The sequence below is a fragment of the Psychromonas sp. SP041 genome (assembly GCF_000470315.2).
Taxonomy (GTDB): domain Bacteria; phylum Pseudomonadota; class Gammaproteobacteria; order Enterobacterales; family Psychromonadaceae; genus Psychromonas.
The window spans coordinates 1-43,653 of record NZ_CBRF02000040.1 but is presented as its reverse complement, the minus strand read 5'-3'; the positions used below and the strand labels follow the sequence as shown (position 1 = coordinate 43,653).

The 43,653-nt window shown below is 36.4% G+C and carries 42 protein-coding genes; 23 read left to right on the top strand and 19 right to left on the bottom strand.

Annotation, left to right across the window (positions count from 1 at the left end):
* Positions 1-370: 370 nt before the first annotated feature.
* The 4 genes from SP041_RS17675 to rpoE are packed head-to-tail and all read right to left on the bottom strand — an operon-like array spanning position 371 to position 2,951.
* Positions 371-808: a SoxR reducing system RseC family protein gene (locus SP041_RS17675; RefSeq protein ID WP_137297979.1), complete on the bottom strand. Its 438-nt coding sequence runs from the start codon at positions 806-808 to the stop codon at positions 371-373.
* Positions 808-1,818: a MucB/RseB C-terminal domain-containing protein gene (locus tag SP041_RS17670; RefSeq protein WP_240791499.1), complete on the bottom strand. Its 1,011-nt coding sequence runs from the start codon at positions 1,816-1,818 to the stop codon at positions 808-810. The genes SP041_RS17675 and SP041_RS17670 overlap by 1 nt, the downstream gene beginning before the upstream one ends.
* 8 nt (positions 1,819-1,826) lie before the next feature.
* Positions 1,827-2,360, bottom strand: a complete 534-nt coding sequence (locus SP041_RS17665) for an RseA family anti-sigma factor (protein ID WP_137297978.1) — start codon at positions 2,358-2,360, stop codon at positions 1,827-1,829.
* Positions 2,361-2,372: 12 nt separating this feature from the next.
* Entirely contained in the window at positions 2,373-2,951 is a 579-nt protein-coding gene (gene rpoE / locus SP041_RS17660) for an RNA polymerase sigma factor RpoE (protein ID WP_137297977.1), read from the bottom strand.
* Positions 2,952-3,118: 167 nt separating this feature from the next.
* On the opposite strand from rpoE, the gene nadB reads away from it, so the two are divergent.
* The gene (gene nadB / locus SP041_RS17655; protein WP_137297976.1) at positions 3,119-4,747 is read left to right on the top strand and encodes an L-aspartate oxidase; all 1,629 of its coding nucleotides are present in this window, start codon (positions 3,119-3,121) and stop codon (positions 4,745-4,747) included.
* Here nadB and SP041_RS17650 read toward each other — a convergent pair.
* Both SP041_RS17650 and SP041_RS17645 read right to left on the bottom strand, forming a co-directional pair.
* Positions 4,744-5,193, bottom strand: a complete 450-nt coding sequence (locus SP041_RS17650) for a protein YgfX (protein ID WP_137297975.1) — start codon at positions 5,191-5,193, stop codon at positions 4,744-4,746. The genes nadB and SP041_RS17650 overlap by 4 nt on opposite strands.
* Complete coding sequence (locus SP041_RS17645; RefSeq protein ID WP_137297974.1) at positions 5,165-5,416, bottom strand: succinate dehydrogenase assembly factor 2; 252 nt, start codon at positions 5,414-5,416, stop codon at positions 5,165-5,167. Before SP041_RS17645 ends, SP041_RS17650 begins: the two co-directional genes overlap by 29 nt.
* A 305-nt stretch (positions 5,417-5,721) precedes the next feature.
* On the opposite strand from SP041_RS17645, the gene ygfZ reads away from it, so the two are divergent.
* The 3 genes from ygfZ (at position 5,722) to metJ (ending at position 9,971) form a co-directional block, all read left to right on the top strand.
* Complete coding sequence (gene ygfZ, locus SP041_RS17640; RefSeq protein WP_137297973.1) at positions 5,722-6,699, top strand: tRNA-modifying protein YgfZ; 978 nt, start codon at positions 5,722-5,724, stop codon at positions 6,697-6,699.
* Positions 6,700-6,849: 150 nt separating this feature from the next.
* Complete coding sequence (locus SP041_RS17635) at positions 6,850-9,381, top strand: class I adenylate cyclase (RefSeq protein WP_170968567.1); 2,532 nt, start codon at positions 6,850-6,852, stop codon at positions 9,379-9,381.
* 302 nt (positions 9,382-9,683) lie between these two features.
* A complete protein-coding gene (metJ, locus tag SP041_RS17630) occupies positions 9,684-9,971 on the top strand; it encodes a met regulon transcriptional regulator MetJ (protein WP_137297971.1) in 288 nt (95 codons plus the stop codon).
* 400 nt (positions 9,972-10,371) lie between these two features.
* Here metJ and SP041_RS17625 read toward each other — a convergent pair whose 3' ends face one another.
* Positions 10,372-10,995, bottom strand: a complete 624-nt coding sequence (locus SP041_RS17625) for a bifunctional 4-hydroxy-2-oxoglutarate aldolase/2-dehydro-3-deoxy-phosphogluconate aldolase (protein ID WP_137297970.1) — start codon at positions 10,993-10,995, stop codon at positions 10,372-10,374.
* A gap of 23 nt (positions 10,996-11,018) precedes the next feature.
* The gene (locus tag SP041_RS17620; protein ID WP_025562993.1) at positions 11,019-11,954 is read right to left on the bottom strand and encodes a sugar kinase; all 936 of its coding nucleotides are present in this window, start codon (positions 11,952-11,954) and stop codon (positions 11,019-11,021) included.
* A 740-nt stretch (positions 11,955-12,694) separates the two neighbouring features.
* On the opposite strand from SP041_RS17620, the gene SP041_RS17615 reads away from it, so the two are divergent.
* Positions 12,695-14,833, top strand: a complete 2,139-nt coding sequence (locus SP041_RS17615; protein WP_025562992.1) for a heparinase II/III family protein — start codon at positions 12,695-12,697, stop codon at positions 14,831-14,833.
* A 2-nt stretch (positions 14,834-14,835) separates the two neighbouring features.
* Positions 14,836-17,013 (top strand): heparinase II/III family protein, encoded by a 2,178-nt coding sequence (locus SP041_RS17610; protein ID WP_025562991.1) that lies wholly within the window; start codon positions 14,836-14,838, stop codon positions 17,011-17,013.
* Positions 17,014-17,208: 195 nt separating this feature from the next.
* On the opposite strand, the gene SP041_RS17605 is transcribed toward SP041_RS17610, so the two are convergent.
* From SP041_RS17605 to coaBC, 4 genes are all read right to left on the bottom strand, one after another.
* Positions 17,209-17,922 (bottom strand): FadR/GntR family transcriptional regulator, encoded by a 714-nt coding sequence (locus SP041_RS17605; RefSeq protein WP_025562990.1) that lies wholly within the window; start codon positions 17,920-17,922, stop codon positions 17,209-17,211.
* Positions 17,923-18,199: 277 nt separating this feature from the next.
* Positions 18,200-19,075: a small-conductance mechanosensitive channel MscS gene (gene mscS, locus SP041_RS17600; protein WP_025562988.1), complete on the bottom strand. Its 876-nt coding sequence runs from the start codon at positions 19,073-19,075 to the stop codon at positions 18,200-18,202.
* 20 nt (positions 19,076-19,095) lie between these two features.
* Positions 19,096-19,698, bottom strand: a complete 603-nt coding sequence (gene slmA / locus SP041_RS17595) for a nucleoid occlusion factor SlmA (protein ID WP_025562987.1) — start codon at positions 19,696-19,698, stop codon at positions 19,096-19,098.
* 297 nt (positions 19,699-19,995) lie between these two features.
* Positions 19,996-21,219, bottom strand: coding sequence for a bifunctional phosphopantothenoylcysteine decarboxylase/phosphopantothenate--cysteine ligase CoaBC (coaBC, locus tag SP041_RS17590; RefSeq protein WP_025562985.1), 1,224 nt, complete (start codon positions 21,217-21,219; stop codon positions 19,996-19,998).
* A gap of 116 nt (positions 21,220-21,335) precedes the next feature.
* Here coaBC and radC point away from each other — a divergent pair, with 116 nt between their 5' ends.
* The 5 genes from radC (at position 21,336) to mutM (ending at position 23,997) form a co-directional block, all read left to right on the top strand.
* The gene (gene radC / locus SP041_RS17585; protein WP_037048019.1) at positions 21,336-22,013 is read left to right on the top strand and encodes a DNA repair protein RadC; all 678 of its coding nucleotides are present in this window, start codon (positions 21,336-21,338) and stop codon (positions 22,011-22,013) included.
* A 136-nt stretch (positions 22,014-22,149) separates the two neighbouring features.
* Positions 22,150-22,386 carry a 50S ribosomal protein L28 gene (gene rpmB, locus SP041_RS17580; protein WP_025562983.1) on the top strand — a complete coding sequence of 79 codons (237 nt, stop codon included), beginning with the start codon at positions 22,150-22,152 and terminating at the stop codon, positions 22,384-22,386.
* Between the two features lie 11 nt (positions 22,387-22,397).
* Positions 22,398-22,553, top strand: coding sequence for a 50S ribosomal protein L33 (gene rpmG / locus SP041_RS17575; RefSeq protein ID WP_025562982.1), 156 nt, complete (start codon positions 22,398-22,400; stop codon positions 22,551-22,553).
* Positions 22,554-22,623: 70 nt separating this feature from the next.
* On the top strand, positions 22,624-23,076 hold the full coding sequence (locus SP041_RS17570; protein ID WP_025562981.1) for a hypothetical protein: 453 nt from the start codon (positions 22,624-22,626) through the stop codon (positions 23,074-23,076).
* Positions 23,077-23,184: 108 nt separating this feature from the next.
* Positions 23,185-23,997: a bifunctional DNA-formamidopyrimidine glycosylase/DNA-(apurinic or apyrimidinic site) lyase gene (mutM, locus tag SP041_RS17565; RefSeq protein ID WP_025562980.1), complete on the top strand. Its 813-nt coding sequence runs from the start codon at positions 23,185-23,187 to the stop codon at positions 23,995-23,997.
* A gap of 27 nt (positions 23,998-24,024) precedes the next feature.
* Here the strand turns inward: mutM and coaD are convergent, their stop codons facing one another.
* The 3 genes from coaD to cyaY form a co-directional block, all read right to left on the bottom strand.
* Positions 24,025-24,498 carry a pantetheine-phosphate adenylyltransferase gene (gene coaD / locus SP041_RS17560; protein WP_025562979.1) on the bottom strand — a complete coding sequence of 158 codons (474 nt, stop codon included), beginning with the start codon at positions 24,496-24,498 and terminating at the stop codon, positions 24,025-24,027.
* A 15-nt stretch (positions 24,499-24,513) separates the two neighbouring features.
* Entirely contained in the window at positions 24,514-24,723 is a 210-nt protein-coding gene (locus SP041_RS17555; RefSeq protein ID WP_025562978.1) for a hypothetical protein, read from the bottom strand.
* A gap of 67 nt (positions 24,724-24,790) precedes the next feature.
* Positions 24,791-25,105 carry an iron donor protein CyaY gene (gene cyaY / locus SP041_RS17550; RefSeq protein WP_025562977.1) on the bottom strand — a complete coding sequence of 105 codons (315 nt, stop codon included), beginning with the start codon at positions 25,103-25,105 and terminating at the stop codon, positions 24,791-24,793.
* Positions 25,106-25,176: 71 nt separating this feature from the next.
* On the opposite strand from cyaY, the gene SP041_RS17545 reads away from it, so the two are divergent.
* The 11 genes from SP041_RS17545 (at position 25,177) to hslU (ending at position 36,783) form a co-directional block, all read left to right on the top strand.
* Positions 25,177-25,356: a hypothetical protein gene (locus tag SP041_RS17545; protein WP_025562976.1), complete on the top strand. Its 180-nt coding sequence runs from the start codon at positions 25,177-25,179 to the stop codon at positions 25,354-25,356.
* A 59-nt stretch (positions 25,357-25,415) separates the two neighbouring features.
* Positions 25,416-26,678: a diaminopimelate decarboxylase gene (gene lysA / locus SP041_RS17540; RefSeq protein WP_025562974.1), complete on the top strand. Its 1,263-nt coding sequence runs from the start codon at positions 25,416-25,418 to the stop codon at positions 26,676-26,678.
* A 75-nt stretch (positions 26,679-26,753) separates the two neighbouring features.
* Positions 26,754-27,581, top strand: a complete 828-nt coding sequence (dapF, locus tag SP041_RS17535; protein WP_025562973.1) for a diaminopimelate epimerase — start codon at positions 26,754-26,756, stop codon at positions 27,579-27,581.
* A 133-nt stretch (positions 27,582-27,714) separates the two neighbouring features.
* A complete protein-coding gene (gene xerC / locus SP041_RS17530; protein WP_025562972.1) occupies positions 27,715-28,614 on the top strand; it encodes a tyrosine recombinase XerC in 900 nt (299 codons plus the stop codon).
* Positions 28,615-28,630: 16 nt separating this feature from the next.
* A complete protein-coding gene (locus SP041_RS17525) occupies positions 28,631-29,338 on the top strand; it encodes an HAD-IA family hydrolase (RefSeq protein WP_025562971.1) in 708 nt (235 codons plus the stop codon).
* Positions 29,339-29,446: 108 nt separating this feature from the next.
* Positions 29,447-31,612: a DNA helicase II gene (gene uvrD, locus SP041_RS17520; RefSeq protein WP_025562970.1), complete on the top strand. Its 2,166-nt coding sequence runs from the start codon at positions 29,447-29,449 to the stop codon at positions 31,610-31,612.
* Between the two features lie 266 nt (positions 31,613-31,878).
* Positions 31,879-32,334, top strand: a complete 456-nt coding sequence (locus SP041_RS17515; protein WP_025562969.1) for a hypothetical protein — start codon at positions 31,879-31,881, stop codon at positions 32,332-32,334.
* 137 nt (positions 32,335-32,471) lie between these two features.
* Positions 32,472-34,220 carry an arginine--tRNA ligase gene (gene argS / locus SP041_RS17510; protein WP_025562968.1) on the top strand — a complete coding sequence of 583 codons (1,749 nt, stop codon included), beginning with the start codon at positions 32,472-32,474 and terminating at the stop codon, positions 34,218-34,220.
* A 2-nt stretch (positions 34,221-34,222) separates the two neighbouring features.
* Positions 34,223-34,741: an SPOR domain-containing protein gene (locus tag SP041_RS17505; protein ID WP_025562967.1), complete on the top strand. Its 519-nt coding sequence runs from the start codon at positions 34,223-34,225 to the stop codon at positions 34,739-34,741.
* A gap of 138 nt (positions 34,742-34,879) precedes the next feature.
* On the top strand, positions 34,880-35,428 hold the full coding sequence (gene hslV / locus SP041_RS17500) for an ATP-dependent protease subunit HslV (protein WP_037048017.1): 549 nt from the start codon (positions 34,880-34,882) through the stop codon (positions 35,426-35,428).
* Positions 35,429-35,436: 8 nt separating this feature from the next.
* Positions 35,437-36,783: an ATP-dependent protease ATPase subunit HslU gene (gene hslU / locus SP041_RS17495; protein WP_037048015.1), complete on the top strand. Its 1,347-nt coding sequence runs from the start codon at positions 35,437-35,439 to the stop codon at positions 36,781-36,783.
* 129 nt (positions 36,784-36,912) lie between these two features.
* Here the strand turns inward: hslU and SP041_RS17490 are convergent, their stop codons facing one another.
* The 4 genes from SP041_RS17490 to SP041_RS17475 form a co-directional block, all read right to left on the bottom strand.
* Positions 36,913-37,446: an MltR family transcriptional regulator gene (locus tag SP041_RS17490; RefSeq protein ID WP_025562964.1), complete on the bottom strand. Its 534-nt coding sequence runs from the start codon at positions 37,444-37,446 to the stop codon at positions 36,913-36,915.
* 48 nt (positions 37,447-37,494) lie between these two features.
* Complete coding sequence (locus tag SP041_RS17485) at positions 37,495-38,637, bottom strand: mannitol-1-phosphate 5-dehydrogenase (protein WP_025562963.1); 1,143 nt, start codon at positions 38,635-38,637, stop codon at positions 37,495-37,497.
* 76 nt (positions 38,638-38,713) lie between these two features.
* Positions 38,714-40,612: a PTS mannitol transporter subunit IICBA gene (locus SP041_RS17480; protein ID WP_037048014.1), complete on the bottom strand. Its 1,899-nt coding sequence runs from the start codon at positions 40,610-40,612 to the stop codon at positions 38,714-38,716.
* Between the two features lie 697 nt (positions 40,613-41,309).
* Positions 41,310-42,734 carry an MDR family MFS transporter gene (locus SP041_RS17475; RefSeq protein WP_025562962.1) on the bottom strand — a complete coding sequence of 475 codons (1,425 nt, stop codon included), beginning with the start codon at positions 42,732-42,734 and terminating at the stop codon, positions 41,310-41,312.
* Positions 42,735-43,391: 657 nt separating this feature from the next.
* Between SP041_RS17475 and SP041_RS17470 the strand changes: the two genes are divergently transcribed.
* Positions 43,392-43,653: helix-turn-helix domain-containing protein (locus SP041_RS17470; protein WP_137297969.1), on the top strand; the 262-nt coding region annotated here is incomplete at its 3' end.

The following is a 43,653-nucleotide window of genomic DNA, read 5'->3' as shown; positions in this document are numbered from 1 at the left end:
GCTGTAACTTTCTGCAAGCAGAAGAATTACATTTTTGATTTTTTTGAAATCACATCAACAACAAGTGCTCACACAGATTGTTTGATTAAATTGTTAAAGAGCGTGCCTTTCGGCTAGGCGGCGTATACTACGCGCCTTTCGAACAATGTCAACGTCTTATTTTAACTTAATTTCAAACCGAAGTTTGAATCGCTAAAGCGTTTCTTTTATTCTCAGTCTTGGTTAGTGGCTTGCGCCTCCGTCCTTGTCTGTGCGGCGTATTATAGGGATCGCGAAACTATTCGCAAGCGTTTTATTGCGTTTATTTCAATTAAATGTCTGTGTGATTAATTAACAAACAAACTGCTTAATTTAACGGTTTATTTAGATGTTATTTTGTACTGATGAGCTTATTGAGGCTATTGGCAGGATATAACTTTGATGAAATAGCTTTAGCGATAAAGGTTCCGGCGATTAAAGAAACTCCTGATGCAAAGATCACAGCCAATTCATTGAAGAAAAATAAGTTAGTTAATGTGCATGTAACGATAAAGAGGAATAGAGGAATGACATAAACAATTAATGAGCTTTTAACGATATCTTTATTTTCAATTAATAACTCTACAGAATGATCAATCTCCATCCCTTCTTTAAAAGGCATGGAAAGTTTATGGGACTTATCAGTAAGGCCTTTAGCAACAATTCCAACGCCACAGTTATCGTTGCTACTACATGATTTACAAGCTGACTTAGAAATACATTCAACAATCGCTGTTTTTTCACCATTAACAACAGTGATATCAATGACCATACCTGTTTCATGAAGCATTATTTTGAAGGCTTAATTGAAGCAGCAATTTTTTCTGCTGTAATAAGAGGGATTTCTCCAATAACATTAATTTCAACGTTTTCATCTTGTTTAGTGTAAATCAATGTTCCACCTCTTCGAATAGTATTTTTTTGTTCTGTTAGTTTTGTTTGCTTAGTCGAGATATAAACAGACACTCTAACTATCCCGTCATTAAGCATAATGTATGAAACTGGATCCGTATCATGCATCATTAATTTATGTTGATCGTCTTTTACGATTTTAAAACTAGGTGGTAACCACTCAAGGTGCCATTTAGGCACTGCTGCGATTGCCGTCAGTGGTAAATGTAAGACATCAGGCGTTGCTTGGACACTTAACTGTTGGATCCAGGGATTGACAGTTTCAGTTATATTCAAGGAAACAACCATCGTCTGCTCAAGAATTTGATTCAATTGATTAATGATATCGAGACGCAATGGTAAGTAACTTTCTAAATCCAGCCATACAATATAGCTATACCTGTACTGATCTTTACTGATCATTCGAATAGCGATCGCTTTTTTTCCGGCAATCCTATCTCTACCAAGAATAATATACTCATAACTTTTATTGCCATTTTCAAAATCAAAATTAGCAATATTAGCAAAGACACTTTGATCTCGGTTAGTTGCCAAACTATATGCTTGACTACCTTGTTGATAGAAACTGATCTTTCCATCAAATTGTAAAGACTCTCGCATTGCTCCATTTAAAAAATAAAAATAGGCAATACTTTTACCATCAACAACACCATGTATAAGTTGCTTTGGCTCAATTTGATTTTGTGCTGTATTAAGATAAAGCAGCTTATAATTTAGCTCTCGATAGGCCTGCTTCATGTTATTTAAATAAGTTAAAGCAGACGGTAAAGCTTGTTTAGTTTCGATTTTAACTTCTGGTTGGGCTACTTCTGGACTTGCGATTAGTTGCGATGACGCTAATAATGACAATAACGACATACACGCAACTAAAAATAATCGATGTTTCATCGGTAACCTTAAGGCTGTGTTTGCAACTGTAGCTGATGGTCTTTTAATAACGCTTCTACTCGTTCATTACGCTCTTTAATCTCATTTTCAGATTGTAATGGCGTTGCCTGTAAACTAACTGGTGCAGCAGCTCCACCAAATGGCACGGTATTAAGAACCGGTGCAACACTAGGATCCGTTGATGAACCTTGATTGACCATTAAACTACTAACAACAACAACTCCTGCAACAGATGCTGCAATCGCATATTGTCCAAAGCGTTTCATAAATGGTACAACATTACTTTTTTCAGGTTCAGGTGCAGCAGCTAAAGGAGCAACATAATCATCTTGTTTCTCATTAGCGATTGCAGCCATTACGCTATCTGTAATATCCATTCGCAAATCTAAGCCATTACTCTCATCACGAAGTACATCGCCGATTAGTTGATATCTTGAAAACTGTTTTTGTAAAACAGCATCATCAAGGATGGTATTAATGACCTCTTTATCGCCTAACTCATTATCCATAAGTGAGGATAGGTCTTGTGAGTATTCTTTCATTATAAATTCCAATTAATTTTCTAATAAAGGTTTTAATTGTTTATCAATCGCTTCACGTGCTCTAAAAATACGAGATCTAACGGTGCCAATTGGACAATTTTCTATTTGTGCAATCTCGTCATAACTCATGCCTTCCAGCTCACGTAATGTAATTGCTGACTTTAACTCATCAGGTAAATCGCCAATTACTTTTAAGATAACTTGTTTTACTTCCTGAGAGTGTAAAATTGCTTCAGGGTTCGCGTGATCTTTCAAAGCACCACTACCGTCATAGCTATCAGCTTCTTCTGCATCTATATCTGATGCAGGCGGGCGTCGACTTTGACTCGTTAAATAGTTTTTAGCTGTATTTACCGTAATTCGAAATAGCCAAGTATAGAAAGCACTATCACCTCTAAAGTTAGGTAATGATTTATATACTTTTATAAACACTTCTTGCGACACGTCAGGTATATCACCAGAACTTCGCACATAACGCGTTAGTATGTTAGCCACACGCGTCTGGTACTTACGTACTAATAATGCAAATGCTTGCTGCTCACCATTTTGTATACGCTGTATTAACTGTAAATCTAATTCACGCTCATTCATTGAGCTTTTCTACCTATATTTATAGTGAGCTATTGATTCTCACAGATATGACTTTTATTAAAAAAGAAAGTTCCAAATAAATTCAAAACAAAGGTGTTTTTGGATAAACTCTCTCATTACTCGGAATGTTCGTTGATCATTTCATCCAAAACAGAGCATATAATGCCATGGCAGAGACTAAAACAAAAACTGAACATCAATACACTTGCGATGTTTTAATTATTGGTGCTGGCGCAGCTGGTTTATCGCTGGCTCTAAAAATAGCCGCCCACAGTACCGTCAGAGTGCTAAGTAAAGGTATTCTATCTGAAGGTTCTACTTATTATGCTCAAGGCGGAGTTGCCGCTGTTTTCTCTGATGATGATAGCACTGACTCGCATTTTGAGGATACTCTTGTTGCAGGGGCAGGCTTATGTGATGAAGAAGCTGTTCGCTTCACCGTTAACAATGCAAAAGAAAGCATGCAATGGTTAATTGATACGGGTGTTAATTTTGACACTGAAGTTAATGATCAAAAAGAAACTCAATATCATCTTACTCGTGAAGGAGGACACTCCCATCGACGTATATTACATGCAGCAGATGCAACCGGACGAGAAATAGAAGAATCGCTTTTAGCCGCTGTTAAAAAGCATCCCAACATTACATTAATGGAAGGTTACAACGCCATTGATTTAATCACCACGCAAAAACTTAATTTACCTGCCAATCGTGTATTAGGTGCTTATGTTTGGAATAGAACGGCAGAGCATGTCGAAACAATTAATGCACACTTTGTGACGTTAGCAACGGGCGGCGCGAGCAAAGTATATCAATATACCAGTAACCCTGATGTTTCGAGTGGTGATGGTGTTGCTCTCGCTTGGCGAAGTGGTTGTCGTGTAGCCAATATGGAGTTTAATCAATTCCATCCAACCTGTTTATATCATGCCGATGCAAAAAATTTCCTGTTAACTGAAGCATTACGTGGTGAAGGCGCATTATTGTTACGCCCTGACGGAACACGTTTTATGCCTGATTTCGATGAACGTGGTGAATTAGCCCCACGTGATATCGTCGCTCGTGCGATCGATTACGAAATGAAGCGTTTAGGTGTCGACTGTATGTATCTGGATATTAGTCATAAACCTAAAGAATTTATTGTTAAGCATTTCCCTACTATTTATCGCCGTTGTTTATTACTTGGTCTCGATATTGCTCATCAACCCATGCCTATTGTACCTGCCGCTCATTATACTTGTGGTGGCGTGATGATAGATCATCATGGTCAAACCGATATTGATGGCTTATATGCCATTGGCGAAGTGACATATACAGGATTACACGGCGCAAATCGCTTAGCTTCAAATTCGTTACTAGAATGTATTGTCTATGCACATGCTTGTGCCAAAGATATCATTAACCGTATTCCTTTCTATAAAGAGCGAAAATTTGCAACGATTCCTGATTGGGATGATAGCCAAGTTGAAAATTCAGATGAACAAGTTGTTATTCAACATAACTGGCATGAACTACGTTTATTTATGTGGGATTACGTTGGTATTGTACGCACAGATAAACGCCTACAAAGAGCGCTAAGCCGAGTTGAATTATTACAACACGAGATCACTGAGTATTATAGTAACTTTAAAGTGGGTAACAATTTACTAGAGCTAAGAAATTTAGTACAAGTCGCTGAGTTAATTATAAAAAGTGCGATACAAAGAAAAGAAAGTAGAGGTTTACATTATAACTTAGATTATCCAGAGCAAAGTGATGATCCTAAGCCAACCATATTAAATCCTAAAAAAGATTAACTCCAACGTGCGCTATTAATAAGACGTGCGAGTAAATGATATTCTTCTTCTGTGACGCTATCATAAAACACAATAAACCATTTCCTTGGTTTGTTGTGTTGCAGCTCCTTTACTAATAACTTATCTGCCACTTCTACACATAACAATATAATCCAACCATTATAGAAGGATCGAGAATGAATATTACCGGCAATATGTGTTGGTTTTTTAATTTCTATATTGCCAGTCTCAGCTAACGAGCAAGAAAAGGGTAAAAGCGATAAAGAGTGGACAAAATAAAAAGAAGTTAATATATAAATAGTTAAAAAGATAACGCTAAACCAACCTACTCCCCATAACAAAAACAGTATAAGAGCACTAAGCAACAGCGTTATTATCGCCAATAGTTTGGCGATAAATGATGCGGTAGATTGAATATTATAATTTAACGCGTTTGAGGATGACATCAACAATTTCAGCCAGCTCAGGATCAGGACAACTCTTATGTCCCATAAACCAAGCAAATAATTCAGGGTCTTCACAAGTTAAAAGGCGCTGAAAAGACAATTTATGTTGTTGGCTTAAATCACTGTAAGCTTCTTTTGCAAAAGGCATAAACAGTACATCAAGTTCTAACATACCACGACGACAAGCCCACAATAAACGAGAAAGAGAAACCTCTTCTGCCATGACAAATACTTCCTTTTAAAATAAAAATAGAGGATTATTTATAATATCAATCCCAAAATAATATGAAACATGATACTACACTGCATTAAAAACTAAGTTCAGGCAAAATCAGTAGTAAATAATGATTAGCCATGAATAAATATTTATCGATTTAATAACGTGTAATATTAATCGGTTATTTATATCAATTGATATAAAGTGCACAACATCATAACAACAACGTTTTATTAACAGCAACTACTGACAAAATAGGTTGTGAGCTATAACATTGTAATAAACAAATTCGACCAAAAATGAGGGCAAACATGCGAACACTTAGCCAACTTGAAAATATTAGCAAGCTACCAGATTTAGTTTTATGCCCACTTGATAGCTGGGATTTAATCAGTGTAACAGGTGAAGACCGTATTACATTTTTACAAGGGCAATTAACATGTGATCTTGAAAAATTAAAAACGGGGCAACAAACCTTAGCTGCGCATTGTAACCCTCAAGGAAAAGCATGGACTGTCGCACGAGTGATTGTGTTAGAAGATCGTATTTTATTAACTCAACCAAGCTCAGTCTCTGAAGTGCAATTACCAGAATTAAAAAAATATGCTGCTTTTTCTAAAGTCGTTATACAAAAAGAAACAGAATATAAAATATTTGGTTTAGCGGGTCCTAAATCAGCAGAATATATCGCTAAAAAAGTTGATACTGCGGCAACACATGAAATGAGTAGCTTACTTGAAAGCGGCACAGTATTAATTAAACAACCATATCCTTCATTGCGCTACCTTGCGATCATGAAAAATACAGTCGCTGAAGATTTGTTAGTTGATTTAAAAAGCAAAGCGGAGATCTTCGATGACAGTTTATGGAATGCAATGAATATTGCTGCTGGCGTCGGTTTTTTAGCAGCAGACACGTCAGCGCAGTTTATTCCTCAAATGTTAAATCTACAGGCACTTGATGGCATTAGCTTTACCAAAGGTTGTTACATTGGCCAAGAAACGGTTGCTCGCGCTAAATACCGTGGAGCAAATAAACGTGCGATGTTCATTCTAACGGGACGTTCAAATGATTGTCCAAAAGCAGGCCAAACGATCGAAGTGTTATTAAACAATAATTGGAAAAGAGTCGGCGTAATCGTATCTGCATGCCAATATGGTGACGGACATATTGAAGTCTTAGCGGTATTACCAAAAGATACAAACCCTGAAGATATTTTCCAAGTCAAAGAGCTTGAAGGCTCTACTCTTTATTACGCTCCCCTACCTTATCAAATAGCAGCAGACTAACCTTTCGCCTCTAGGTAACTCTAAAGGCATCACTTACTCTACTTGTAGAGTAAGTACACAATATTTACCAATAACCATAATTAATGCTATGATGCTCACACTTTTTTTAGGGTTGAATAGTAATTTACGCCTGCACTAATGGAACACAGCTTGAATCAAGAAATCATCCAATTACGCGACAAATCAGACGAGTTTTCTCGGTTACGCGTTAGATCTGCTTTAGCATTAATGAAACAAGATGAAGCTGATGTTTTCCAAATTTTCCCATTATTATTACACTTCAACGATCCTGCTTTACCAGGTTACATAAAAAATAATGTACCCGTTGGCATTTGCCAATTTAGCCCAACTAAAAAACACCAAAACCTAGTACAACAGCGATTTGCTATTGAACTGCCTGAAGATGAAATAAAAACACCTGAAATTATTGGCCTATACGCCATGGGCAGCACTTCTTCTATTGGTCAATGTTCTGAAAGTGACTTTGATATTTGGATTTGTTATTCACATGAATTAGATCCAAACCGTGTAGAATTACTTGATAAAAAGTCATGGGAAATTACTTACTGGGCTGAAAGTTTAGGTGTGGAATTAAACTTTTTTCTTATTCCTGATAATAAATTCAAAGTTAAAAATAAAGCCTCATTAAGCAATGAATCATGTGGGACATCTCAGCACATGTTATTACTCGATGAATTTTATCGCACCTCATTACGTGTTGCAGGTCGCCGTATTTTATGGCGTCAAATTCCACATGAACACGAACATCATTACGATAGTTACGTCAAAAACCTGTGTGAAACAGGGCAAATTAATGCTGATGATTGGTTGGACTTAGGTGGGTTATATTGCGTCCCTGCTGAAGAATTATTTGGGGCGACATTATGGCAACTTTACAAAGGTATTGATAACCCTTACAAAGCGACATTAAAAACTATTTTGATGGAAGCTTATTCGTGGGAATACCCAAATATAGAACTTATCTCAACATCGTATAAAAAAAGCTTTCAAGAACAAGACTTTTATGATGAACACTTAGACCCTTACTGTCTTATGCTTAGCAAAGTAAGCGACTACTTAATCAGCATTAATGATATACAACGTTTAGAATTGGTCCGTGTTTGTTTTTACTTTAAAACAGAAGAGATGCTGTCGAAATCCTCATATAATGAAAATTCAGCTTGGCGACGTACAATATTAAATAAGTTAATTAGCCAATGGGGCTGGACTGAAAGCCAAATTGCAGACTTAGATAACCGTAACAATTGGAAAATACGCGAAGTAAAACAAGCCAATACCCTGTTACTTGATGCCCTTATGTTGAGTTACAGTAATTTAATTAAATTTGCGCGCGATAATAACATCAGTGAATCGATCAGTGCTGAAGATATAGGCATTCTGTCTCGTAAGCTTTATGCTGCACACGAAACACTGCCTGGTAAAGTTGATATTATTAACCCTAATATTTCCCCTAACCTCATTGAACACGATCTTAGTTTTATTCAAATCCCTGAACACCGCAAAAATAAAGCCGGTTGGTATGTCTTTAATAGTACTTTAGATTCTTTTGAATTGGCTTCTACTCCCTGTTTAGGTGATTCACCTTACCTCTCTAAGTTAGTAGCTTGGAGTTATGTAAATGGCTTATACGATGAAGATACAAAGCTTCACTTATATAACCAAGGTTCTGATTTAGTTGATAAGAATCTAAACCAATTTGCAAAAGACTTATACGCTGTTTTCCCTGTATACGTGCCAAAAGCAAGTGATAAAGCGCTTAGTGCACCTTGTGCAATTAAGCACCTATCTATTTTCTTAAATGTAGAAAAAGACCCTACAAGACATTGGCAAGATACAGAAGAAAGTGAATTAAATCAGATTGATAACGTAATGGCTTACGGTGAACATAAAGAAAGCTTAATAGGTAGTATCGACTTTATATACCGTAACTCGTGGAATGAAGTTCGTACATTGCATTTTAATAGCCAATTTTCAGTGGTTGAAGCACTGAATACTATCCTTTCAAAAATGCATCAAGACGCATCACCTCCTCACCAAATCGACCTATTTTGTTATAGCAGGCATTTTAGTGAACAAATTTGCCAATCATTTGGTAGTAAATTGAATGAGTTTATTCAGCTACGTTTACACACGGTACATACGAGATCGGTTCAAACATTATGGACGGGCGGCAGAAAGTTTGGCTTTTACTTCGAACGTAAAGGTGTTTCATTACAGCATCTAGAAAGCGCAGTAGATATTTATAGTCATATATCTAAGAAGAAGCTATCGGCTAGTTCGTTGAATTTAAAAACAACTCACTATGACCAAACAGCGAACGTCATTGAATCTCATATCAGTGAAGGTTTAATTCAATTCTTTTTTGAGAATTACCATAACGGTTTTAATGTTTATATCGCGAATGCTGACAATGATGTAGAAACATTCTTGAATTTTGCAGGTTCAAAAAATGAATTTGTACAAAACGTAAATCGATTCTACGCATCTAATAGTCACCTTCCTGATTCGCTCGATGAGCAGATTAACTTTAATCTGCCACAATTTTATGACATTACGTTAAATGAAGATAAAACATTATCTTTAAACCCATTTAAAAGCAGCAAGTTAACACCACAGACAGAGGATTTATTATCAGCTCTGAAACCTGTGAATAAAAAATAGCCTAATTTAAATTGCTACGGTTTAAGATATAATAATGAAAATCATTGACTCCTTCTTCTTAAGAAAGCCATTAAATACAGGTAAGTAATAACACTTCTTTCTTCAATACCTCCCCTTAAAACAACAATATGAGAACGCTCATTATTCCAGTAACTTCAGTAATTAAGTTAGCTCCCTGTACATTAATACTAATGTAGGAAAGAGAGAATGTAATTAATAGACTTCTAGCCCTCTTTACGTTCAGATTGCCATGCTTAAAAGATCAAGGTAAAATAAAGCATATTTTTTAAAAGGTTATTATTATGTCAACAAAGTGGAACGGTGAATATATTAGTCCTTACGCTGAGCACGGTAAAAAGAGCGAACAGGTAAAAAAAGTGACGGTCTCAATACCAACTAAAGTATTAAAAATATTGACTGATGAACGTACTCGACGCCAAGTAAATAACCTACGTCATGCAACGAATAGTGAATTATTGTGTGAAGCATTTTTACATGCTTATACAGGACAACCATTGCCTGAAGATGATGAATTAGATAAAAGCCAAAATGTGAATATTTCAGAAACAATGGAAAAGACAGTAAAATAAAAAACATTATTAACTAACCAATAAAATTCAAAACAAATAATACCGCCGTTCTTTATAGGTGGTTACTTGTTCTTTAGCTAGATCAACTTTAATAACTTAACTTTTCTGACTCCTTTGCTCTATAAAATCTTCTCTAAATAATAGTAAACTCAATTTCATTCATTATTTTATCTCAGTTTTTACTGAGCTTACCTTCTTTAAGGCGAGAGTTATTCAATTTATGGGATAAATGAATATAAGCGATTCTTTATACCAATCACACATTATTTAATGTAATCGGTATTATTTTCGCATTTATAACCAGTGAAATAACTTAACTACTTTTTTGTCTTCATTTTTAAAGGGCATAAAAAAACCTCGATTAAGTACATAACCGAGGTTTCTAAAAGACAGTTGATAATTATTTTAAAGCAGCAACCGCTTCTTTAACTAATTGTCCAATCTTATCCCATTCACGATTATCAATTAAATCAGCAGGAACCATCCAAGTACCGCCACAAGCAAGTACTGCATTGATATCTAAATATTCATTGATATTCGCAGGTGAAACACCACCAGTAGGCATAAAGCTAACAGGGTAAACGGCAGTGAGTGATTTCAACATTGGAACGCCACCAGATGGGCCAGCAGGGAAGAATTTTAACGTTGTTAATCCCATTTCCATTGCTTGCTCGACTAAAGATGGGCTATTTACACCCGGAATGATTGGCATATTACGTTGCTGACAGTATTTAACCGTTGTCGGGTTAAAACCAGGGCTCACGATGAAATCAACACCTGCATCAATTGCTTCATCAACCGTTTTGCTTGTAAGCACAGTACCGGCTCCGATTAGCATTTCAGGAAACGCTTCACGTAGATTTTTAATTGCTTGTGCAGCAGCAGGCGTACGGAATGTAATTTCCGCACAAGGCATACCATTTTCAACTAATACTTTACCTAATGGAACGGCATCATTCGCATCTTTAATTGCAATTACAGGAATTACTTTAAGTGCTTGTAACTTTTCGTTTAATGTTGTCATTTTACTATCCTAAATATTTATAATTAATCTACAAATGGAGCAATATACTGCATATCAATAATTGCACCCTTATGCTGTATAACGGTACTTGCTACTTGATGTGCTTTTTCAGCAGCAGCAACACTTGATTCACCTAATGTACGTTTTGATAGATAACCCGCAGCAAACGAATCGCCTGCAGCTGTTGTATCAATAACATTTTCAGGAGCTACTTTTTGAGCAGCAACACTAATAGAATCCTCAGCGGTAATAATTAAACATTCACCGCCACCTTGTTTGATAACAATTTCTTGAACACCTAAAGCACGTGTACGTTCGATACATTGTTCAACCGTTGTGTCACCAAATAGAGCTTGCTCATCATCAAAAGTTAATAAGCCAGTATGCGTTACAGATAAGATACGTTTGAAACCTTCAGCCGCTTCTTCTGCAGAATTCCATAATTTAGGACGGTAGTTGTTATCAAAGTAAACTTTACCACCAGCAGCTTTATAACGAGCCAATAAGTCGTAAAGTTTTTCGCGGCTTGATGGCGGTAAAATAGCTAAACTAATACCCGACAAATAAATAACATCTTGCTTCAATAGTGATTCAATAAGTTCATCACTTGCCGTTTCAAGCCAGAATTTTGCAGCAGCAGCATCACGCCAGTATAAGAAACTACGCTCGCCTGTTGGATCTGTTTCAACCATGTACAAACCAGGCTGTCTTGTTTCAGAACGTTGAACAAATTGAGCATCAATACCTTCGGCATTCCAAGCATCAATCATTTCTTGGCTAATTTTATCTTGGCCTAGCGCTGTTACATAACTAACATTAACGTCTTTACCTGATGTTAAACGCGATAAATATATCGCTGTATTTAGTGTGTCTCCACCAAAACTTCTGCGTAGAACACCATTAACTTCCTGCAATTCAATCATACATTCGCCAATCAAAGCGATATTTAAATTAGCCATTAGCCACCTCTGTTATAAAAAATGGATTCATTTGCATCCTCTATTCATTTTCTTGCTATTCATAACTTGGCCATATTGGCTTTGATTATAAAATCAGCATTTTATACTAATAATGTAAAAGTACTTTGTGCAGAGTTTATTTGCTTGCGCGAATTTATGTTAGTAAACACATTAGCCATCTTGATTTATATAAAATAAAACGACTAATCAATGCGATTTAACAAAAAATAAGCTTAATCAAAAAACCAGAAAGTATCTCATGGGCGTTAAAAAAGCCTGTTTATTCAAAAAAGTACGAAAGCGTATTGTTTCGGTGACTATTCAAATCAAAACATGACCTTGATTAACATTTAATTTGTTATTGTTATAAGTCAAAAATTGTACATTACACGGGACGATTTGTAATACAAAATGACACTATGTGTGATCCAGATCATTCACCTACATCACAATCAAAATAATTAATTAGATATCAATAAACATAGAAAGTACTCGATGAGACAGCAACTGCATATCAACTAATCTTACATTATAAGGTGATAAAAAAGTACTTAAGGCTTAAGCCACTGAAAAGCAGTAACAATTATCTAAAAGTGATGAGTAAAGCTAATTCAAGTTAATTTAAAAGATTAAAAATAGAGAGCTCAACCCTAAAAACTAAAAAATAAAAGTGATTTTACAGTCTATTTGTATTACTTTATTACACTGTTTCTATCCACTTTATATGCAATGAGGTCACAATGCCTGCCAATGTCAACGCTGTTCTTATGGACCAACAAGAAATTACTACCATCCAAGAAGAACTCGGTAAACAAAGCCTAATGGGACTCAGCCTCGAAGCCCTAATTAACGATACAGATAACTACCTTACGCAACCAATAGACGTACCAGGGCACAGCCCAGCTGGCGGTTACGCACATAATAAGCATCAACAAAATTATAAATATATTGACCAAGCTGGACGCCTATTTTTAATCACAGGCGATGAGAAATATGCCCAATTTGCAGCTGACTTATTAACACAATATGCCGATAAATATTTAGCATTAGGATTCCAAGAACAACGTAATACGAATCCACCAGGACGCCTATTTCACCAAATGCTAAACGAACATGTTTGGTTATTGTATGCCAGTTTGGGCTACAGCTGTATTAGCCATTGGTTGACTGAAGCACAACGCGCTCACATTATAAGTCGCTTATTTGAACCAATGTTAGAAGTAGCGACAGTAAAGTACCATTTTGACTTTGACCGTATTCATAATCATGGCGTATGGGCAGTGGCGGCAACAGCAGCATGTGGCGCAGCCATTGGACAAGAAAAATATATTGATTTGGCATTACATGGTTTAGCCGGTGATGACATACAAGGAGGCTTCCTTGCACAATTAAGCAATTTATTTGCACCTTCAGGTTATTACATTGAAGGACCTTATTATCACCGTTATGCAATTCGTCCTTTATGTTTATTAGCGGAGTTAACTCAGCGTTTCCGTCCAGAGTTAGATATTTTTAACTTTAAAGGCCAAGTTATCGGTAAAACAATCCAATCTTTATTATCGACCGCTTATCCTAATGGTGTTTTCCCATCATTAAACGATGCTTCAAAAAGCATGGATATTAAAGATGAAGGTGTAGTGATAGCAGTGAGTTTATATGCAAAACATTACCCAGAAGATACCAACTTATTTGGTATTGCTAAAATTCAGCAACAAATTTGGATCAGCGGTTGTGGCATTGCTTTATCGCAAGCTTACCAAGCGCAAGACTCAGTTGAAGTGCCTTGCTTACCAAGTGTTGAATTAAGCGAAGGTCCTGATGGTGATAAAGGTGCTCAAGGCTTTATCCGCATGCAAAATGCAAAGGGTGATATTAGCCAATTAGTGATGAACTATGGTCAGCATGGTATGGGTCACGGTCACTTCGATACATTAGGTATGACTTACTTTAATAATAACCAAGAAGTATTACGTGATTATGGATTTGGACGTTGGGTGAACATCGAACCTAAATTTGGCGGCCGTTACCTTGACGAAAATAAATCTTATGCACGCCAAACTATTGCACATAACTTAGTGTCTGTTGATGCAGGTTGCCAAAACAACTTTGATGTTGATACAGCTGATAGTAAACACGGCACACCACACTTCTTTATTGGTAGCGGTAAAACACAAGCAATGAGTGCTTATGCTGTTGACTTTTACCCAGGTGTTGACCAACAACGCTCACTTATTTTAATTGAGCATGAACAACTAGAAAAACCACTACTTATTGATTTATTCCGCTTAATCAGTGAAGAAGTACACCAATACGACTACTCGCTACAGTACCAAGGTCAAATCATTCGTACCAATGTTGAGCACAAACAACACGCAATATTAAATCCAATGGGTGATGATGCAGGTTACCAACATTTATGGAACGAAAGTGAAGGTGCAGCAGCAAAAGACACAAGTTTAGTCAGTTGGTTACAAGGTAGCAGCTATTACACATGGTTGAGTGCATCTTCTTCTGACGATACCTTATTCTTTACTCGTACAGGTGCTAACGACCCATCATTTAACTTACGTAGCGAAACAAGCTTAATTCTACGCCGCGAAGCTAAAAATGCTCTATTTGCTAATGTGATAGAAACGCATGGTTACTTTAATGAAGCAATTGAAGCTAGCTTAGATGCTCGCGGTAAAATTTATTCAATTAATATTGTAGGTTTTAATGACGATGCAACCGTTGTAGATCTTATAGGTGAAGGTATTGCACTAACAGTGATGGTTAATAACGACTGTAATGCAACAGCTGAGAGTCAAACCACTATCGAATTTAATAATCAAACATACAGCTTCCAAGGTTTTGTTGCTGTAGAAAGTAAAGAGGTTTAATCATGAGTTACCAACCATTACTAATGAGCTATGAACAAGCAGCTGACTTACGTCAATACGTAGGCACTGACTCACTAATTGGTCGCTCTATTACTGAAGAGATTGAAGCACTTGAAGCTTACATGCCAATTGGTATTGAAATTCCAGGACATGGTGAAGCAGGCGGTTACGAACATAACCGTCATAAGCAAAACTATATTCATTTAGATCTAGCAGGTCGTTTATACTTAATTACTGAAGATAAACGTTACCTAGATTACGCAACAACTATGTTAGTTGAATATGCAAAGGTTTATAAACACCGTGAGCTAAACGTTAGTCGAGACTCCAATAAACCAGGTCGTTTATTTCACCAAACACTAAACGAAAATATGTGGATGCTATATTCATCGTGTGCTTATTCTTGTATTCGTCATGAGTTAACAGAAGATCAGCAACAACTTATAGAAAATGACTTATTTAAAGTGATGCTTGAGATGTTTGTAGTCACCTATGCAGAAAACTTCGACATTATTCATAACCACGGTCTATGGTCAGTGGCAAGTGCTGGTATTTGTGCTTATGCAATCAATGATCAAGCGACCGTCGACAAAGCAATCTATGGCCTAAAAGGTGACAGTGTTTCTGGTGGCTTTATTGCACAATTAACACAATTATTCTCGCCTGATGGCTACTACATGGAAGGTCCGTATTACCATCGTTTTTCACTACGTCCAATCTTCCTATTCGCGGAAACTATTGAACGTCGCCAACCAGAGATCGGCATCTACCAATTAAAAGATGAAGTGATTAAGACAACAGCTTATGCGGTCATGTCGACAGCATTTCCTAACGGTACGTTACCCGCATTAAATGACTCATCTCGTACAATGGACATTAGAGATCTAGGTATTTTATTAGCGACTAACATCTGTTTCGACCGTTACGAGCAAAATGAGACATTATTAGCGATGGCTAAACACCAAGGTCATGTTTGGGTTCATAACACTGGCGCAGCACTATCTAACGCACTAGATAACAATGCCGATGTAGCGAACTTTAACTGGGGTAGCTTAAGCCTCACTGATGGTGCTGAAGGCGAGTGTGGTGGAGTAACCATTCTACGTCATCGTGATAGTAAATCTGACGATAGCATGGCATTACTTTGGTACGGGCAACATGGTAGTGATGCAAAGCTTCATTCTGCATTAGATCATGGTCACTTTGATGGTTTGCATTTAAGTCTATTTAACAACAATCAAGAATTCATTAATGACTACGGTTACGGTCGTTGGGTTAACATCGAGCCTAAATTTGGTGGTCGTTACATTCCTGAAAACAAAAGTTATTGTAAACAAACTATTGCACACAACACCGTTGTGGTTGATCAAATCAGCCAAAACCAAGGTAGTACAGCGATTGCACAACAGCACTTTGGTGAAAAACACTTCACATTGTTAGCTAATGAAGCGTCTAATGGAACAGGCGATGGAAAGCTGCAAGCAATGAGTGCTTTTGCTCGAGATTACTACACAGGTATTGATCAGCAGCGTACCGTTATTATGCTTGAGTCAGAAGAGTTTGAAAAACCGCTTATTATTGATCTATTCCGTATGATCAGTAAAGAAGAGCATAGCTACGATTACCCTGTTCATTATAATGGACAAATCATCCGTACTAACTTTGAGTATCAAGCACATAAAAGCTTAAGTACTGTGGGTAATGACTATGGTTACCAACACCTTTGGAATCTTGGTCAAGGTAAGGTAGAAGGTTCATCATTAACAACTTGGTTAATGGGCAACAGTTACTATTCATTGATCAGCAGTGCAAATAAAGACAGTGAAATTATCTTTGCTCGTACTGGTGCTAACGATCCAGACTTTAACTTACGTAATGAGCCAATGTTCATTCTTCGCCAAAAGGCAGCTAACCATTTATTTGCAAATGTTTATGAAACACACGGTTACTTTAATGAAGCGATAGAAGCGAGCCTAAATGCCCGAGGACAAATTGATTCTGTAACGGTTTTACACGCTGATAATACAGCCTCTGTTGTTGGCCTTAATCTAATTGATGGCAAACAAATTAAAGTCTGTGTGAGCAATCTTGCTAATGTAAATGAAAACACCAAAACAAGCATAGTCATCGATGGCAAAACGCTTAGTTGGGCCGGTTATATTGAGATTATCAACAAGTAAATAGTTAATAAATTAAGCCTTTATAATTCTACAAAAGGCTTAATTAGACTTTTATTGCTTTAATACCAATCACAATAAATAGCCTATCTATTTACTTGTTAAAACAGCGTCAAAATAAAATAGCGAAAAACAAAAAGGCCGTTGTCAGTAAATTACTGACAACGGCCTTTATTTTAACTATTGATAACTCAATAATTAGTTACTAGTAGGTAAACGATGGTTTGTATTTGCTAACAAAGTAATATTAGCTTCACGTGCTTTCTCTGCATCACCGGCCATAATGGCAGAATAAATCGCGCGATGTTCACCGATACAAGTGCCGCCTTTTTCAGACGAGTGGCTAATAAAGCTTTTAAACATAGTACATAGCACATTAGCAAAAGGTAAATAAAAGCTATTGCCTGTTGATAAAAATACAAGGCGATGAAACTCCATATCCACTTCCATCCACTTTGCAGAATCAAAGTTTTTAGACACATAATCCATTTGTTGGAAAGTAGCAGATAACAAAATTCTTTGCTGTGCTGTTGCATTTTTTGCTGCTAATGCAGCAGCCTCTGGTTCAATTGCTTTACGTAATGCCAAGAACTCTTGGTAAACAATCGCATTATCGCCTAGGTCAATAACCCAATCTAATAACTGCGCATCTAAAAAGTTCCAGTTATCACGACTTTTAACACGTGTTCCTACTTTCGGCTTAGATTCTAATAAACCTTTTGATGTTAATAATTTAATAGCTTCTCGTAGCGCAGTTCGGCTAACACTGAATTGCTGACATAACACCATTTCACTTGGAATGATCTCATTCTGAGCCGCTTCACCAGATAATATTTTTCGCGCTATTTCACGTGCTACTTGCACATGTAGACTGCGCTTTGAGCCTGCAATCTGTATGAATGGGTTATGCATAATTTCTCTTCAAATATAAAAATCAACCCTCATTATATGACAAATGTTAAACCTTAGATACAAACAACTAATTGCTCAATTTACAATCATCTATCCAATTGATTTTAAATATAAAAACGCTTTAATTTAAAATGAAAATAGTGTGTTTTTTAAAATAAAAACAAAAAAATAAATTGAACCTACATCAAATTTTGATAGAAAAGTTACCGCCCTTAAAGCCCAAACATAAAAAAACCAGCTTGTAAGCTGGTTTTTAAGATGAAGAAATAGCCAAAGACTATTTATCCATATGTATGTCCATTTGTGGGAATGGAATTTCAATACCTGCTTCATCTAAGTTATTTTTAATGGCTTCCATTAGCTCAAAGCGAACGCGCCAGTAGTCGGGCCCATTAACCCATGGGCGAACTACTAAATTAACACTTGAATCAGCTAACTCAGCAACAGCAACCAAGGGCTCAGGTGACGTTAAAATACCATCGTTTGCTTTAAGTACAGCTTCTAATACGGCTTTCGTTTTAGCTAAATCAGCGTTATAACTCACCCCAATAATTAAATCGATGCGACGTGTAGGCTTACGAGAATAGTTAATAATGTTGCCGCCTAAAATCGCAGAGTTAGGCACCACTACAAATTTATTATCTGGCGTTGTTAATGTTGTTGAAAAAATTTGAACAGATTCAACAGTCCCCGCGGTACCCGCCGCTTCGATATATTCACCAGCTTTAAAAGGGCGTAAAGCAATGATCAAGACACCCGATGCAAAGTTAGACAAAGAACCTTGTAATGCAAGACCAACCGCTAAACCTGCCGCACCGATAATAGCAACAAAAGAAGTCGTTTCGACACCAATTCGCCCTAAAGCTGCGATGATGACAAAGGCAATAATAACGTAACGAACCATATGTGAAACAAAATCAATAATGGTGTTATCTAATTTACGTTTTGTTAAGACTTTATGTAGAGTACCGGCAATAAAACGGGCAACCATCATACCAATGATCAAGGTTGCAATAGCGAAGACAATGTTCATTGTGTAACTAATAATTAAATCTTGATTCTCCGAAAGCCATTTAACGCTGTTATTGAGTATATCTACGTTCTCCTCAATAACGCTAGTAACGGCAGAGATAGCACTTTCTTCTTTCGACATATTCTAACCCCTTTAATAAATTAACTTTGTGTTAGTTGTTTATAAAAAAATAGCCATTGGCTTTTAAAATGTTGAGTTGGTTTCTGTTTGAACTGTGAACGTACGAATTGGTTCATTCGACCTTCAATATAAGCTAATAATAAATTCGCTAGTATACCTTCATCCATTTCAAATTTTTGACCATCTGAAATCGGACGTTCTCGTAATATTTGTTTGATCTGTGTTTCTAACTTAGAAAAAACATGTTCGATACGAAGTTGTAACCTTTCATTTTCACCCACTAACGCGTCGCCACTTAAAATACGGGTGATCCCTGGGTTTTGTTCAGAAAAACCTAATAAAAAATGCACGATATGTTCAATTCGAACAAAAATATCTTTCTGTTGTTCTTTAATGGTGTTGATATGACTAAAGATAGTGGTTTCAGTAAAATCGATCAACCCTTCAAACATGCGTGCTTTACTTGGAAAGTGGCGATATAACGCGGCTTCTGAAACACCGACTTCTGCAGCTAACTTAGCCGTCGTTATTCTTTGTCCTGGCTTTCCTTCTAGCATAATAGCTAAAGCACTTAATATATCATCCTTGCGATTTACTTTCTTTTTGTTATTTTTTACAACCATCTTAATAACTTCCTTTGTTATCATTATTGTTTCCCAGAGTATTCAAAACCGCCCTCTCCGCGTTAATCGTTATGAAAAGATCTCAACCAAACAGCATCAAATATTTATTCAAAATGTTGGTGATTATCGATCTTTTGAAATGAATATAAATACTTTTTAAAATATTATCCGTTATTAAAGTAATTAAGGCCTGTACTTTTATACTGCCTGTTAGGTTTTATACTTTAAGATAATAAAAGCTTATTATCGACCCTAGAGTCGATAACTTTAAGCTTAAGTTATTACATTAATGTGGTGTTAAGAACGAGTTTGATATTGCTGAGATATTATTTTAAGCAATTGAATTGCTACTTCTTTTTTATTATTTAAGCCAATATCAAAACGTTTATCTTTAGCAAACACCGTTAAGGCATTATTGTCACTATTAAAACCTTGATCGCCAACTGAAACATCGTTTGCAGCAATTAAATCTAAGTTTTTACGTTGTAATTTACCTAATGCGTACGCTTCAACATCATTCGTTTCTGCTGCAAACCCCACACAAAAAGGTCGATTATTCGCATTAGCGACATCGGCAATAATATCTGGATTTTTTACTAAGGTTAATGTGATTGAATCCGTATCCGCTTTCTTTTTCATTTTTTCGCTATGAACTTCTTCTGCGCGATAATCAGCAACAGCAGCACAAGCAATAAATATATCTGTCATCGGAAGCGAATCTAATGCAGCTTGATGCATTTCTCGAGCACTCTTCACATTCAAACGTCTAATCGTCGTAGGTAAAGTTAAGTTCACAGGTCCTGCAATCACAGTAACGTTAGCACCCATGTTTAATGCGGCATTAGCCAATGAAAAACCCATTTTCCCTGAGCTATGATTACTAATGTAACGTACAGGATCTATCGCTTCTTGAGTCGGACCAGCCGTGATCACAATATTAACACCTGCTAATGATCGATCGCTTGGCGCAAAAAACTCACAACTTAATTTAACTAAGTCAGGTACTTCTAATAATCTTCCTGGGCCAATATCACCACAAGCTTGGATGCCTTGAGCAGGTCCCCAAATCAATATGCCACGATCTTTTAATACCGTTAAGTTATCTTGTGTTGCTGGCGCGAGATACATTTGTTGGTTCATTGCTGGTGCAATCGCAATCGGTGAAGGTGTTGCTAAACATAATGTTGTCAGTAACTCATCGGCCATACCAGCACGTAAGCGAGCAATCGCATTAGCCGTCGCAGGGGCTATTAATATTAAATCAGCCCATTTAGCTAATTCAATATGTCCCATTCCAGCTTCAGCTTGTGGATCTAATAAATCATCATAAATAATATGACCCGAAACAGCCTGCATTGTTAAAGGTGTGATGAACTGCTTCGCAGAAGCCGTCATAACAATACGAACTTGTGCTCCTTGATCCATTAAACGACGCGTTAATTCAGCACTTTTATAGGCGGCAATACCACCACAAACACCTAAAAGTATCTTTTTCCCTTCGAGGGGTAATATTGGCAACATAAGCTTCTCTAAAAGGTTGATAAAAAAAAGGAGGTTACAATAACATAAAAAAGTTATGCAATATGTACAACTTCTACTAGATTTAAAGCTCTATAACTTGCTTAAGGAGGTCTAGTTTGGCATCAATAAAACAATGGCCGAAACAAGAAAGACCACGTGAAAAGCTAATTCAGCAAGGCGCTAACAGCTTAACTGATAGTGAACTATTGGCTATTTTTTTGCGAACTGGCTGTAAAGGCATCGACGTGGTTACTTTATCTCGGCAGTTATTAACCGACTTTGGATCATTACGATCTCTTTTTTCTGCCAGCGAAAGTGACTTTTGTTTGCACAAAGGATTAGGCCAAGCAAAATATGTGCAACTGCAAGCGGTATTAGAAATGTCTCGACGTTATTTGCAAGAACCATTAATGAAAGGTGACCCTTTAACCAGTGCTGCGCAAACTCAAGAGTTTTTAACTGCAAAAATGCGTGATTATCCCTATGAAGTATTTGCAGCATTATTATTAGATAGCCAACATCGCATTATTCGCTTTCATGAATTTTTCTTTGGCACAATTAATAGTGCAAGTGTTCATCCAAGAGTCATTGTTCAAAAAATATTACAAGAAAACGCGGCTGCAATCATCCTTGTTCACAACCATCCATCTGGTGATCCAACAGCAAGTCAGTCAGATATCAATATTACTGAAAAACTTGTGAATACACTGCAATTAATTGATGTTAAAATATTAGACCATTTCATCATTGGTGATGGAAAATACACCTCATTTGCGGAAAAAGGGTGGATTTAAAGCATTTATTATCAGAATTGTTGATCTTTTAATCTCAATCATGTATAAAATGCGCCCTCGACGCCTTTGGCGACGGCTAAAAAAGGTGTTCGACTATTTTGCTCGAGTAAAACTAATATTTTTGGAGAATTTCGACATGTCTAGAGTATGTCAAGTTACAGGCAAGCGTCCAGCTGTTGGTAACAATGTATCACACGCAAAGAACCGTACACGACGTCGTTTCTTACCTAACCTACAAACACACCGTTTTTGGGTTGAGAGTGAGAACCGTTTTGTTAAATTACGCCTAACTACTAAAGGTATGCGTATCATCGACAAAAAAGGTATTGATTCAGTTTTGGCTGATATCCGTGCTAATGGCGTTAAAGTTTAAGGAGCTTAAAAATGCGTGATAAAATTCGTTTAAATTCAAGCGCTGGTACTGGTCATTTTTATACTACTGATAAAAATAAAAAGAACATGCCTGAAAAGTTTGAAATCAAAAAGTTTGATCCTGTAGTACGTAAACACGTAATCTACAAAGAAGGCAAGATCAAGTAATTTTGATTTAACCTTTTAAAAAACCCAGTTTATACTGGGTTTTTTTATGCCTGAAGAAAAAGGAGTTACTATGCGTTTATCCAAAAGAGGTTGGAACAATGTGCTTATTTTTGGCGTATTGCTTATCATCTTTATTTTTAACTTTAGTCAGCAATTCCGTTTATCTTCTACTATTCCACAACGTACCGTTATTTCTTCCGATTTAACGATTGTAGAAATAGAAACACCAGACTACGTCATAACCCGAGTAGGCCGAAATTGGCAAAGTAAACCTAGTGTAGGGCTTTCAAATAACAACCTTCAACAGATTGTTAATAATTGGCAAACAGTCCCTCTAGATACCTTAACGGTGCAGAATTTACCAACATCTGACTTTATCCTTAAGTTTTTTGTGACAGAGCAAGTTCAACCAATCATTGTACAACTCCACCAGCAACAAAATGACCAATATGTTTTACAAGTTAATGAAAATACTTTCTTATCATTACCAACAGAAAAACTAACTTCTTTTTTAGGAAGATAAGCACTGCATTAAATAATGACCCTATTTATCTAATTCAAAAACTCAGTTAACTAATTTTCACAATTACGATATGGTGATTCATTCATTTAAGTCTACAACGAGATAAACATGCCAGAGTTACCAGAGGTAGAAACAAGCCGTCGTGGTATTAGTCCACATATTGTTAATCAAAAAGTAAGTAATGTCATACTTCGTCATCATCAATTGCGTTGGCCTATCCCTGAAAATTTATTAGCTTTATTGAAAGATAAAATGTTATTAAATATCGACCGTCGTGCTAAATATCTTTTATTACGCTTTGAAAGCGGCACTTTATTGATTCATCTTGGTATGTCTGGCAGTTTGCGTATTTGTGAATTAAACACACCAGCACAAAAACATGATCACGTTGATTTACAATTTGAACATTGCTTATTACGTTACACCGACCCTAGACGCTTTGGGGCTATTTTATGGTTAGGCGACTCCCCACAAGAAAGTTCTTTATTAAGTATATTAGGTCCAGAACCCTTATCTGATCAGTTCACTGCTAGCATGCTTTACGACCAAGCCAAAAATAGAAAGCTACCCGTTAAGCAATTTATTATGGAGCAAAAAGTGGTAACAGGCGTAGGTAACATCTACGCGACAGAAGCGTTATTTAAAGCCGGTATCAGTCCAGTAAGAGCAGCTAATAATATCAGTTTAAAACGTTATCAATTGTTGGTTGATGCGATTAAAGAAATACTGACAGAGGCGATCAAACAAGGTGGTACGACGTTAAAGGATTTTGTAGGGGGTGATGGTAAACCTGGTTACTTTCAACAAACACTACATGTCTATGGTAAAACAGGTGAGTTATGCCCAAACTGCAAGGAGCCATTAACATCGGTTAAATTAGCGGCGAGAAATAGCGTTTATTGCTCGCATTGCCAACGTTAATAACACACTATAAAAAAGCAGTCGTGCTTACTGTTTTTTTATAAAAGCTCGTTTAACACACTCAGGCGCTAACAAACTAATGTCACCTTGGTGCTTAAAAACTTCTTTAACGATCGTTGAAGATATAAAAGCAGTACGTGCATGTGCAGGTAATAAAATAGTTTCAAGTTGTGGGTTTAATGTATGGTTAACTTGTGAAAGCTGAATTTCATAATCAGTATCCGTCGCACCTCGAATCCCACGAATTAAAGCTTGTGCTTGATGCGTTTTAGCAAACTCAGCTAATAAGCCTTCAAAAGGAATAACGTCTACCCCTTTGATATCTTTTGTTGCTTCTGATACTAGTTCGCACCTTTCTTGTAAATCAAAAAAAGGATTCTTACTATTATTTATCGCCACTGCGACGATAACACGCTCAGCTAAATGGCTGGCACGCGTAATTAAATCAAGATGACCATTAGTAATCGGGTCAAAAGATCCAGGAAAAACAACTGTATTCATTTATTAGCCTCTATTTTATGCAGCAATATCGATTGACTCATGATCTGCATCCCAATAAAAATCAATCCATGGTTCTGCACCTTCCGAACGTAAGCTCTCTTTAGGAAAGTGGATAAACAAGCTACTTTCTTCAAACTCAATTAATGACGTTTTTAATTCAACATCACTTGCTAACCAAAAACACACCAATAAAATAAAAGGGTATAGCACAAATAATTTAAACATATTCATTTACCGTTTTGCTGTTAACCATTAAAAACACGAGCAAACTTACACGCTAGGCTGTTTTAAACTATGCAAAAACAACCTTTTCACCAGACTGCTTTGCAATGGCCGCAGATAAAAAGCTTAAAAATTCAGCTCCACTTCTATCATCGATCCACAAACCATCTTTATAATCATAATGATGGCCATTTTCTAACGTTGCTAACCATACTTGATGCAATGGTTGCTGACGGTTAATAATTAACTTCGTTCTGTTTTCAAATTCTAATGTTAACAAAGCACCATTTTGGTCAGAATCTATATCAGCTCCTGAATCTTCAATGTTATCTTCAATTTTCTGATACAACAAATCTGCTAATTCAAGAAATTCGCTATCGGTCATTTACTTCTCCTTTGCTTTTTAACGATGAAATGCGATTATAGAGGGCTAAAAATATTTGACTAGGATAAGGTATGAAAAATCTCAATTTATCGCTAATAGTCCTGATTTTTTCAAGTTTATTGGCAGGTTGTGGTATGAGTGGACAACTTTATAGAGAAACACCACCAGCGCCAGCAGCAGAAAAAATACAAAAACAACAGAACAACGTAGCTGAAGAAAATGTAACTGATGCCTTAAGTACTTCAGAATAAGGTAATATCGAAGGCAGTGACAATAACCAAAACGACAGAATTAACAAAAGGATTTAAAATTGGATCATTTTAATTATCATAACGATGGCCGTCTATTAGTAGAAGACACTGCAATTGAAGACATTATTAAAAAATCAGGTACGCCTGCTTATATTTATTCTCGTGCGACTATTGAACGTCACTGGACAGCATTTGATCAAGCTGCAGGCGCGCACCCACATCTAATTTGTTACGCAGTTAAAGCAAACTCAAACTTAGGCGTATTAAACCTAATGGCACGTTTAGGCTCTGGCTTTGATATCGTTTCTGTTGGTGAGTTATTACGTGTTATCCAAGCTGGCGGCGATCCTAAAAAAGTGGTTTTCTCTGGTGTAGGTAAAACAGAAATAGAAATATCAACTGCATTACAAGCTGGCATCCATTGCTTTAATGTTGAATCAATTTCCGAGTTGCATCGTATCAATGAAGTAGCTGGCTGCTTAAATAAGAAAGCCCCTATTTCAATTCGTATTAATCCTAATATTGATGCAGGTACTCACCCTTATATCTCTACTGGTTTAAAAGAAAATAAATTTGGTATCGAAATTGAACAAGCATCTGCAGTTTATAAACTAGCAAATGAACTACCATTCTTAGATGTAAAAGGCGTAGATTGTCATATCGGTTCACAGCTAACTGAAATCGAACCTTTTTTAGAAGCATTAGATAAGCTACTTGGTTTAATTGATACCTTAGCAACAGAAGGCATTACTATTGAGCATCTTGATTTAGGGGGTGGCTTAGGCGTTCCTTATAACGGTGAAAAACCACCAGAGCCTGCAGAATACATGCAAGCAATTATTGATCGTATGAATGGTCGTAAATTAAAGCTAATTTTTGAACCAGGCAGAGCGATCATGGCAAACGCAGGTATTTTAGTGACTAAGATTGAATTCTTAAAATTAAACGACCATAAAAACTTTGCCATTGTTGATGCAGCGATGAATGATTTAATTCGTCCAGCGCTATACAGTGCATGGCAAAATATTATTCCTCTGAATAACAAATTAAACGATCCAGAAACACGCCCAAGTCGTGTTTACGATATCGTAGGCCCTATTTGTGAAACAGGTGACTTCTTAGGTAAAGACCGTCCATTAACGATTGCTGAAGGTGATTATTTAGCGATTCGTAGTGCAGGCGCTTATGGTGCAACAATGAGTTCAAACTATAACTCACGCTGCCGTCCTGCTGAAATAATGGTAGATGGTGATAAAGCATTTGTTGTACGCCAACGTGAAAAGCACATTGAGCTATGGCGCGGTGAGCATGTTTTACCTTAGTTAATACTTACCCTGTATATCAGGGAGTATTAACTCCCTCTTTTAATAAGTTTTGTTGGTAAAAGTTGAACTAAGATGAATATTGAGTTTTCAAAAATGCATGGTTTAGGTAATGACTTTATGGTCATTAACAATGTCACGCAAAATGTCTTTCTATCTAAAGAAATGATCTGCAAATTAGCAGATCGTAACTTTGGTATAGGTTTCGATCAATTATTAATGGTTGAACCGCCTTATGATCCTGATTTAGATTTTCATTACCGCATTTTCAATGCCGATGGTAGTGAAGTAGAACAGTGTGGCAACGGTGCTCGTTGTTTTGCACGTTTTGTAAAATTGAAAGGATTAACGCATAAACGCGTGATTAACGTGAGTACTGCAAAAGGTAAAATCCAACTTAAGATAGAACAAGACGGCAATATCATTGTTGATATGGGTAAACCTGTTTTAGAGCCAGCAAAAGTCCCTTTTGAAGCTCAAAAAGAAGAAAAAACCTATATTCTACGTGTGGAAGATCACACCGTTTTATGTGGTGTTGTTTCAATGGGTAATCCGCATTGTGTCATCTTAGTTGATGATGTCGATACGGCCCCTGTTGAAACGTTAGGCCCATTATTAGAAGTACATGAACGTTTTCCAAATAAAGTAAATGTTGGCTTTTTACAAATAGTTGACCGAGGGTTTGCTAAGTTACGTGTTTGGGAGCGTGGTGTTGGTGAAACGTTAGCTTGTGGTACCGGAGCTTGTGCGGCGGCTGTTGTTGGTCAACTACAAGGCAAACTCGATACACATTGTCGTATTGAGTTACCTGGTGGCGAATTACGTTTCTTCTGGCAACCAGGACAAAGCGTACGTATGAGTGGTTCAGCAGAATTTGTATTTGATGGTCAAATTCAGGTATAACGTTTTACTTAACGGTCATTTATAACATAGCTCTATTAACCATAGCGTCATTAAGCATCTATTTATTAACTACTTTTAAATGCAGCGTTGATCGACCAGATTATCGCTGCATTTTTTCTATCTAGGATTTAACATGAATCCATTATTACCTGATACTCAACGCTATTTATCGCACATTGCTAGCCAACGTGGGTTAAGCCCTGTCACTATCATTAATTATCAACGTCACCTCAATGAATTTATCGCATTATTAGAAGCTCAAAAGATACTGACATGGCAAGAGTTAGATACACATCAAGTGCGTTTATTAGCGAAGCAACTACATCAAAATGGCATTAAAGCGAGATCCATTGCCACTAAACTTTCTGCACTTCGCTCTTTTCTTGAGTACTTAGTTAAAAACGATCAACTCACTTTCAATCCAGCAAAAGGCGTTGCAGCACCTAAATTAGATAAACCATTACCTAAAAATATCAGTGTCGATGATATGGACCAATTATTAGACATTGAAGGTGACGATCCACTAACCATTCGAGATCATTGCATGATGGAGTTAATGTATTCTTCTGGGTTACGCCTTAGTGAGTTAGTAGGCATTAATTTAAGAGACATTAAACTGTCAGAAAAAGAGATCATGGTCACCGGTAAAGGCAGTAAACAACGTTTATTACCCATTACTAAGAGCGCAGTAGAAACCATTACCTTGTGGTTAAAGATCAGACCTGATTTTGCAGAAGAAGGCGAAACAGCCTTATTTTTATCCAAACAAAAGAAACGGATCTCTACTCGTAGTGTACAAATGCGCATGGAAAAATGGGGATTAGCGCAATCGTTACCAAGCCACGTTAATCCGCATAAGTTACGTCACTCTTTTGCAACGCATATGCTTGAATCAAGTGGTAACTTGCGAGCCGTACAGACATTGTTAGGCCATGCCGATCTTGCCACCACCCAAATTTACACCCATTTAGATTTTCAACATTTAGCAGAGGTGTATGATAAAGCACACCCACGCGCTAAACGTAAAAAATAACCGTATTGGACAGCAAATGAAATTTTATAAATCATTACGCCCTTTTAAAGCGATTAGCTTTGATTTAGACGATACCTTATATGATAACCATCCGGTCATCAAAAAGGCAGAAGCCGACTTTCTTGTTTATTTAACATCAACGTATCAAGAGCTTGAGCAACTAGACGCAAGGAAGTGGAATTTATATAAAAATCTACTGATAAAAGAAAATCCAGCGTTACAACATGACGTTTCATTATGGCGTAAAGAAATAATTAAACGCGTGATGGTGGTTTACGGTATTTCAATGGTCAATGCCATTAAATACGCTGAACGCGCATTACAAAAATTTCTACAATTACGCAGTGACTTTACGGTTCCACAAGAAAGTATTCTGTTATTAAAAGAGCTTGCCTTACACTACCCTCTTGTTGCTATCACCAATGGCAATGTTGATATAAAACAGATCGGGCTAAACGATGCATTTCAATTTGTATTAAAAGCAGGTAATGGTTTTAACAGCAAACCTGATATTGCATTATTTCAACAAGCAGCATTAGAGCTAGATATAGCCGTAGAAGATCTATTACATGTTGGTGACCATTTGCTAACTGATGTTTATGGGGCACAAAATAATAATGCTCAGGCGATTTGGTTTAACCCTAAAGCCAAACCACTTGATAAAGCAAAGCTATTACCTACGGTTGAAATATCGGATCTTAAGCATTTATTGAAACTGTTATAATCAAACATCAAACCTTTAATGCAAACTATCCTGAAATATCGATCATTCACATTTATCTTATGTTTCGGTATAGTTCTTATCTACTGAATAAATAAACAGGCATTTCTTATGGACGTATCTTACCTTCTCGATGGTTTAAATGATCATCAACGCGCAGCCGTTTCAGCACCAGAACAAAATATGCTGGTCTTAGCTGGGGCAGGCAGTGGTAAAACACGTGTTTTAACCCATAGAATCGCTTATTTAATGCAAGTTAATCATATTCCAACCTATGGCATTTTAGCGGTTACCTTTACCAATAAAGCCGCTAAAGAGATGCGAGGACGTATTGCCGATATTTGTCCGCAGCAGATTGGTAGTATGTGGATAGGTACTTTCCACGGTATTGCACATCGTTTATTACGTTTACATCATCAAGAAGCTAACTTACCAGAGCAATTTCAGATAATTGATAGTGACGACCAGCAAAAAATGGTGAAACGTATTATCAAAAGCTTAGGGTTAGATGAAAAATACTATCCACCAAAAGAATTACAGTGGTACATCAACGATAAAAAAGATGAAGGTTTACGCTCAAAACATATCGACCCTGGTTTTGGTGTACAAGACAAGCAACGCTTACAAGTTTATCAAGCTTATGAGGCAGCTTGCCAATTAGCTGGTTTAGTTGATTTCGCAGAATTATTATTACGAGCTCATGAGTTATTGCTTAATAATGCAGCCTTACTATTACACTATCAACAGCGCTTTCAGCATGTCTTAGTAGACGAATTCCAAGATACTAATAAATTACAATATGCTTGGTTAGTGTTGTTAACTGATAACAAAAATTATCTCACCATTGTCGGCGATGATGACCAATCTATTTATGGCTGGCGTGGTGCAGACGTTGAAAATATACAACGTTTCTTAAAAGAAAAAGAATCTCCTGTCACTATTCGATTAGAGCAAAACTATCGTTCGACGGGCAATATTCTAAAAGCATCAAATAAACTAATTCAAAATAACAGCGACCGTTTAGGTAAAGAGCTCTGGACGGATGGTGAAGATGGAGAGCCAATCTCTATCTATAGTGCGTTTAATGACTACGACGAAGTTCGATATGTAACAAGCCAATTACAAACATGGAAAAATGCGGGTAATAAGCTCAGTGAGTGTGCGATTTTATATCGTAGTAATGCACAATCTCGACTGTTTGAAGAACAACTCATGGCGCAACAAATTCCTTATCATATCTATGGTGGCCAACGCTTCTTCGACCGTTTAGAAATTAAAGATAGTATCGCCTACTTACGTTTAATGAATAATCATCAAGATGATGCTGCATTCGAACGTATTGTCAATAAACCGAAACGTAAAATTGGTAACACAAGCTTAGATAAGATAAGAATTTGTGCACGCGAGCAAGGCTATACTTTATGGCAAGCAAGCCAATACTTAATTGAAAATAACCAATTAAGTCCGGCGGCGAAAAGCTCATTAAGTGGATTTTTAGACTTAATTAATCGGTTTAAAAATGAAACGTCTGAATTACCTCTATTTCAAATGGTCGATCACATCACCCAACATTCTGGTTTAGTTGCGATGTTCGAAGCAGAAAAAGGGGAAAAGTCTCGTAGCCGTATTGAGAATTTACAAGAGTTAGTGTCTGCAACGAAAGCTTTTGTCATCCCAGAAGAAGAACAAGAAATGGAAGAGTTAACCGCCTTTTTAGCTTATGCCGCTTTAGAGTCAGGAGATAACCAAGCAGATGAATTTGAAGATGCAGTGCAGTTAATGACAATGCACGCAGCAAAAGGGTTAGAATTTCCACAGGTGTTTATCGTTGGTGTTGAAGAAGGCATGTTCCCAGGTCAGCAATCAGCAACAGACGAAACCCGTATGGCTGAAGAAAGACGCTTATGTTATGTAGGGTTAACACGTGCAATGATTAAACTAACACTGTGTCATGCTGAAACTCGCCGCTTATACGGACAAGAAAAATTTCATCCGCCCTCTCGTTTTATTAGTGAATTACCAGAAGAAAATATTGATTACATTCGCTTACAAGCAAAAGTTCGCAGGTCTGAACCGGTCATCAGAAAGCCTAAATTAGCAATCACACAAGATGTTCAAGGCTTTAAACTAGGACAACAAGTGATGCACGCTAAATTTGGTGAAGGCACCATTACCGCACAAGAAGGCAGTGGAGAAAATAGCCGCTTACAAGTTCACTTTATGGACGTTGGAAGTAAATGGTTAATGACAACTTATGCACGTTTAGAAGCTATTTAAGGCGTATTTTAACTAACAATAAATCCAGCTAAAAGCTCGGGTAGGTATTAAATTTTTAATATAATCATTAAATATCTACCCAAACCACCTTAAAACTAATAACAAAAGTACCTTATATCGAGAAAAAACCTCCCAAATAGCGACTCATCTCTAATAAGTTGATTGTTTTATAATCAATATTAACCATAGTAATAAAAAATCGCTAAGCTTAATCAATTCTGATTGTTTTTTAATCAAAATAGGGAAAGTAAATCAAGGAGCTTATTATGCGTTCAAAACTGATTAAAGACTTTTTACTTTATATGGAAAATTGTCATGAAGCCTTAGCCGATCTCTATCAGCGATTAAGTGTTGAAGCAAACGATGAAAAAGTAAAACTGCTATTAGAATACATGAAAAATAAAGAACACATTTCATATCTCCATTTACATCAATATGTAAAACAAGCACCGCTAAGTTTATTAAATACTTGGTTAGATAATTTTTTCGATCAAAGTTTCCCACAACGCTGCAGAGAATTAGAATTAAAACCTGAATTATCGATAGAAGACGTCGTGACATTAGCAATACAGTTGGATATGCAATTAATTGAAGCAATGCAAGCTGTTGCTACCACGAGTCTCACTATTGAAGGCGAAACAGCCATTGAAAACTTAACTAGCCACGAAGAAGAAATGTTATATCAGGTCGTCATGGCAAGCCACGAATTTGATTACTTATAAATTAACTTAGGATTAACGCTAAAAGTTTTCTTATATTCAGCTTTTAAGCATTGTTATTACTTTACTCGCTAGTCTTCACCAATGATAAACGGTAGAATCTTACTAATTTATTTGTCGAATCAATTGGTGAGTTACACATGAAAGCATTAATCCAGAATCTACTTGAACAAGCGATTGTTTCTTTACAAGAACAACAAATTTTACCTGCTGATGTTCAACCTCGTATCACCATTGATCGTACTAAAGACAAATCACATGGCGATTTTGCAAATAACCTTGCATTAATGCTAGCAAAACCTGCCAAACAGAACCCACGCGCCCTAGCTGAATTAATAGTGAAAAACTTACCAGCCTCTGAATTGGTCATTAAGACTGAAATTGCAGGACCTGGTTTCATTAACTTTTTTATTAATCCTAACTATTTAGAAAAACAAATAGACAGTGCATTTGCAGATTCTCGTTTAAATGTTGAATTAACAGCGACACCACAAACCGTTGTTATCGATTACTCATCTCCTAACCTTGCAAAAGAAATGCATGTTGGACATTTACGTTCAACAATTATAGGTGACTCAGTCACTCGTACATTAGCGTTCCAAGGGCATAACGTGATTCGTCAAAATCATGTAGGTGATTGGGGTACTCAATTCGGTATGTTATTAGCTTACATGGAAGAGCTCAGAGCAAAAGGCGAAGAGATCAACAAAAACCTTGCGAACTTAGAGGTTTTTTACCGTGCTGCAAAAGGTCGTTTTGATGAATCAGAAGCATTTGCAAACCGTTCACGTGACTTAGTCGTTGCGTTACAAAGTGGCGATGAAGAATGCTTAACGTTATGGAAAGAATTTAAAGACATCAGCATTGCACATTGCCAAGAAGCTTATGAGCGTTTAGGTGTTAGCTTGAATATCAGTGATGTTCGTGGCGAAAGTGCTTACAACAAAGACTTATCTGTTGTGGTAAGCGACCTAGATAGCAAAGGTTTATTACAAGAAAGCCAAGGTGCTAAATGTGTTTTCTTAGATAACTTTAAAAATAAAGAAGGTGAGCCGCTTCCTGTTATCATCAAGAAAAAAGACGGTGGTTTCTTATATGCAACATCGGACTTAGCCGCTATCCGTTACCGCCAATCAACATTAAATGCTGATCGAGTATTATATTTTGTAGATGCACGCCAAGGCTTACACTTCCAACAAGTATTTGAAGTAGCTCGTTTAGCTGATTTTGTTAAAGCAGGTACAACCCTTGAGCACATGCCATTCGGGACGGTAATGGGGGAAGATGGCAAGCCTTTCAAAACACGTGCAGGCTCTACTCCTAAATTAGCTGATTTATTAACTGAAGCAGAAGAACGTGCTTACGAGCTAGTAAAAGAGAAAAATAAAGATATGGCCGAAGAAGAACTTCGTCATATTGCTTCTATTGTTGGTATTGCTTCAGTGAAATATGCTGACTTATCAAAAAACCGTACCAGTGATTACACCTTTAGTTTTGACAGCATGCTAAGTTTTGAAGGCAATACGGCCCCTTATTTATTATATGCTTACACACGAGTGGCAAGTATTTTTAATAAGGCAGGTATTGAAATAGACAGTATTACTGCTGATGTTACTTTCACTGAAGAAAAAGAGAAAGATTTAGCAAGTAAACTAATGCAATTCAATGAGATTATCAGTCAAGTCGGTAAACAAGGCCTACCGCATTTCTTATGCGCATACTTATTTGAACTTGCAGGTTTATTCTCAAGTTTTTACGAAGCTTGTCCTATTTTAGTGGCTGAAAATGAAGCTCAAAAACAAAGTCGCTTAAAATTAGCTGGCTTAACAGCAAAAACATTACAACAAGGTTTAGCACTGTTAGGCATTAACACATTGGAACGCATGTAATAATGGCAAGAGTAACACGAAGAAAGCCTGCTAAACGCGGTGCAAAAAGAAATAATAAGCGTAAACAAAGCAAGCAAGGATTCCCTTATATTGCTTGTTTTGTTGCATTATTATTAATTGCTTTTATTAGTTACTTTGTTTTTGCAGTTGATAAACCAACAACAAAAATAAAGCCTAAAAAAAGTACCGTTAAAACAGAAGAAATATTGCCAGAAATGCCTCAACCCGAGTGGGATTATGTAGATATATTAAAAACTAAAGAAGTTAAAGTTGATATCCCGGTAGACACTACACCAAGTAAACCTTACCAAATGCAATGTGGTTCGTTTAGACATGAAAATGATGCAGAGTCACTTAAAGCTAAAATTGCATTTCAAGGTTTAACCAGTATGGTTAAAAAAACTGGCAATTGGTACCGCGTAATATTAGGTCCATACGATCGAAAACGCTTAGCTGAGAAACAACGCCATAAATTACAACGAGCTAAAATAAATGGCTGTCAGATATGGTTCTGGCGCTAACAATCATAAAGGAGAACTTCGGTTCTCCTTTTCTTTGCCTATTTCCCCTTGAATTCAATAAAAACCACCCCATTTTATAATTATTAAGCCAATCAACTTGGCATCTTCGTTTATTTAACAAACAAAAAAGGTATCAATATGACTACTATTGTTTCTGTACGTCGCGGTAATCAAGTGGTTATCGGTGGTGATGGTCAGGTATCACTCGGTAACACGGTAATGAAAGGTAATGCACGTAAAGTACACCGCTTGTACAACGATCAAGTCATTGCAGGTTTCGCAGGAGGCACTGCTGATGCTTTTACATTATTAGAGCGCTTTGAAGCAAAACTACAAGCTCACCAAGGTAACTTAGAACGAGCGGCAGTAGAGCTTGCAAAAGATTGGCGTACTGACCGAATGTTAAGGAAATTAGAGGCTTTATTAGCAGTTGCAGATAAAAAGCATTCATACATTATTACAGGTAACGGCGATGTAGTTAGACCTGAAAATGATTTAATTGCTATTGGATCGGGCGGTAATTTCGCACAATCGGCAGCAATGGCTTTATTAGAGAATACTGATTTATCAGCACAAGAGATTGTTGAAAAAGCATTAACGATTGCTGGCAATATTTGTGTTTTTACTAATAGCAACCAAACAATTGAAAGTATCGATTTTGATGCTGATATAGCAACTACAAAATAGGAATTATCATGACTAATAATATGACTCCACAACAAATAGCGCATGAATTAGATCGCCACATCATTGGCCAAAGTAAAGCTAAACGCGCTGTTGCTATCGCATTACGTAATCGCTGGCGCCGTATGCAGTTAAGTGAAGATATCCGTCATGAAGTGACACCAAAAAACATTTTGATGATCGGTCCAACAGGTGTTGGTAAAACAGAAATTGCACGTCGTTTAGCAAAATTAGCAAACGCTCCTTTTATTAAAGTAGAAGCAACCAAATTTACCGAAGTAGGTTATGTAGGTAAAGAAGTTGAAAGCATTATTAAAGATTTAGTTGAAGCTGCAATTAAAATAACCAAAGAACAAGAATTAGCAAAAGTAACAGCAAAAGCAGAAGATTTAGCTGAAGACCGTATTTTAGATATTCTTATTCCGCCAGCTAAAACGGCGACAGAATGGGATGTAAACAATACTGAAGTAGCAGAAGAAGGTCCAGCAAGACAATCTTTCCGTAAAAAATTACGTGAAGGTAAACTTGATGATAAAGACATTGAAATTGATGTACCGGCACCACAAATTGGCGTAGAAATAATGGCGCCTCCTGGTATGGAAGAAATGACTAACCAGCTTCAAGGCATGTTCCAAAACCTAGGCAATAAAGGTGAATCTAAAAAACGTACCATGAAGATCAAAGATGCTATTAAAGCATTAATAGAATCAGAAGCATCGAAACTCATTAACCAAGAAGATTTAAAAGAAAAAGCTATTTTTGCAGCTGAAAACAACGGTATTATTTTCATCGATGAAATAGATAAAATATGTAAACGCGGTGAATCATCAGGTCCTGACGTATCACGAGAAGGCGTACAGCGTGACTTATTACCATTGATTGAAGGCTCTACCGTTAGTACTAAACACGGTATGGTAAAAACAGATCACATGTTATTTATCGCATCAGGTGCATTCCAAGTAGCAAAACCTTCAGATTTAATTCCAGAGCTACAAGGTCGCTTACCAATTCGTGTTGAACTTGAAGCATTAAAAGAAGAAGACTTAGCACGTATTTTAACAGAACCTAAAGCTTCTTTGAGTGAACAATACCAAGCATTACTAGCAACAGAAGGTGTTTCTATTAACTTTACTGAATGTGGTATTAACAAAATAGCGAAGTCTGCATGGCAAGTAAATGAAACGACAGAAAACATCGGTGCACGCCGTTTACATACCATGATGGAACATATTATGGATGAACTATCATACGAAGCGACAGAGCGCTCAGGGCAGTCTATTACGATAGATGAAGCCTATGTAGCGAACATGCTAGATGAAATAGTGAAAGATGAAGATTTAACCCGTTACATCTTATAATTTATAGCATCACAAACTATGATCACGAAAAAGCCCCTGATAATGACATTATCAGGGGCTTTTTTATTAAAGGCTTTTTATAAAAATATAAGCAGTCTTTCAACCTAACCCATTATTTATGATTAAACGTTAAAAAGGGCTCTCTTTATTTAGCACTTCACAAATAGATATAATTTCAAGCGCAAGAGAGGATTTAATAACTTGTTGCTGCCTATCTAATTGCATTTTATAAAAAATTAAATCTGCATCATCTTGAGTAACTGGGATTAAATCAAAAATCCCCATATTCATATTTTTAGATAAATGCAGTGTTTTGATGGTGTCTGCAATAAGTGCATCGGTAAAATGATACTCTGCGCTGTCATTATTCAATAAGCTTTTTAATTTAATCATACCTTCTATATCTTGATAGATGGTATGTGGTATTGCACCAAGTCCAAATAATAACTTTAAACGGACTGACAATTCACCAAGAGGCCCAGAATCATGTAACAACGGACCCACAACAGATTGAACCGCAAAATCGTTTTTCAAAAAAATACGTTCAATTAATGTTTGTATAAGCTGCTCAAAAATATCAACGGCAGATATAAAAAAACCACGAGCGGTAAGACTCGCATTTAAATATTCTAAAATTTCATTTTCTTGTAGTTTTTTTGACATAATTTCAGCTAGGTTAGGTTGTGCGATAATTTATCGCACAACTATTTTTTAAGACATAGCTAAGAATAGCTTTTCAATCTTAATAGCCTCGTCACTATTAACTGCTAAACCAGTATATTTAGATAATGTCGCTAAGAATCCAATTTCTTCTAAAGAAGCTTGTAATTCGATAGCTTGAGGATCATCGCTATTTTTGTATTTAAATGCAGCTGCGATACCTTTTAACAACATATCATTCGCCGTAGCGTACTCGATGGTGCCTAATAAAGGTTTAACTAAGCGATCGTTCTCACCAAGTTTACGAATTGGTTGACGACCAACACGATCAATCTCATCGTGAAGATATGGATTCGCGAAACGACCAATAATTTTTTCAATGTAAGCATTATGAGCATCACGTTCAAAGCCGTAACGATTAATTAATACTTCACCACTTTCTTGCATCGCTTGTTTAACTTGAGAACAGATAGCACCATCATCGATAGCATCTTTTACTGTTTCATGGCCAGCTAATGCGCCTAAATAAGCCGTCATAATATGACCGGTATTAAGCGTAAATAATTTACGCTCGATGAAAGCCATTAAATTATCTGTTTTTTGCATGCCTTCAATAACAGGTGCTTCACCTCTGAATTGCTGTTCATCAACAATCCATTCACTAAAGCTTTCAACCGTTACTTCTAATGGATCATCAGACTCTGAAGGCGGAACAATACGGTCTACCGCTGAATCAACAAAACCAACTAAGCGTTCTGCTTTTTCATGATATTTCTCATCTAAATGCTTATAAACTTCTGTTTTAAGAAAAGTAGTACCACGGATCATATTTTCGCATGCAATGATATTAAGAAACTGCTCATTGTTTGCATCAAAACGTAACGCTAGACCTTGTGCTAATTTACTAGCAATAATAACTAAAACGTTAGGGCCTACAGCAGTAGTAATTAAATCAGTTTGACTAATTAATTCGACTAACTCATCGCTGGTAGAGTTAATTGCATTAACACCTGAAACAACTTCTGTTTTACATTCGGCACCAACGACTTTTACATTATAAGTATTCAATGTATTCAGTAAATTAATAACTTTCTCATCAACATCAGCAAAAGTTACTTTGATACCAGCATCTGCTAGTAATTTACCGATAAAGCCACGGCCAATGTTGCCCGCGCCAAAATGAATTGATTTCATTGTTTTATCCTTATTTAAATAATATTAAACGAAAAAACGCTGGTAAAGACCAGCGTTTTAATTAAGCCAGTTATGACTAACTTAATATACTTAATACTTTTTGAACATCTTTACTATTGATCAATGTTTCGATAGCTTCTGGATCATCAAGCGCATTAGTTATCGTTGTAATAACGCTGATATGTTCATCATTCTTAGCCGCAATACCAATAACCAGTTTAGCAATGTCATCAGCTTCGTCACCGAACAGAACACCTTCAGAATATTGACATACAACAATACCCGTTTTGATCACGCTTTCTTTCGCTTCAATTGTACCATGCGGAACAGCAATTGACTCACCAAGATAAGTTGTTACCAATTTTTCACGCTCAAACATACCTTTAATGTAAGCAGGTTCAGCATAACCAAGCTTAACGAGTTGCTCACCAGCGAATTGAATAGCTTGCTCTTTATTTTCAGCTTTTAAGCCTAAATGAATGTTCTTAGCTGTTAATTCAAAAACTGGTTTTGCTGTTGTTTCTTCTTCAACTACTACACTTGCAGTGTTAGCCACAGGTGCATCAGACGATGCTAATAATTCAGATACTAGTCCATCATAAAGCGTGCTGTCTAAAAAGTTAGTTAAAGATAAGTGTTTAGCTTGACCAGCATGTTTAATTGCACGAGGCGTTAAATCTTTGTGTGTAATAACGATATCAACATCACCCGGAAGGTTATTGATAGCACAGTTAGTAACACTAATGTTTAGACCTGCTGATTTTACTTTTTTAGCTAATAGACTTGCGCCCATTGCACTAGACCCCATACCAGCATCACAAGCAACGATAATTTTAGTTACGCTTGCCATGCTGATGTCGCCATTACCTTGAGCAGCAGAAGCTGATGGTGCATTTTTAAGGTTCTTCATTTGGTTAGAAGCTTCAGCAAGTTTATCGCCTTCATCTTCACCTAAGTCTTTTTGTGTTTTCATTAATAATGAAGCAACAATGAAAGAAACAGACGCAGAAGCAACAACAGATAGTACAACACCGATTAAAGACGCTTTAGGCGTTAGTAATAGTATTGCAAAGATAGAACCTGGAGATGCTGGAGAAAGAAGACCTGCATTGAATAATGTTAGTGTGAAGACACCAGTCATACCACCTGCAATAACAGCAAGGATTAGACGAGGATTCATTAACACGTATGGGAAATAAATTTCATGGATACCACCAAAGAAGTGGATGATAGATGCGCCACTAGCAGTTTGCTTAGCAGTACCTTTACCAAATACCATGTAAGCAAGTAGTAGACCTAAACCAGGACCAGGATTTGCTTCAATCAGGAAGAAGATTGATTGACCTAATTCAGTAGACTGTTGGATACCTAATGGAGAGAAGATACCATGGTTAATCGCATTATTTAAGAATAGGATTTTAGCCGGTTCTACAAAAATAGACGTTAACGGTAATAGACCTGCTTGAACTAAGAAGTTTACGCCTGCAGCTAAACCTTCAGAAAGGACATTTACAGCTGGACCAATCAAGTAGTAAGAGATGATAGCTAAGATCATACCGATAATACCTGATGAGAAGTTATTCACCAGCATTTCAAAACCGCTCTTTATTTTACCGTGAACAGCTTTATCAAATTTGCTAATTGCGTAGCCACCTAAAGGACCAACAATCATTGCACCTAGGAACATTGGAATTTCAGTACCAACGATAACACCCATTGTTGTAATCGCACCAACTACAGCACCACGATCACCACCAATTAATTTACCACCAGTATAACCAATCAATAAAGGAAGAAGATATTTAATCATCGGGCCAACTAAAGCCGCTAATCCTTCATTTGGGAACCAGCCTGTTGGTATAAACAATGCTGTAATAAAACCCCATGCGATAAATGCCCCAATATTTGGCATAACCATATTTGATAGAAATCTACCAAAATTCTGTACTCTGATTTTTGCTTCGGATGATATCATTTTATTTCCCCGTTCATTTTTGTTATAAATAATGTTAATTAACAGCTTGTATAAGCGGTCGTGTTTGGTTTGATACAATTAATTTAGCACATAAAAAAAAATATAAAACAGAACAACAATTCATGTGAAGATGATCACTAAAAAGGCAGCCACTGGGCTACTTTTGATACATAAGTCACTTAAATACGATGTACTATTGCTACAAATTTAATCTAAAACAATTCACTCACCAGAATTAGTGATTTTCATCACATTTATTATGCGAGAGAAAATATCACAAAAGAGACTTATGTCTCGTTAAATTATCGATTAATTCCAATTACAATTAATTAGAGTGATATAGATCTCTTTATTTTAATAAAGAAATGCATATTGTAATTTTATTACACTATCTAAAACCTTTTTCCTAACCTATTTATTATCCTCTCTAAACATAGAAAGAACAGCAATAGCAGTATTTCAGCCAAATAAACGATAAAAATGTATCTAATAAAACATCAACAATAAGTCTCATATTTTTTCCAAAAATAGAGGCCCATAAATACGAAAATAAGTTGTTATTGAACTAAAATCACATGAATGATGTCTGAGTGAAATATAGAAATTCACTCAGCTTAAATAACAAAAATAAACTAAAATGTATCAGAGTTAATATTTAAATTTGCATCAAATCACTTATTATAAAAATTGCTTTTACTTATTCATTACCAAGAGAAATAATAGGTGCTCGTGCCGCATTAACAGCCGCTAAAATAGCAATAATCGCAGCAACATAAAAAGAGGTTTGAAAAGCTGTAATAATCGTTTCTTGTGGCCCACTTATCAGAGCCTCAATGCTTGTATTATGATCAAACCCAGGTAATAAAGCATAAATAAGCACGCCAAATAAAGCAGTCCCAATAGCAGCCCCTAAATTACGGCATAAAGAAGCTAAAGCAGTCACTGAGCCAACATTTGCTTTACCTCCAACCGTCTGAATAACTAATTGAGTCGTCGGCATAACGGTTCCAAAACCAATACCACAAAGCATACCTAACAAACCAATTAAAATAGTATTTGGAGTAAAGCTACCTAAAGCAATGAACCCACATGCAGATAATGACATACCAACGACGGGAATATATTTAGGTATACCAGTCTTAGCCATTATACGTCCACTAATCAAAGCACCAGAGATCTGTCCCACTGTTAATGGTAGTAATAACAATCCAGACATAGCAGCATTGGTTTTTAAGCCTAGTTGTAAATAAATAGGTAAGAAAAATATTAAAGCAAACATACAAGCTGCGAATAACATTGAAGTAATTAACGGAATATAAATAGCTCTATTTTTAAGTAATTCATTAGGTAAAAATGGTGTTGGGTGGCGAAGTTGGTTTCTATAAAATATGCCGATTAACAAAGATACCATTAGTAAATAATAAGCACTGGTGGCAGAGAACCACTCGAAGCTTTGTCCTGCTATCGAAATCCAGTAAAGAAATAAAGTACATAGTATTGGAAAAACCATTAATCCAATCCAGTCAATCTGCCTGTTTCTATGTTCTAAAATAGGTTTGCCTGTTAAACACAGTAAGCGCCACACTGCAATTAGAGCTAATGGGATATTAGCCCAAAATAACCAATGCCATGAGTAATGAGTCACAACTATTCCACCAATGACTGGACCACCAATACTTGCACAAGCAAACATAGATGCAAAATAACCTTGGTATTTAGCACGTTGCCTTGGTGGTATTAACTCAGCAATTAATGCTTGTGAAAGGCTCATTAAACCACCTCCACCAATACCTTGAATAACACGAGCAACGATCATTTCAGACATATTCTGAGCTAATGCCCCCACAACAGATCCAATACAAAAGATACCTAATGCCCAAATTAAAATATTACGACGACCGTAACGATCTCCCAACCAACCATAAACAGGCACTGAAGCAACAGTGGCAAGTAAATAACCAATAGCAATCCATGAAGACAAATGAAGTTGTCCGAGATCACTCACTATACTGGGTGTTGCTGTTGCTAAAATAGTAAGGTCAACCGCTGCCAAAAACATAGGAAGAAAAACGGCAGAAAAGAACACTAAAAAAGTACGTCGATTTAAGGTATTACTATTCATAGGTTTTATAAATATTAAAAATTAGCATAAATAACTCTTTATTATTGAATAACTGATTTGATAAAAAGATTAATAGGATAAATAACTTATGGGCAAACAGTTATGATGAGTGTACTCATACAATACTATTAGTGAATATTAGGTGTAAAAATTCAGTATATTAAACTTTAAAGATAGATTCGATAATCAAAATAAATTCATTATAGAAATATGATGTGTAGAAAATAGAACTATTCGAACAATATTCACTTACTTTTTTATTTTAAAGTATAAAAATACACTCTTAATATTAAAAGTGCTCATTAATTTAATATTAATTAATGTGAATGACTAAGCAATCAATCGATCATATTTAAATCAAACAAACCAAAGTACATTAATATTAATAATTTAATCAATGATATTTAACATATAACAGTATGTGACCAACATAAAAATAGCGAAAAGAGCTTCTTTTATTAAGGTAAACCATAGATTAAAAGAAAAGCCTCATTCAAGGAAACCTCTCGATTGAACCAAACACTGTTAGATAAAATTATATTTAATAGATAACGTAGTAAAAAAGAAGGTGGTCGTTTACAAGAAAAGGATATATCAACATTAATACCATTTCCGATAAATATGTGATCTAATTAAGCTTCTTACAAAGGAGCTAATATGAATCACAATTTTGTTGAATTAATTAATGCGACAACCAATGCGAGACAACGATTAAAATTACTCGCTGTCTCTCACTTCTTAGAAGGAAAAAGTAGAACTGATATTGCGACTTTTTTAAAGGTAAGCCGTAGGAGTGTCAACATTTGGATTAAAGCATACCTTCATTCCGGGTTAACAGGTCTGGAAGTAAAGCCCCGTAGCGGGAGGCCTCATCGACTCACGCCAGAGCAACTTGCTAACATAAAACAATATGTGATTG

What these genes read in the sequence shown, in the direction of transcription:
- mscS (WP_025562988.1), bottom strand. Translation starts at nt 19,075, where the DNA reads ATGTCGAAAGAAGAAAGTGCTATCTCTGCCGTTACTAGCGTTATTGAG.
- SP041_RS17605 (WP_025562990.1), bottom strand. Translation starts at nt 17,922, where the DNA reads ATGCATAACCCATTCATACAGATTGCAGGCTCAAAGCGCAGTCTACAT.
- xerC (WP_025562972.1), top strand. Translation starts at nt 27,715, where the DNA reads ATGAATCCATTATTACCTGATACTCAACGCTATTTATCGCACATTGCT.
- SP041_RS17620 (WP_025562993.1), bottom strand. Translation starts at nt 11,954, where the DNA reads ATGGCTAATTTAAATATCGCTTTGATTGGCGAATGTATGATTGAATTG.
- SP041_RS17615 (WP_025562992.1), top strand. Translation starts at nt 12,695, where the DNA reads ATGCCTGCCAATGTCAACGCTGTTCTTATGGACCAACAAGAAATTACT.
- hslV (WP_037048017.1), top strand. Translation starts at nt 34,880, where the DNA reads ATGACTACTATTGTTTCTGTACGTCGCGGTAATCAAGTGGTTATCGGT.
- rpmB (WP_025562983.1), top strand. Translation starts at nt 22,150, where the DNA reads ATGTCTAGAGTATGTCAAGTTACAGGCAAGCGTCCAGCTGTTGGTAAC.
- rpoE (WP_137297977.1), bottom strand. Translation starts at nt 2,951, where the DNA reads ATGAATGAGCGTGAATTAGATTTACAGTTAATACAGCGTATACAAAAT.
- nadB (WP_137297976.1), top strand. Translation starts at nt 3,119, where the DNA reads ATGGCAGAGACTAAAACAAAAACTGAACATCAATACACTTGCGATGTT.
- cyaY (WP_025562977.1), bottom strand. Translation starts at nt 25,105, where the DNA reads ATGACCGATAGCGAATTTCTTGAATTAGCAGATTTGTTGTATCAGAAA.
- SP041_RS17475 (WP_025562962.1), bottom strand. Translation starts at nt 42,734, where the DNA reads ATGAATAGTAATACCTTAAATCGACGTACTTTTTTAGTGTTCTTTTCT.
- slmA (WP_025562987.1), bottom strand. Translation starts at nt 19,698, where the DNA reads ATGGTTGTAAAAAATAACAAAAAGAAAGTAAATCGCAAGGATGATATA.
- rpmG (WP_025562982.1), top strand. Translation starts at nt 22,398, where the DNA reads ATGCGTGATAAAATTCGTTTAAATTCAAGCGCTGGTACTGGTCATTTT.
- SP041_RS17555 (WP_025562978.1), bottom strand. Translation starts at nt 24,723, where the DNA reads ATGTTTAAATTATTTGTGCTATACCCTTTTATTTTATTGGTGTGTTTT.
- SP041_RS17650 (WP_137297975.1), bottom strand. Translation starts at nt 5,193, where the DNA reads ATGTCATCCTCAAACGCGTTAAATTATAATATTCAATCTACCGCATCA.
- SP041_RS17505 (WP_025562967.1), top strand. Translation starts at nt 34,223, where the DNA reads ATGGCAAGAGTAACACGAAGAAAGCCTGCTAAACGCGGTGCAAAAAGA.
- mutM (WP_025562980.1), top strand. Translation starts at nt 23,185, where the DNA reads ATGCCAGAGTTACCAGAGGTAGAAACAAGCCGTCGTGGTATTAGTCCA.
- SP041_RS17490 (WP_025562964.1), bottom strand. Translation starts at nt 37,446, where the DNA reads ATGTCAAAAAAACTACAAGAAAATGAAATTTTAGAATATTTAAATGCG.
- coaBC (WP_025562985.1), bottom strand. Translation starts at nt 21,219, where the DNA reads ATGTTGCCAATATTACCCCTCGAAGGGAAAAAGATACTTTTAGGTGTT.
- coaD (WP_025562979.1), bottom strand. Translation starts at nt 24,498, where the DNA reads ATGAATACAGTTGTTTTTCCTGGATCTTTTGACCCGATTACTAATGGT.
- SP041_RS17670 (WP_240791499.1), bottom strand. Translation starts at nt 1,818, where the DNA reads ATGAAACATCGATTATTTTTAGTTGCGTGTATGTCGTTATTGTCATTA.
- SP041_RS17480 (WP_037048014.1), bottom strand. Translation starts at nt 40,612, where the DNA reads ATGATATCATCCGAAGCAAAAATCAGAGTACAGAATTTTGGTAGATTT.
- SP041_RS17625 (WP_137297970.1), bottom strand. Translation starts at nt 10,995, where the DNA reads ATGACAACATTAAACGAAAAGTTACAAGCACTTAAAGTAATTCCTGTA.
- uvrD (WP_025562970.1), top strand. Translation starts at nt 29,447, where the DNA reads ATGGACGTATCTTACCTTCTCGATGGTTTAAATGATCATCAACGCGCA.
- metJ (WP_137297971.1), top strand. Translation starts at nt 9,684, where the DNA reads ATGTCAACAAAGTGGAACGGTGAATATATTAGTCCTTACGCTGAGCAC.
- SP041_RS17545 (WP_025562976.1), top strand. Translation starts at nt 25,177, where the DNA reads ATGAAAAATCTCAATTTATCGCTAATAGTCCTGATTTTTTCAAGTTTA.
- SP041_RS17515 (WP_025562969.1), top strand. Translation starts at nt 31,879, where the DNA reads ATGCGTTCAAAACTGATTAAAGACTTTTTACTTTATATGGAAAATTGT.
- SP041_RS17525 (WP_025562971.1), top strand. Translation starts at nt 28,631, where the DNA reads ATGAAATTTTATAAATCATTACGCCCTTTTAAAGCGATTAGCTTTGAT.
- SP041_RS17570 (WP_025562981.1), top strand. Translation starts at nt 22,624, where the DNA reads ATGCGTTTATCCAAAAGAGGTTGGAACAATGTGCTTATTTTTGGCGTA.
- SP041_RS17485 (WP_025562963.1), bottom strand. Translation starts at nt 38,637, where the DNA reads ATGAAATCAATTCATTTTGGCGCGGGCAACATTGGCCGTGGCTTTATC.
- hslU (WP_037048015.1), top strand. Translation starts at nt 35,437, where the DNA reads ATGACTAATAATATGACTCCACAACAAATAGCGCATGAATTAGATCGC.
- argS (WP_025562968.1), top strand. Translation starts at nt 32,472, where the DNA reads ATGAAAGCATTAATCCAGAATCTACTTGAACAAGCGATTGTTTCTTTA.
- SP041_RS17645 (WP_137297974.1), bottom strand. Translation starts at nt 5,416, where the DNA reads ATGGCAGAAGAGGTTTCTCTTTCTCGTTTATTGTGGGCTTGTCGTCGT.
- SP041_RS17665 (WP_137297978.1), bottom strand. Translation starts at nt 2,360, where the DNA reads ATGAAAGAATACTCACAAGACCTATCCTCACTTATGGATAATGAGTTA.
- SP041_RS17610 (WP_025562991.1), top strand. Translation starts at nt 14,836, where the DNA reads ATGAGTTACCAACCATTACTAATGAGCTATGAACAAGCAGCTGACTTA.
- SP041_RS17675 (WP_137297979.1), bottom strand. Translation starts at nt 808, where the DNA reads ATGCTTCATGAAACAGGTATGGTCATTGATATCACTGTTGTTAATGGT.
- ygfZ (WP_137297973.1), top strand. Translation starts at nt 5,722, where the DNA reads ATGCGAACACTTAGCCAACTTGAAAATATTAGCAAGCTACCAGATTTA.
- dapF (WP_025562973.1), top strand. Translation starts at nt 26,754, where the DNA reads ATGAATATTGAGTTTTCAAAAATGCATGGTTTAGGTAATGACTTTATG.